59 protein-coding genes, 1 tRNA gene and 1 pseudogene are annotated in these 53,310 nt (G+C 64.0%); 18 read left to right on the top strand and 43 right to left on the bottom strand.

Annotation, left to right across the window (positions count from 1 at the left end):
- Nucleotides 1–7 precede the first annotated feature (7 nt).
- Nucleotides 8–640: an FMN-binding negative transcriptional regulator gene (locus AC6LJY_RS23020; RefSeq protein WP_120157571.1), complete on the bottom strand. Its 633-nt coding sequence runs from the start codon at nucleotides 638–640 to the stop codon at nucleotides 8–10.
- A gap of 126 nt (nucleotides 641–766) precedes the next feature.
- Nucleotides 767–961 (bottom strand): hypothetical protein, encoded by a 195-nt coding sequence (locus AC6LJY_RS23015; protein ID WP_046805965.1) that lies wholly within the window; start codon nucleotides 959–961, stop codon nucleotides 767–769.
- A gap of 554 nt (nucleotides 962–1,515) precedes the next feature.
- Between AC6LJY_RS23015 and AC6LJY_RS23010 the strand changes: the two genes are divergently transcribed.
- The 3 genes from AC6LJY_RS23010 (at nucleotide 1,516) to AC6LJY_RS23000 (ending at nucleotide 4,651) form a co-directional block, all read left to right on the top strand.
- The gene (locus tag AC6LJY_RS23010; RefSeq protein ID WP_162941244.1) at nucleotides 1,516–1,683 is read left to right on the top strand and encodes a hypothetical protein; all 168 of its coding nucleotides are present in this window, start codon (nucleotides 1,516–1,518) and stop codon (nucleotides 1,681–1,683) included.
- 163 nt (nucleotides 1,684–1,846) lie between these two features.
- On the top strand, nucleotides 1,847–2,836 hold the full coding sequence (locus AC6LJY_RS23005) for an Lnb N-terminal periplasmic domain-containing protein (RefSeq protein WP_498136851.1): 990 nt from the start codon (nucleotides 1,847–1,849) through the stop codon (nucleotides 2,834–2,836).
- Nucleotides 2,837–2,854: 18 nt separating this feature from the next.
- Complete coding sequence (locus AC6LJY_RS23000) at nucleotides 2,855–4,651, top strand: hypothetical protein (protein WP_498136850.1); 1,797 nt, start codon at nucleotides 2,855–2,857, stop codon at nucleotides 4,649–4,651.
- A 20-nt stretch (nucleotides 4,652–4,671) separates the two neighbouring features.
- On the opposite strand, the gene AC6LJY_RS22995 is transcribed toward AC6LJY_RS23000, so the two are convergent.
- The 4 genes from AC6LJY_RS22995 to AC6LJY_RS22980 all read right to left on the bottom strand — a co-directional run bounded on the left by AC6LJY_RS22995 (nucleotide 4,672) and on the right by AC6LJY_RS22980 (nucleotide 6,555).
- Nucleotides 4,672–5,142 carry a carboxymuconolactone decarboxylase family protein gene (locus AC6LJY_RS22995; protein ID WP_314363455.1) on the bottom strand — a complete coding sequence of 157 codons (471 nt, stop codon included), beginning with the start codon at nucleotides 5,140–5,142 and terminating at the stop codon, nucleotides 4,672–4,674.
- 223 nt (nucleotides 5,143–5,365) lie between these two features.
- Nucleotides 5,366–5,632 (bottom strand): hypothetical protein, encoded by a 267-nt coding sequence (locus AC6LJY_RS22990; protein WP_314363453.1) that lies wholly within the window; start codon nucleotides 5,630–5,632, stop codon nucleotides 5,366–5,368.
- The gene (locus AC6LJY_RS22985; protein ID WP_498136849.1) at nucleotides 5,616–6,110 is read right to left on the bottom strand and encodes a hypothetical protein; all 495 of its coding nucleotides are present in this window, start codon (nucleotides 6,108–6,110) and stop codon (nucleotides 5,616–5,618) included. Before AC6LJY_RS22985 ends, AC6LJY_RS22990 begins: the two co-directional genes overlap by 17 nt.
- Nucleotides 6,100–6,555, bottom strand: a complete 456-nt coding sequence (locus AC6LJY_RS22980; RefSeq protein ID WP_046805970.1) for a hypothetical protein — start codon at nucleotides 6,553–6,555, stop codon at nucleotides 6,100–6,102. Before AC6LJY_RS22980 ends, AC6LJY_RS22985 begins: the two co-directional genes overlap by 11 nt.
- Nucleotides 6,556–6,874: 319 nt before the next feature.
- Between AC6LJY_RS22980 and AC6LJY_RS22975 the strand changes: the two genes are divergently transcribed.
- On the top strand, nucleotides 6,875–7,711 hold the full coding sequence (locus tag AC6LJY_RS22975) for a tyrosine-type recombinase/integrase (RefSeq protein WP_498136848.1): 837 nt from the start codon (nucleotides 6,875–6,877) through the stop codon (nucleotides 7,709–7,711).
- 3 nt (nucleotides 7,712–7,714) lie between these two features.
- On the opposite strand, the gene AC6LJY_RS22970 is transcribed toward AC6LJY_RS22975, so the two are convergent.
- The 19 genes from AC6LJY_RS22970 to AC6LJY_RS22880 all read right to left on the bottom strand — a co-directional run bounded on the left by AC6LJY_RS22970 (nucleotide 7,715) and on the right by AC6LJY_RS22880 (nucleotide 23,770).
- Nucleotides 7,715–8,071, bottom strand: coding sequence for a phage tail protein (locus AC6LJY_RS22970; protein ID WP_498136847.1), 357 nt, complete (start codon nucleotides 8,069–8,071; stop codon nucleotides 7,715–7,717).
- 495 nt (nucleotides 8,072–8,566) lie between these two features.
- Nucleotides 8,567–10,651 carry a hypothetical protein gene (locus AC6LJY_RS22965; RefSeq protein WP_498136846.1) on the bottom strand — a complete coding sequence of 695 codons (2,085 nt, stop codon included), beginning with the start codon at nucleotides 10,649–10,651 and terminating at the stop codon, nucleotides 8,567–8,569.
- Nucleotides 10,651–11,316 (bottom strand): baseplate wedge 1 family protein, encoded by a 666-nt coding sequence (locus tag AC6LJY_RS22960; protein ID WP_498136845.1) that lies wholly within the window; start codon nucleotides 11,314–11,316, stop codon nucleotides 10,651–10,653. Before AC6LJY_RS22960 ends, AC6LJY_RS22965 begins: the two co-directional genes overlap by 1 nt.
- Nucleotides 11,316–12,767: a hypothetical protein gene (locus AC6LJY_RS22955; RefSeq protein WP_498136844.1), complete on the bottom strand. Its 1,452-nt coding sequence runs from the start codon at nucleotides 12,765–12,767 to the stop codon at nucleotides 11,316–11,318. The genes AC6LJY_RS22960 and AC6LJY_RS22955 overlap by 1 nt, the downstream gene beginning before the upstream one ends.
- Nucleotides 12,768–12,792: 25 nt before the next feature.
- A complete protein-coding gene (locus tag AC6LJY_RS22950) occupies nucleotides 12,793–13,161 on the bottom strand; it encodes a contractile injection system sheath initiator (protein ID WP_104144025.1) in 369 nt (122 codons plus the stop codon).
- Entirely contained in the window at nucleotides 13,161–13,856 is a 696-nt protein-coding gene (locus AC6LJY_RS22945; RefSeq protein WP_104144026.1) for a Gp138 family membrane-puncturing spike protein, read from the bottom strand. Before AC6LJY_RS22945 ends, AC6LJY_RS22950 begins: the two co-directional genes overlap by 1 nt.
- Nucleotides 13,853–14,803 carry a phage protein gene (locus AC6LJY_RS22940; RefSeq protein ID WP_485801624.1) on the bottom strand — a complete coding sequence of 317 codons (951 nt, stop codon included), beginning with the start codon at nucleotides 14,801–14,803 and terminating at the stop codon, nucleotides 13,853–13,855. Before AC6LJY_RS22940 ends, AC6LJY_RS22945 begins: the two co-directional genes overlap by 4 nt.
- Nucleotides 14,790–15,122: a phage baseplate plug family protein gene (locus tag AC6LJY_RS22935; protein WP_046805979.1), complete on the bottom strand. Its 333-nt coding sequence runs from the start codon at nucleotides 15,120–15,122 to the stop codon at nucleotides 14,790–14,792. Before AC6LJY_RS22935 ends, AC6LJY_RS22940 begins: the two co-directional genes overlap by 14 nt.
- Nucleotides 15,119–15,706, bottom strand: a complete 588-nt coding sequence (locus AC6LJY_RS22930; RefSeq protein WP_498136843.1) for a phage baseplate protein — start codon at nucleotides 15,704–15,706, stop codon at nucleotides 15,119–15,121. Before AC6LJY_RS22930 ends, AC6LJY_RS22935 begins: the two co-directional genes overlap by 4 nt.
- An 8-nt stretch (nucleotides 15,707–15,714) precedes the next feature.
- On the bottom strand, nucleotides 15,715–18,057 hold the full coding sequence (locus AC6LJY_RS22925) for a tape measure protein (RefSeq protein ID WP_498136842.1): 2,343 nt from the start codon (nucleotides 18,055–18,057) through the stop codon (nucleotides 15,715–15,717).
- 148 nt (nucleotides 18,058–18,205) lie between these two features.
- A complete protein-coding gene (locus AC6LJY_RS22920; RefSeq protein ID WP_046805983.1) occupies nucleotides 18,206–18,691 on the bottom strand; it encodes a phage tail assembly chaperone in 486 nt (161 codons plus the stop codon).
- Entirely contained in the window at nucleotides 18,691–19,119 is a 429-nt protein-coding gene (locus tag AC6LJY_RS22915; RefSeq protein WP_046805984.1) for a phage structural protein, read from the bottom strand. The genes AC6LJY_RS22920 and AC6LJY_RS22915 overlap by 1 nt, the downstream gene beginning before the upstream one ends.
- Before the next feature lie 13 nt (nucleotides 19,120–19,132).
- Nucleotides 19,133–20,491 carry a DUF3383 family protein gene (locus tag AC6LJY_RS22910; protein WP_498136841.1) on the bottom strand — a complete coding sequence of 453 codons (1,359 nt, stop codon included), beginning with the start codon at nucleotides 20,489–20,491 and terminating at the stop codon, nucleotides 19,133–19,135.
- 64 nt (nucleotides 20,492–20,555) lie between these two features.
- Nucleotides 20,556–21,092, bottom strand: coding sequence for a phage neck terminator protein (locus AC6LJY_RS22905; RefSeq protein WP_498136840.1), 537 nt, complete (start codon nucleotides 21,090–21,092; stop codon nucleotides 20,556–20,558).
- 90 nt (nucleotides 21,093–21,182) lie between these two features.
- Nucleotides 21,183–21,464, bottom strand: a complete 282-nt coding sequence (locus tag AC6LJY_RS22900) for a hypothetical protein (protein WP_046805986.1) — start codon at nucleotides 21,462–21,464, stop codon at nucleotides 21,183–21,185.
- Complete coding sequence (locus AC6LJY_RS22895; RefSeq protein ID WP_498136839.1) at nucleotides 21,461–21,877, bottom strand: hypothetical protein; 417 nt, start codon at nucleotides 21,875–21,877, stop codon at nucleotides 21,461–21,463. The genes AC6LJY_RS22900 and AC6LJY_RS22895 overlap by 4 nt, the downstream gene beginning before the upstream one ends.
- Before the next feature lie 135 nt (nucleotides 21,878–22,012).
- A complete protein-coding gene (locus tag AC6LJY_RS22890; RefSeq protein ID WP_046805988.1) occupies nucleotides 22,013–22,696 on the bottom strand; it encodes a hypothetical protein in 684 nt (227 codons plus the stop codon).
- Entirely contained in the window at nucleotides 22,683–23,534 is an 852-nt protein-coding gene (locus tag AC6LJY_RS22885) for a YdaU family protein (RefSeq protein ID WP_498136838.1), read from the bottom strand. Before AC6LJY_RS22885 ends, AC6LJY_RS22890 begins: the two co-directional genes overlap by 14 nt.
- On the bottom strand, nucleotides 23,531–23,770 hold the full coding sequence (locus tag AC6LJY_RS22880) for a transcriptional regulator (protein ID WP_104144033.1): 240 nt from the start codon (nucleotides 23,768–23,770) through the stop codon (nucleotides 23,531–23,533). Before AC6LJY_RS22880 ends, AC6LJY_RS22885 begins: the two co-directional genes overlap by 4 nt.
- 71 nt (nucleotides 23,771–23,841) lie before the next feature.
- On the opposite strand from AC6LJY_RS22880, the gene AC6LJY_RS22875 reads away from it, so the two are divergent.
- Both AC6LJY_RS22875 and AC6LJY_RS22870 read left to right on the top strand, forming a co-directional pair.
- Complete coding sequence (locus AC6LJY_RS22875; protein ID WP_498136837.1) at nucleotides 23,842–24,915, top strand: S24 family peptidase; 1,074 nt, start codon at nucleotides 23,842–23,844, stop codon at nucleotides 24,913–24,915.
- Between the two features lie 422 nt (nucleotides 24,916–25,337).
- A pseudogene (locus tag AC6LJY_RS22870) lies at nucleotides 25,338–26,179 on the top strand (MBL fold metallo-hydrolase).
- A 178-nt stretch (nucleotides 26,180–26,357) separates the two neighbouring features.
- On the opposite strand, the gene AC6LJY_RS22865 reads toward AC6LJY_RS22870, so the two are convergent.
- Together AC6LJY_RS22865 and AC6LJY_RS22860 are read right to left on the bottom strand one after the other, a co-directional pair.
- Nucleotides 26,358–27,356, bottom strand: a complete 999-nt coding sequence (locus AC6LJY_RS22865) for an SDR family oxidoreductase (protein ID WP_104144036.1) — start codon at nucleotides 27,354–27,356, stop codon at nucleotides 26,358–26,360.
- A gap of 162 nt (nucleotides 27,357–27,518) precedes the next feature.
- Nucleotides 27,519–27,710, bottom strand: a complete 192-nt coding sequence (locus AC6LJY_RS22860; protein WP_485801646.1) for a hypothetical protein — start codon at nucleotides 27,708–27,710, stop codon at nucleotides 27,519–27,521.
- A 356-nt stretch (nucleotides 27,711–28,066) separates the two neighbouring features.
- Here AC6LJY_RS22860 and AC6LJY_RS22855 point away from each other — a divergent pair, with 356 nt between their 5' ends.
- Together AC6LJY_RS22855 and AC6LJY_RS22850 are read left to right on the top strand one after the other, a co-directional pair.
- Nucleotides 28,067–28,285, top strand: a complete 219-nt coding sequence (locus AC6LJY_RS22855) for a hypothetical protein (protein WP_498136836.1) — start codon at nucleotides 28,067–28,069, stop codon at nucleotides 28,283–28,285.
- A gap of 263 nt (nucleotides 28,286–28,548) precedes the next feature.
- The gene (locus AC6LJY_RS22850; RefSeq protein WP_498136835.1) at nucleotides 28,549–29,250 is read left to right on the top strand and encodes a hypothetical protein; all 702 of its coding nucleotides are present in this window, start codon (nucleotides 28,549–28,551) and stop codon (nucleotides 29,248–29,250) included.
- A gap of 375 nt (nucleotides 29,251–29,625) precedes the next feature.
- Here AC6LJY_RS22850 and AC6LJY_RS22845 read toward each other — a convergent pair whose 3' ends face one another.
- From AC6LJY_RS22845 to AC6LJY_RS22810, 8 genes are read right to left on the bottom strand one after another with little or no spacing between them, the layout of a single operon-like run.
- A complete protein-coding gene (locus tag AC6LJY_RS22845; protein ID WP_498136834.1) occupies nucleotides 29,626–30,102 on the bottom strand; it encodes a hypothetical protein in 477 nt (158 codons plus the stop codon).
- The gene (locus tag AC6LJY_RS22840) at nucleotides 30,099–30,377 is read right to left on the bottom strand and encodes a hypothetical protein (RefSeq protein ID WP_498136833.1); all 279 of its coding nucleotides are present in this window, start codon (nucleotides 30,375–30,377) and stop codon (nucleotides 30,099–30,101) included. The genes AC6LJY_RS22845 and AC6LJY_RS22840 overlap by 4 nt, the downstream gene beginning before the upstream one ends.
- Before the next feature lies 1 nt (nucleotide 30,378).
- On the bottom strand, nucleotides 30,379–30,687 hold the full coding sequence (locus AC6LJY_RS22835) for a hypothetical protein (protein ID WP_498136832.1): 309 nt from the start codon (nucleotides 30,685–30,687) through the stop codon (nucleotides 30,379–30,381).
- 60 nt (nucleotides 30,688–30,747) lie between these two features.
- The gene (locus AC6LJY_RS22830) at nucleotides 30,748–31,938 is read right to left on the bottom strand and encodes an acyltransferase family protein (RefSeq protein ID WP_498136831.1); all 1,191 of its coding nucleotides are present in this window, start codon (nucleotides 31,936–31,938) and stop codon (nucleotides 30,748–30,750) included.
- Nucleotides 31,939–31,985: 47 nt separating this feature from the next.
- Complete coding sequence (locus AC6LJY_RS22825) at nucleotides 31,986–32,396, bottom strand: hypothetical protein (RefSeq protein ID WP_498136830.1); 411 nt, start codon at nucleotides 32,394–32,396, stop codon at nucleotides 31,986–31,988.
- An 8-nt stretch (nucleotides 32,397–32,404) separates the two neighbouring features.
- Nucleotides 32,405–33,304 carry a hypothetical protein gene (locus AC6LJY_RS22820; RefSeq protein WP_498136829.1) on the bottom strand — a complete coding sequence of 300 codons (900 nt, stop codon included), beginning with the start codon at nucleotides 33,302–33,304 and terminating at the stop codon, nucleotides 32,405–32,407.
- An 11-nt stretch (nucleotides 33,305–33,315) separates the two neighbouring features.
- On the bottom strand, nucleotides 33,316–34,809 hold the full coding sequence (locus tag AC6LJY_RS22815; protein WP_498136828.1) for a DUF2612 domain-containing protein: 1,494 nt from the start codon (nucleotides 34,807–34,809) through the stop codon (nucleotides 33,316–33,318).
- A 1-nt stretch (nucleotide 34,810) separates the two neighbouring features.
- Complete coding sequence (locus AC6LJY_RS22810) at nucleotides 34,811–35,515, bottom strand: hypothetical protein (protein WP_498136827.1); 705 nt, start codon at nucleotides 35,513–35,515, stop codon at nucleotides 34,811–34,813.
- An 11-nt stretch (nucleotides 35,516–35,526) separates the two neighbouring features.
- Here AC6LJY_RS22810 and AC6LJY_RS22805 point away from each other — a divergent pair, with 11 nt between their 5' ends.
- From AC6LJY_RS22805 to AC6LJY_RS22795, 3 genes are read left to right on the top strand one after another with little or no spacing between them, the layout of a single operon-like run.
- Nucleotides 35,527–36,000, top strand: a complete 474-nt coding sequence (locus tag AC6LJY_RS22805) for a hypothetical protein (RefSeq protein WP_498136826.1) — start codon at nucleotides 35,527–35,529, stop codon at nucleotides 35,998–36,000.
- 43 nt (nucleotides 36,001–36,043) lie between these two features.
- Nucleotides 36,044–36,268: a DUF4224 domain-containing protein gene (locus AC6LJY_RS22800; protein WP_498136825.1), complete on the top strand. Its 225-nt coding sequence runs from the start codon at nucleotides 36,044–36,046 to the stop codon at nucleotides 36,266–36,268.
- Nucleotides 36,265–37,320 (top strand): tyrosine-type recombinase/integrase, encoded by a 1,056-nt coding sequence (locus tag AC6LJY_RS22795; RefSeq protein WP_498136824.1) that lies wholly within the window; start codon nucleotides 36,265–36,267, stop codon nucleotides 37,318–37,320. The genes AC6LJY_RS22800 and AC6LJY_RS22795 overlap by 4 nt, the downstream gene beginning before the upstream one ends.
- 91 nt (nucleotides 37,321–37,411) lie before the next feature.
- On the opposite strand, the gene AC6LJY_RS22790 is transcribed toward AC6LJY_RS22795, so the two are convergent.
- Nucleotides 37,412–37,487 (bottom strand) — tRNA-His (locus tag AC6LJY_RS22790).
- Nucleotides 37,488–37,660: 173 nt separating this feature from the next.
- On the opposite strand from AC6LJY_RS22790, the gene AC6LJY_RS22785 reads away from it, so the two are divergent.
- Both AC6LJY_RS22785 and AC6LJY_RS22780 read left to right on the top strand, forming a co-directional pair.
- Nucleotides 37,661–39,118 (top strand): phospholipase D-like domain-containing protein, encoded by a 1,458-nt coding sequence (locus AC6LJY_RS22785; RefSeq protein WP_498136823.1) that lies wholly within the window; start codon nucleotides 37,661–37,663, stop codon nucleotides 39,116–39,118.
- Nucleotides 39,119–39,245: 127 nt separating this feature from the next.
- Nucleotides 39,246–40,163 (top strand): LysR family transcriptional regulator, encoded by a 918-nt coding sequence (locus tag AC6LJY_RS22780; protein ID WP_120156441.1) that lies wholly within the window; start codon nucleotides 39,246–39,248, stop codon nucleotides 40,161–40,163.
- A gap of 61 nt (nucleotides 40,164–40,224) precedes the next feature.
- Here AC6LJY_RS22780 and AC6LJY_RS22775 read toward each other — a convergent pair whose 3' ends face one another.
- The 4 genes from AC6LJY_RS22775 to AC6LJY_RS22760 form a co-directional block, all read right to left on the bottom strand.
- Complete coding sequence (locus tag AC6LJY_RS22775; RefSeq protein ID WP_498136822.1) at nucleotides 40,225–41,007, bottom strand: enoyl-CoA hydratase; 783 nt, start codon at nucleotides 41,005–41,007, stop codon at nucleotides 40,225–40,227.
- 20 nt (nucleotides 41,008–41,027) lie between these two features.
- Nucleotides 41,028–42,002 (bottom strand): Bug family tripartite tricarboxylate transporter substrate binding protein, encoded by a 975-nt coding sequence (locus AC6LJY_RS22770; protein ID WP_370512766.1) that lies wholly within the window; start codon nucleotides 42,000–42,002, stop codon nucleotides 41,028–41,030.
- Between the two features lie 28 nt (nucleotides 42,003–42,030).
- Nucleotides 42,031–43,260: a CaiB/BaiF CoA transferase family protein gene (locus AC6LJY_RS22765; RefSeq protein ID WP_498136821.1), complete on the bottom strand. Its 1,230-nt coding sequence runs from the start codon at nucleotides 43,258–43,260 to the stop codon at nucleotides 42,031–42,033.
- A 112-nt stretch (nucleotides 43,261–43,372) separates the two neighbouring features.
- Nucleotides 43,373–43,801, bottom strand: a complete 429-nt coding sequence (locus AC6LJY_RS22760) for a PaaI family thioesterase (protein WP_046806026.1) — start codon at nucleotides 43,799–43,801, stop codon at nucleotides 43,373–43,375.
- A gap of 219 nt (nucleotides 43,802–44,020) precedes the next feature.
- On the opposite strand from AC6LJY_RS22760, the gene AC6LJY_RS22755 reads away from it, so the two are divergent.
- Entirely contained in the window at nucleotides 44,021–44,893 is an 873-nt protein-coding gene (locus AC6LJY_RS22755) for an NAD(P)-dependent oxidoreductase (protein WP_104144040.1), read from the top strand.
- Nucleotide 44,894: 1 nt separating this feature from the next.
- On the opposite strand, the gene AC6LJY_RS22750 is transcribed toward AC6LJY_RS22755, so the two are convergent.
- The gene (locus AC6LJY_RS22750; protein ID WP_046806000.1) at nucleotides 44,895–46,163 is read right to left on the bottom strand and encodes an MFS transporter; all 1,269 of its coding nucleotides are present in this window, start codon (nucleotides 46,161–46,163) and stop codon (nucleotides 44,895–44,897) included.
- 264 nt (nucleotides 46,164–46,427) lie between these two features.
- Nucleotides 46,428–47,084: a GntR family transcriptional regulator gene (locus AC6LJY_RS22745; protein WP_046806001.1), complete on the bottom strand. Its 657-nt coding sequence runs from the start codon at nucleotides 47,082–47,084 to the stop codon at nucleotides 46,428–46,430.
- Nucleotides 47,085–47,301: 217 nt separating this feature from the next.
- Between AC6LJY_RS22745 and AC6LJY_RS22740 the strand changes: the two genes are divergently transcribed.
- Together AC6LJY_RS22740 and ggt are read left to right on the top strand one after the other, a co-directional pair.
- A complete protein-coding gene (locus AC6LJY_RS22740; RefSeq protein ID WP_498136820.1) occupies nucleotides 47,302–48,288 on the top strand; it encodes a Bug family tripartite tricarboxylate transporter substrate binding protein in 987 nt (328 codons plus the stop codon).
- Between the two features lie 27 nt (nucleotides 48,289–48,315).
- Nucleotides 48,316–49,911 (top strand): gamma-glutamyltransferase, encoded by a 1,596-nt coding sequence (ggt, locus tag AC6LJY_RS22735; protein WP_104144043.1) that lies wholly within the window; start codon nucleotides 48,316–48,318, stop codon nucleotides 49,909–49,911.
- Between the two features lie 85 nt (nucleotides 49,912–49,996).
- Here the strand turns inward: ggt and AC6LJY_RS22730 are convergent, their stop codons facing one another.
- Complete coding sequence (locus tag AC6LJY_RS22730; RefSeq protein ID WP_046806004.1) at nucleotides 49,997–50,698, bottom strand: response regulator; 702 nt, start codon at nucleotides 50,696–50,698, stop codon at nucleotides 49,997–49,999.
- Between the two features lie 310 nt (nucleotides 50,699–51,008).
- Between AC6LJY_RS22730 and AC6LJY_RS22725 the strand changes: the two genes are divergently transcribed.
- Complete coding sequence (locus AC6LJY_RS22725) at nucleotides 51,009–51,473, top strand: Hpt domain-containing protein (protein WP_498136819.1); 465 nt, start codon at nucleotides 51,009–51,011, stop codon at nucleotides 51,471–51,473.
- Nucleotides 51,474–51,771: 298 nt separating this feature from the next.
- Nucleotides 51,772–53,277: a ShlB/FhaC/HecB family hemolysin secretion/activation protein gene (locus tag AC6LJY_RS22720; RefSeq protein WP_498136818.1), complete on the top strand. Its 1,506-nt coding sequence runs from the start codon at nucleotides 51,772–51,774 to the stop codon at nucleotides 53,275–53,277.
- The last annotated feature ends 33 nt before the right edge of the window (nucleotides 53,278–53,310 follow it).

The raw sequence follows: 53,310 nt of genomic DNA, 5'->3' as shown, positions 1-53,310 counted from the left end.
GCCACGATCAGGCCGGCGGCCCCCGGCGCGCCACCAGCGCAGCCATGACGGTGTCGCCGGCCTCGTTAACCAGCCCTTCCGCCACGCCTTCGCGGTCGGCCGGTGTCCGGTTCTGGCTGACCTTCCATTTGCCCTCGATGCGCGATATCGGGATCTCGATCCCGATGATGGCGCGCATCTGCGCCGCAATGAAATCCGCCGGCGCCTCGTCCACGCTCCAGGGCTGCGCGCGCGCCTTTTCCTGGCTGGCGGTCAGCGCTTCCAGCTGCGCGCGCAACCAGGCGGGATCATCCTGGATAACCGGCGTGCCCCACACATGCACCGCCACGAAATTCCACGTGGGCACCACCTTGTGCGTCTGCGCCTTGGTGGCGTACCAGGACGGCGTGATGTAGGCCTGCGCGCCATGAAACGCAATCAAGCATTCCTGCCCCGCCGCCAGGTGCGCAAGCTGGGGGTTGGCACGGGCCACGTGCAGGCGCAGCACGCCATGGTCCCCTTCGGGATAGAGCAGACAGGGGATGTGGTTGGCCATCAAGCCCCCCTCGCCGCTGGTCATGACGACGCCCAACGGGTGGGCGCGGATAAAGTCGTGCTGGACGGCAAGGTCGTCTTCGCGAAAAGCGGATGGCAGGTACATGGTGGGCCAGGCGTAGTCAGGGAAAAACACAACATAACGCCATCGTGGCCCCATGCACAGGTCCATCGCTTCACTGTTTTATAGAGCCACTTCGGCGCTTCCCCGGCAGGATGCGCGCGGACAGCCTTATCGTCGGACACGCTCATAAGCTTGGTTCATGCGTTCCCGCGCCTGCGTTTCGCGCGCGTAAGCGCGGTCGTAGCTTTCCAGGCACCCGGGCGTGGGGCTGGGCCACTTGATGGCGGCGATGGCCGCGGTGAGTTCGTCGCGGGCGCGTTGCCATTCCCGGACAGCGGCGTACCAATCCTTGGCGGTGTCCATAGTTGTCTCCCTATGTGCACGCTTTCCATCGTAGCGCCGCACACGCGGGGGGCCGCGCGCTTTCGCGATTAAAAAAGGATGAGCACCAACCCCTGACAGGGTTAACCCGTCGAATCTGTGGCGGCCAGCCATCAGATCGCGGCGCCGCGCAAGTTGCGTAAAATCCCGCAGCCCGGATGGGGCGCGTAAACGCATCTTCGTCTTGCGCGATGCGAGCCCGTGGCGACGAGCCCGACAACGACCGATTCAACTTCGCACGCGCCGCGCCCGTTGCATCAGCTCAACGGAACGACGCTTTGAACCGGAACGCGTAGCGTTTCCAAACAGGATGCGTTGGCCGGCATTGCGCGATCAGCCTTGGGCACGCCGCATGCAGAGGCGTCTGGTCTCGTTGCCGACAACTTGTCGCAAACGGGGAACATCGCCGACGCCAACGCGGTCCAAACCCAAAATTTTTACTTAAAAATCACGATGTGATGAATATTGACGTCAACCCTCACTTACTCACAGCCACGGCTAATGCTACTGTTCCGCCTGTGCAAGGAGTACATGCAATGGATCAGAAAACGAAGCCCTGGGCCTTTCCCAAGCCTCATCCGGAAAACACCCCACGCGGTGAGCGCAACAAACAGGAGTTCGATGCTCCTGCCGAAGTCAAGAAACCCGCGCCTAAACCGCGCGCCAAAAAAGAACCGCCGGCCGCAAGCCGGGCGCGTTCATGATGTTGCCGACCAGGACGCGCGCCGCTATTGCGGCGTTGCCCGTCCCGGATCGGCCCCGCCGCCGCCCGTTGCCATGACGGGCCCGCGCCGACCTCCCCGGCGCAATTGACGGCTTAAATCAAGCCCGGCCATACTCTGGCGGCCTCGACCGCCTAGAGATCCTATGACCGCTTCCATTTTGCTTGGCATCACCATCACGCTGGTCGCCGTCTGGGGCGGCTTGGCGCTGTGGATACGCGCGCCCTTGCCCCGCGCGGCAAGGGGCTTGCTGACGCTGGCCTGGCTGGTGTTGGCGTTCGCGGCCCTGGCCGCGTTGGCCTGGCCCACGTGGCGCCCCGCGGGCTATGGCTTTGCGCTGGCCACGCTGGCGCTGGGGCTATGGTGGGCACGCCTGCGCGCGTCGAACGACCGGCCGTGGATGCCAGAAGTCTCACGGCAAACCCTGGGGCAGGTGAATGGCAACGTCGTCACGCTGCAAAACGTGCGCAACTTCGACTGGCGCAGCCGCACCGACTTCACCCCCAGATGGGAAACCCGCCGCTACGCGCTTGACGAGCTTGAGTCGGTGGACGTTGCGCTGTCGTACTGGGGCCGCCCCGCCATCGCCCACGCCTTGGTGTCGTTCGGATTCGGGCAGGATCGCTACGTGGTTTTCTCGGTGGAAATCCGCCGCAAGGAAGGCGATCAATTTTCCGAGATCGGCGGCTTTTTCAAGCAATACGAATTAAGCCTGATCGCCTCGACCGAGGAAGACAGCTTGCGCGTGCGCACCAACGTGCGAGGCGAAGACAGCTACCTGTACCGCATCCACATGCCGCTGGACAATGCGCGTTCGTTATTCCTGGCGTATGTGGACAGCGCGAACCGGCTGCGCGACACGCCCCGCTTCTATCACACCGTGACGGGCAACTGCACCACCATCGTGTTCCAGATGGCGCGGCGCATCGTGCCCGGACTGCCGCTGGACTATCGCCAGCTGGCATCTGGATATCTGCCTGAATACTTCTTTGACCTGAACGTGCTGCAAGGCGCGGACAGCGCCGCGCAATACCGCGAACGGGGTCGCTACACCGATCGCGCCCGCGCCCACGGGGATGCCCCCGGGTTCTCTCAAGCGATCCGGAAAGGCGTGCCGAGCATCGATCCTTCGTAGCTTTTGTACACGCGCACCATGACAACATCAACGGCCCCGGCGCTACGCGGCAGCGGCAAGATCAACGGCGTGTTTTTCAACGCGGCGGGCGATGTGGCGGCCGTGGCGTCCGCGTTTGCCCTGCTGGCCCACCCTCGGGCGCGCGCCGCCTATGGCGGGCGCACCTTGCGCTATCGGGTAGCGTTGTACCGCCGCGACTCGCTCGTTCCCTTCGCCGCCTTTGATGACCTGCACTATCCCGTCAACGATGTGGCGTTCCACCCTGCCGGCACGACCGTCGCCATTGGCGGCGGCAGCTACGACGGCGGCTATTTGTTTGAAGGCGAACTCATCGTCTGGGACTGGCGCGAAACGCACGGCGTTCAGCTGTACAACCAGGTTCCCGAAGTGGTGCGATGCCACTACAACGCGGCGGGCGACCAGATCGAAGCATGGGTGCGGCCGTGGGACGACGGCGATGACGCCTGCGATGCCTTCGACGCCTTGTTCCGCGTGCAAGCGCCAGCGCCTTGCCCCGGTTCGCAAGCGCTGAACCTAAGCATGGATGCAGCCCCCAGCGTCCCCGCCGAGCTGCGCGCGCAAGCCTTGCGCGCCGCAGATGTGCAGGAGCTGGAAGCGCGCTTGCAAGCATGGTTCGGAGTAGCCAGGTGGACACTCCGGGGGGCCATCCTGGATGTGGCCTGGCTGGATCACAACCGCTACGCCGCCGTGCACCAGGGCTGCCAGCTAGAGGTCTACCACCGCAACGGCGACCGCCTTGCCACCCACACCGGCGCGGGCCACGGCGTCGAGATCATCAGATCCGGCAAGCAGGTCTTGGTGCACGTGGTCGAGACCGGCCCGGCGGGCCAAATCGTGGGAAGACAGGACGCGCGGCTGTACACGTACACCGGCGCCGGTGCTGACGCCAACGCCAACGCCAACGCCAGCACCGGCACCATCGCCAACGCCAACACCAATGCCGGCCTGCCGCTGACGCGCGCCTATGACGGCGAATTCACGTTTTCCGCCACGCAACAAGGCCGGATCCTGGGCCGCCAAAACCGCGTTACGGCGCACCCCGGGCAGGCGCGCGATGTGCTGCTGGACCTGGCGACCGGCGTCGAGCATCGCCCAGACCTTGGCCACTACGACTGCTTCAACCACTACCTGCGCATCCGCCACGCGCCCTATCTGTTCCTGCTGCAAGGCACGCCCGCCAGCTCGCACGAACGCAAAACCCTGTGCGTGGTGCAACCCGATGGCGCCGTGCGCCGGCTATGGCCGGTTTTAAAAGCCAGCAACGATGCCGCCAGCCACGCCATGGAACTGTGCGGCGCCTACGTCGACGATGCACTGGGCCCCGGCCTTGTCATCGGCGGCAAGCACTATTCGCCCAACGTGCGCGCGCCCTACGCCGGCTTTATCTACCGCAAGCCCTTGGACCGGGATCGCGAACTATGGCGGCGCCCCATCCCCGCATCGCCCAGCGCCATCGTGCACATGCCCGCCTTGAACCTGATCGCAGCCGCCTTTCTTGACGGCTCGCTGCAACTGATTGACGCGCAAACCGGCGTGCTGCGGCGCTATGCCCGCGTGCGGGTCGATGGTTTGCCAACGCTGATCTTCGCCATGGACGCCGACGCGCAATCGCTGGTTGTCGGCACGGTGGATGGCACGATAAAAGTGCTGGAAGCGGGCCAATTAGGTGGCGCGCGTGCTGATGTGGCCGAAGCCAAACGGCAAGCTTTCGATCAAGCCGGGTCCGATAGCGGCACGGACGCAGATGCGAACGGCTATGCGCCGGGCACCGCTTCCGTCATCAATCTGGATTGACGGCAGATCGCGCCCCCCTTTCATTCCGCCGCCCGCTCAGCCGCCTTCGTGGCAGCCGGCGTGGCCCTGAACGAGACGCCCAGGCGGTTGAAGGCATTCATCAGCCCGATGGCATAGGTCAGGTCCGCCAATTCCTTGTCGCTGAACTCGGCGGCGGCCGCGGCATAGGCCTCATCCGGCACACCGGTATCAGCCACGCGCGTCACGCTTTCCGCCCACGCAAACGCCGCGCGTTCCCGTCGCGTAAACACCGCGCCCGCTTCATGCCACACCGGCACCAGCACCAGCTTGTCCACCGTCACGCCCTGCTTGATGAGGTCGCGCGAATGCATGTCGATGCAATAGGCGCATCCGTTGATCTGCGACACCCGCAAAAACACCAGATCAATCAAGGTTTTCGGCAGGCCGCAGTGCTGAAGATAAACATATACCGCGCCAAAAGCCTTGTACCCGTCGGGCGAAGCTTTGGCATAGTCAAGGCGAGCATTCATGATGGCATCCTGGTAAAGACATTTCAGAACCGCTATCGTGCGCCCACTTGGCCCAGCCGGACAGAGCCATGACGCGCAATATGGACTAGGTCATGATGGCGCCCCGCCACACAGCCGGCGCCAGACGGCATTGCCATCCCGGATCTGCCGCCGGACGGAAGCCGGCGTGGCATCCACCTGCGCCGCCGTATCAAAATAGACGGGCCGCGCGTGCTCGCAATATTCAACGCCCACCCGGGCGGGTGCCACGCACCCAGTCACGCTTAAGCTCGTCAGCAATGGCAGCATCGTCCATCCCAGCCGTTTGATGTTGCACATCCCTTACCTCCTGCCGAGCCTGGTCGGCCTGCCGATTGATTTGCGTGTCGCGCCCCTGGCGTTCAGCGCGCGCGCCCACGCTGCGCCCTCGCAAATACGCCAGCAGCACCACAGCGCTTGCAGCCAACGCGGCCACCGCCAGAGTCTTGAACCGTTCAAGCCACGCGAACATGCCGTCCCCCGATAGCGCCCATGGCTTGGGCATACAGCGCGAGCCAAGTGTGCGGATGCGGTTTGCCGGGGCGCCAGGTGCGCAGGTACAAGGCCCAGGCGCTGTCGGCGTCCCCCTCGTCAGGCAAACGATGCGGGTCGGTCCACAAGAGCAGACGCGCAAAGCCGGCGGCAAGCACGTCGTCCGCTTCCAGGGCGGTGTAGACGGCGCCCGCGGTGGCCGCCACGTCGCGTTCGGCGCAGAGCCGGCGGGCAGGTCCGTAAGTGGCTGCATGCGTCAACACGCCTCGCACGCCACCGCCCTGCTCGAACTGCCAGAAGCCACGGGCCGGTCCACCGACTTGCCGACGATGCAGAAAGCGGCTTTCCTGCAAGCCGATAGCCAGCAAGAGAACGCGGGCCTGCGGCGTGTCCATCGCGGGCGGAAGCAGCGTCAAGGCGGGCAACACAGCCTTTTGCAATACAGCATCAAGATCCACGATCTTTTCCCCCTTGGCGCGGCATCCCCAAAATCTTGGCGCGCGCCTCGGCCAGCCAGTCCAGCACGCCCTTCTTGCGCATGCTGGCCAGCCACCGCATATAGGCGCCCAACACCCACCACGCCGGCAGGCCCGCAAGCAGCATGCTGGGACCCAGCACGTAGAACTTTGCAAGCAAGGCGTCGTCGGTGCCCGCGCCATGATGGGCAAGCCAGGTCATGGCCTCCATCAAGGCAGGCTTCCACGCAATGACAGCCGCAGCCAGCGCGGGCCCGAAAAGAAAGGAGCAGGCCACGGTGGATACCGTCCGCACGGTGAATTCCCTGACCGTGCGCGGCGGCATGAGCAATAAGCCGAGCATGGCTGCGATGGCGGCGGGAATGCCATACGCCATCGCGACCTTTAAGGCGGCAAGCCCGCCTAAGCTGGTAGAACCGGGTTCCATGATGGGGGTGCTCCTGAAAAGCGTGTGCAGGATGGCCTCCTGTAGGGACGGAAAAAATGCCCGCGAGCGGGCGTAGTAAAGGACAAAGCGCAAAGATCGGATGTGAGTTCAAATCGGGCCTTTTGCCCATGAAACCCTGGTCCCGCCGTCAACCCCGCCGCAAGCCCACCCCCCCCCCACCCTGGCCGACGCGCTAACGCGTTATCTGGCCGAGGTCTCGATTACCAAGAAGGGGCAGGCCGCAGAGCAATCCATCGCCCGTATCTGGCGCGGCACGCGCTTGGCGATCCGGCCGGTCGACCGGATCCGCAGCTCGGATTTGACCGAGTTGCGAGACGAATGGCTCAAGGACAGGGCGCCCGCCACCGTCGTCCGGCGCTTGGCGTTTCTGTCGCACGTCTACACCGTGATCCGAAAAGACTGGGGTTTCGATCAGTTGGCCAATCCGGTCCAGTTGGTGCGACGGCCGGCGGTTGACGACGCGCGCGACCGCCGCCTGTTCGAGCGCATCACCTTGCGCGGGGTCTCGAACGACGACTGTCCCGCCAAGGAACTGGAATGGATCATCCGCGCCTCGCGGTCGATAGAGCTACCCACCATCCTCATCGTGGCCAAAGAGACTGGCATGCGTCGGTCCGAGGTCGTCGGCATCCTGCGCGAACACCTGGATCTTATGCATAGGGTGGTACACCTGCCGCATACAAAAAACGGGCGCGCGCGTAACGTTCCGCTGACACCGCGCGCGCGTGAAGCGTTGCGGCGGTGGGTCACGGGCAAACCTTTGCGGGGCCGGATTTTCAGTATGCAGCCCGCTTCCGTCACGCGCGCCTTCATTCGGGCTCGCAGGCGCGCTCGCTTGCGCTATGAAGATCTGTGCCGCCAACATGGACGCAGGCCGAACAGCGCCTATTTCCGCGACCTGCGGTTTCATGACCTGCGGCACGAGGGGACATCGCAGCTTGCCACGGTGTTCCAGATCCATGAACTGGCCAAGGTCAACGGCAACGTGGACACGCGGATGCTGCTGCGCTACTACCACCCACACGGCCGCGAGCTGGCCCAAAAGCTGACGCGCAGCCCGTTGGGGCGCCGCCAACTGGAAGAGATGCGCCTGGAACGCGATATCGATTCGCAGGCCATGCCGCTGGCCGCGTAAAGGCTACGCGTTTTCAGACGCCTGCCCGGCCGGTTTCGGGGGAGCGACCGACGTCAGCCAAGCCGGCAGCTTTCCCCATCCCGGGTAGCTCACCTTGCCGCCGGCGTCTTCATACTCGGCACCGATTGAATACGGGGTGCCCGTCTCCACCACCCATAACGGCGTGGTGCGATGATCCTCGACCATGACCCACGCGTTCCCTACGCGTCGAGGCCGCTTGCCGGCAGGCGGTTCCGGTGGCGCGTCCACATATGCGCCATAGGCGATATTGAACACACCGGGCGTAAGCGCCAGCTCGTTGGCAACAGACTTGTACAGGTACAGGCCATCATCGTCAGTCTGAAAGACTTCCTTTTGCATATCGGTTTTCCTTAGAAATGAAATTTGCACTGCAAATGCGAGAACGTTAGGCAGCCGTCAAGGACATGCCTTTCTGGCCCACAGTCATCAGCTTTCATCCCGTTCTATCGCCGTGGGCTCGGGAGGACTGATTGACGTTGCAAGCTCGGCTGCGACGGGCGGCTGGGGGTTGACCACGACGGCTGGAGGGGCCGAAACCAGGCCGGTGAACGCCGCCTACCACCCTCGAATACACGCGTAATTTAAGTGTGAAGGCGCGGCTGGTATGTGACGTTCACCGGGCGCGTCTCCGCGCCCCCCGATGGGTTGATACCGAGGTTGCTGACGCCCGACCTAATGCCGTAAGTCGCGCTGGCAGCGAAGGCCAAACCGGTGGCTGTAATCGAGGACACTTGGTATGAGCTGCCGTCAATATTTATGCCCGGATGCGCGTGCCCTTGCACCTGCTGAGTCTGCCTGCTGCCCAGCACCCTCGCATTTGCAGTGCAACGCACGTTAGGCGTGGATTCTCGGATGGAAGGCGGTATTCAAAGATCGGGTTTCGTCCGACGTGCGTGCGCCGGCCGACAGAGACATAACCACGTCCATGAACCTCAGATAGCCGGCCACTTGACTGACGGAATAGATGGTTCCGACGTCCCGGGTCTTGGTGAACGCGCCGCTTGCTGCCCCGGTAGCTCCGGCGGCAATGTCGAAAAGCGTTCCGGTCACCCGCTGGATGGCGTCGGTCTGCCGGCTTCCCAGCGCTCTCACATTTGCAGTGTCAGCGTCAGTTCCGGTAAACCGGCGGAACATGTCGCGCAAATCCGGGACGCGGAACGTGGTGGCGTCGATGTTGACGAAGTAGTGGCCGCCCCTGCGCGCTTCCCAATTGGCCTGGGTGAGAACCAGGCCGTTTTCCTGCGCGTACCCCCACAACGCGGCGTAAGCGGACTTCTGGAGGATGCCGCCCACCGCGTCCACCTCGTTCGGCAACGGGGCCACGGTGTGGCCGTCCAGCGGTCGGCCGCAAAGCGGGGAGCGGTAACCGGTATAGAAACTGGTGGAGACCCAAATCCACACTTCGGCGACTTCGGCGACCAGAACCGGGCCGATGTTGGTCGTTGGCAAGTTGGCCAGCGACACCGCCGGGATGCGGGTGTCCAGTGCGGCCTGCAAGCCGTTCACTCGCGCGATATCCGATCGGGCGAAGGCCAGATTGCCGCCTTCCGCAACTTGAGACACGGTCTCAAACGCCGTCACCGGCTCGACCTTCCAACCCACGCCCCAACCAGCCACCGACGCGCCGGAGGTGTTGTATTTGGCTTGCACTTCCGACACGGTCACGCTTGCGTATGACCAGGACTTGGTTGTGTCGCCGATCCAGATGCATGGAAGGCCCGCCGCGTCCGAACCGAACCGGACAGGCAGATCGGAAGCCGCGCTGCCCGCCAGCACCGTCGCGCCGCAGCGTGCCCACGCCTTCGTTGTTTGCACGTAGCCATGGATCAACAACGACACCGGCGGCACGCCGTCCAGGTACTCGAAGACATCCACCCGCAAACGCAGCATCGTGTTCGCGCCGACCGCCGCGGCGGGCAACGTGATTTTCATCGCGCCAACCACGGTGCCGGTGTGCGTGGAATAACCCCCACCATCCGGCAGCAGGACATGCGCGGTGCGTCCCGACGCGGTATTCGTTCCGTACTGGGCGCCGATCGCCGCGCCCGTGCCAAGCACCAAGGGCCCGCTGATATCGCCGCCCGTCTTGGGCAGCGCCTGGATGTCTTCCAGCACCTGCGCTGGGGTGCGAGGCACCAGCGCGCCGGTTCCCGCGCCCGTCACGTACGAACCTGCCGCCACGGTTGCCAGGCCCGTGCCGCCGCGCGCCACGGGCAAGGTGCCGGCCGATGCCTTCGAGACGTCCAGCGCCGTCACGTTCAGCGCCACGTTGCCCGACCCGTCAAAGCTGACGCCGGCCGCCGTTGCCCCGCCCGTGACCGAGAACGTGCGGGCCGAGGCAAGCTTGGTTGCGGTGGCCGCGTTGCCGATGGCGACTTCGCCGGCGGCGGACACGCGGCCCTTGGCGTCCACCGTGAACGTCGGCACCGCATTCGCGTTGCCGTAGCTGCCGGCCGTGACGCCGCTGGGGCTGAGCGTCAGACCCAGGGAAAGGTTGGCGGACCCGTCGAACGAACCGGTACCCGTGGCGTCGCCGGTGGCGGCGATGGTGCGCGCCGTCGCCAGCTTTGTCGCCGCACCCGCCGTCAACGACGTGGCCGTGCCGGACAGACGCGCCACCGGCACCGTGCCGGTCTTCAGGTTCGCGGCGTTCAGGTTCTGTTGCGCGTAGCTCAACGCATCGAAACTCGTGGCCGCCAGCGGTCTGCCGGTGACCTCGGCCAGGCCGTCCAACTGCTTGTACAGCCAGGCCAGCCGTTCGTCGGTGGTCTGCTGCACCTTGTTGAATTGCTCGACCGAAGGCGGCACGGATCCGATGAACGACCAACCGGTCTTGTACTGCTGGTCGGTGATGTCTTCCGTCAGGCCGTTTTGCGCCCAGGTCGATTTGAAAAGGTCAAAGAAAGTAGGGTCTGCCATCAGTAAATCCCTCGCGCCAGCACGCCGACGCCAAAGCCAAAGAAACCTTGCTCGCGAAAGCCGAAGGGCTTGTCAGTCGAGCCGGTGATGAGTTGCACGCCGATGCCGGCGGCTTGGGGCACCCACTTGTAGGGGTTGGCCATCAGTGGGTCGTTGGGGCCGGGAATGCGGCTGACCCAGATACGGATCTTTGCGTTGCCGGCGTTTTGCACCACGACCCGGGTCACATCGAAGATCGGCTTGAGCGAACGGACGATCTCCGGCGTGGTGCCATGCCCGTTGTTCAAGGCGATCTTCCAATACAGCAGCTTGCGATACTCCGCGTCCAGCAGCGCGGTAGAGCCGGCCACGGGCCGTTCATTGGCGCGGCGAAAGCGCGCCTGGCCGAAGCCTCCCACGCTAGGCTGCCCTTCAAACCCGAAAAATTGCAGGTAGATCGCTTCATCAATCACGCGCGGCAAGCCGACGATCTCGCCAATGCCGTCCAACTGCCTGCCCACCGCGGTGTCCAGCCAGCGGTCTTCGTACAGCGCCCGCAGCGCGCCTTGCAGCCCGTCCGCGGGTTTGAGCAGCGCCTTGACCAGCGCCTCCAACCGCCGCTTGGTTTGAAACTGGCCCAGCCAATGGCCCCAGGCAACCTGCCCGTGGTTCTGATGCAGATCCATCACGTCACCTCGATGCGCGACAGGTCAAACGCGGCCACCTGGAAGTCCTGGATCGCCACGTTGGCCGCGCGAAAGTCCGAGGGCGCGGGCGTGAAGGCCGGGTTGGTCGAGAACGCCAGCGCCAGGTCCACGGACGCCAGCCCCGGCGTGCGAAAGATGGCGCCGTAAAGCCGTTGCAAGACGACGTCCTCGCCGATGGTGAAGCCCTCGCCCACCGCCGCCAGGCTCTGGGCGATGCGCTGAAAGCCGTCGGGCGGAAATGCTTGCTCGGACGGCGGCAGCAGTGTCGTGGCGCAACGCACCCAAAGGTAGACGCGTTCAGGCCGGTCGAAACGGATCAGATGGTTGGCGCCCTCTTCATCCTTGACCACCACCTGACGCTGGCCGTGGGTGTCGATGCCCGCCGCCACCACGCGAAAGATGGCATCGGCCACCTCGTCATCCAGCCCGCCGTCGGCCACCACGTGCACGCTGTGCGGCGGGCGGCCCTGTGCGTCCGGCACGTCGGTGCTGTTCATGAAGACTCTCACGACGCGCACGCCGGCCACGCGGTCGCGCACGTTGGGCGCAATACTGGGCAGCGTTGCCGCGCCCAGACGAAACAGGCCGGTGGTGTAGCGGGCCCGCAGCTGGGCGGCGGTTTCCGCCAGGCGTCCCGCCACACCCGCTTGCAGATTGTTGACGGCGTCCCACCCGTCCACCTGCGTCACGATGCCATTCAGGTCGCCTACATCGGCCCCTTCGTCGGACGCGTCCACCGTTGTCATCAGGCCGGGCGATCCCAGACGAACCAATGACAACGCGGGGGACCACGCGAATGACGCTGCCTGCCGCCCGTCCGTATGCAGCCGCACGGAGACGCCGTCGCTGGATACCGCCAGCCCGCTGCCATTCAGCGCGGCCACCAAGCCCGCCAGCACCTGCGGCAAATTCGTCGTGACGCCGCTGGTGTAGGCATAGTCCACGCCGTCGATCGACACGGTGTAGGCGGTTTGGGCAGCGACGGCGGGTTGCAGCGTCACATCCGCTGCCGCGCCCGGCAGGATTTGCACGGCACTGTCCAGCCCCCATAAGTTCTGGCTGACGCGATGCCGCGCTTGCGCACCGGCCGGCACCGTTGTGCCCGCCGCGCCATACAGCACCACATAGGCACGCGAGGGCTCGTCGCGATAGCGCGACACGCCGGTGAACGACACGGCGCGGTCCAGCGAGACGCCCGTCGCCGAGCCCGGATACATCGCGTAGTAGACGCCTTCAGCCTGCTCCCACAACGTGGCTTCGCGTTCCGCGAAGGTGTCGATCAGCAGGCCGGTAATACTGTCCGGGCGGGTTTCCACCGCCCCATTGAACCCGGCCGATTGCATGCGAGCACGCAAGTCGGCCACGATTTCCTGGCGGATTTCGGGCAGGCGTGGTCGGACGAACCCGTCCGGTGTGACACCGTAGGCCATAGTTACCTCGACAAAAATAAGGGGGTTAAGACGCTTGCAGCAAAACCACGCGTTCCAGTCGCCCGAAGGTGGTGTCGGCCTGGTAGGTCACGCGTAGCACGCGCAGTTGGCGTTCCAGTTGCAGCTGCATCGCGCTGACCTGCGTCACGCCCGGCACCGCGCGAATGCGCGCACGGAAGATGGCTTCAATGCCGGACCGATCGGGCGACTTCACCAGGACGTCTTCGAAGTACGGAACGCCAAAGGTCGTGTCCAGAAACCACTCGCCCATGAAGGCGAGCAAGGTGGTGTTGATCTGCTGCGCGATACGGTCGGCGCCATCCACGAATGACGCGCGGCCTAGCAGGTCCAGGTCCAGATCGCGGTCGGGGGATAAAGCAAGGTCCAGTGCCATCAGAGCGGCCCCTGCGTCGTGCCACCGGCGTAGGGGTGACGGTGCGCGTCGCCGATGTTCGTGCCGTTATGGGTGATCGCGCCGCCTTCATAGGCCACGCCGCCGCGAATGCGCATCGACGCGCCGCCCTGGCCGCCCTCGCCCGCCATGCCCTGGGTATAGGTCAGCGGCCCGTTGATCGTGACCGGCGTGTTGAAGGTGGCCTGTTCCGCCTGCACCGTCCAGGTCTTGACATGAAACGTCAGGTCGCCGGCCGGCGACAGCTTCAACGTCCCCGGCCCGTACTGGATGCTGACGTTCTGTGTGTCCGCCGCCATCGTGCCCGGCCGCAGCAGCGGCGAGGCGAACGCGTCAGACAAATCGAACTGGCGCGGATCGTCCGGCGGACCGTTATCACCCCCCAGCCAGTTTTCCAATGCACGGGCGGAAAAAGACAGCTTGATCGCATCGCCCGGCGCAAGCGGCACCGAGATCAACGCCTGCGCGCCGTGCACATCGCCCACCGGCCAACACACCGGCACGCGCACCACCTGGGGCGGCAACAGCACTTCGCCATTGGCCAGCCGCTTGGCCAGCGTGGGGCGCGCCGTGACGAACGTGCCGTCATACGCGACCACTTCGCCGGGCAGCGTCGTATAGATATCCGCCAATTCCGTGGCGATAAGACGGCGGATAAGGGTTACCGCATTGCTCATGTCTGTTCCTTTTTGGATGGCGCGGCCTGGGTGTCCACCAGGGTCAACTCCGTTTGCCAGTCACCGGCTTCGCTATCGCCGGTATGACGCACGGTTTCAACGCGTTGAAACGCCTGGACGGACCGGCTTTCCAGCTTGACCAGGTCGCCGGGGCTGATGGTGGGCAGCAACAGCGACTTGACCTTCCAGCCGTCGCGCTGTTGTTGGGCGCTGGCGGGCTTGGCCGCCACGGCGCCGGCCGCAGGCGCGCGTGCCCCCGCCTGTACCGACGCCTTTCCTTTCGACTTCGCCTTTTCAGTGGCCGCTTCACGCGTGCGTTCGGGTTGGCCCAACAGGCCACTGTCCACGGCCAGTACAACGGCTTGGCGCCGCGTGGTGCCCAGCCGCTGCACCACCTGCAATTGCTGGTTCTGAACCGACCATTCCAGGCCGGTCCCTTGCGTGACCTTGTGCAGCGCGGTGCGCGCCGCGCCGTAGAAAGAAAACCCGTGCTCCCAACGACGGTCGGGCACATCGTCGGCCATGACCAGCGGCAAGCCCATCTGCCGCGCGATGTCGCGGATGATGTCGCGGGCGCGCGCCCCCGGGCCCAGGCCGATCGACACCGCCGTATCGCGCACTTCGATATAGCCGTCCTTGACCGTCAGTTCGGTCACGACGTCCGGCGGCCCATAGCGCGTATAGGCAAAGACGATGCTGCCCGATGCCATCAACAGGGGGCCGCCCTCTTCGGCATAGCCCGCGTACAGCACGCATTGCAAGCCCGGCTCTTCCAACGAACGCCGGGTTTGCTCGGCCAGGTTGTACACGCTGATCTTGGCGTCGTTGGGCTCTTCGGCCGCCGTCTTGGCGATATCGAACGTGATGCGCATCGGGGGCATGATTTCCAGGCCGCGCGCGCCACTTTTGCCGACCAGCAGGCGGTAGACGCGATCAAACCTTGCCATCAACCACCTCCGCCGCGTTGACGTACAGCAACGCCACTTCGCCCGACGGCAGCGCCGACCGGCTGATGGTGTCGCGACGGTCCGGCGCCAAGGCCACCAGTTCGCCCGGGGGCACGGGCAGATGGCGGTAGCCCGCCAGCAAGCGCGTGTCCGGCACCACGGCGATGCCGGCAACGACCAGCTCGTTGTAGGCGTTCTCGATCGACAGCACCCATTGCTGGGCCTCGCTGTTCCAGGACAGCCGCAAGAACACCGTCATGCCGTCCAGCTCCAATTCGATAAGGCTGTCGTTGGCGTCCGGTACGAGTATCTGGATCATGGGGTCAAACCCTTTGCCGAGTTGTAAGTGTCGCGTTGCTTCGGGCTGGCGGGCACGCCGCTTTGCTTGCCCGCGTTGGCCTTGGTCGACCCGGCCTTGCCCGTCGCGCTGCCCGAGGTTTTTTCCGGAGGAATGTCCGCCTGCCGCAACGTCACCTTGCGGATGCGCTTGAACGTGGCGGACAGCTCGTAACGGTCGCCCGCGGTGTTGGTGCGGCCGATGGAGCAGCTTTCCATCACGAAGTCCACGTAGACGTCCATCCCCGTCGTGATGGTGATGGGCAGGCGATCCGCATGGATCTTGCGCAGCGCGTCCTTGGCGCCGATCAGCTTTGACCGGCCGGCGCCCAAGGCCGCGCTGCGAAAGCCACCCAGCAAGCTGATGTCGGCGGCAGTCACCCACCCTGCCAGCGTCAGTTGCTCGGGATCCTGGCCCACGTGGTCGGTGACCGGCGGGCCGTCTTCCACGGCGAATGACGTTGTTCGGCTGTTGAGCTGGGTGGTTTCGTTGACCAGCGCATCCAGGGGCAAGGTGCCGATGCTGCTGCCGCCATTCCATCCCAAAATCATGGAAACAAAGTTCATTAGGGCTCCTATCCGGGGCTTTCAACGCCGGGCGTCAGGTCGTACCAGTGCGGCAGGCTTTGAAGACCGCGTTGCTGCCCCTGGCTCACGGCATCGGCAACCGCTTTTTTCACCACTAGAGGATCGCCGGACGCCACGTTGACGACGAAGTTGTTGCTGCTTTGGAAGCTGAACGGGGCGCCGACGCGCATCGGCACAGGACCGATCACGGACACAGGCGGCACGACCAGCCCCGCTGCGCTGCTTGCCGTCGTCAACCAATTCGGCGCCGCGTCCGGCGACCACCCGTCCATTACCGACGCCTGGTCGCCGGCGTCGGGGCCTGATTGGCCCGGCAGCAAGCTCTTGAGCCAGTCCTTTGCCGCACGTGCCTTGTCGATCACCCAGGTCTGGATGGCGCGGCCGATCTCCTTGACGGTGGCGACCATGCGGCCACCCATGTCCGAGAAAAACGTCCACAAGCCGTTGAAGGCACCCGCCCAATGCGCGATGGCCCCGTCCCAGTCACCGGTAAACGCCGCGATCACGCCGCTGACCAGACCGCTCCAGAATTTCCAGATGGCCCGGATGTATTCGATGACCGGTCCCAGGAACGAATCCATGGCCATCGCCATCAGCGCATCCCAGGATGCCGAGATGTACGCCTTGATGGCGTCCCAGTTTTCCCAGATTTGCCACAGCGCGACGGCCAGCATGCCGATCAGCGAAATGATCCGGCCGACCGGTGTCATGGCAAACGCGTTCCACAACATGGGGACCACGACCCTTGCCAGGTTCAGCAGGAATCCGCCGACGGGCGACAGGATCTGCCACAGGCCGTAGACCATCACGGCAATCGATCCGAAGCGCTGGATCCACGGCCCCAGCGCCTCGCCCGCACCGCCCAGCAGGTCCTTCACAAACGTCAGCACGGACGACACGGCATCAAGCTCGTCCTGCCATTCCTCCACGCCGCCGATCCAGCCGCCCAAGACGGACTCGCCCCCGGCCATCCAGTTGGCGATGTCTTCGCCGATGAGATAGATCGTGGTCAACACCGCCGCCATGCGCAGCATGGGCGCTATCGACCGGGTCCACACAGAAAGCATCTGCATGGCGCCCGCCGGGCCACTGCGCATCGCCATCGCGGCATCCAACCCCAGGGCGGCGCGCGTGGCAGCGATCAGCGATTGAAACAGGCCGCCCGCCACCGCCCTGGCCCGCCTCAGCCCGTTGCCCAACGAGACCAGCCCGATGCTGGCCCCGGTCAAGGCAAGCAGCTTGACGACCGCGTCGATGTGGTCGGCCAGAAACAGGATCGACGTGGCTACGCCGTTCAACACGCCGCGGCCCGCCGGCAGCGCCTGGCCCAGGTAGCGCTGCATGGCGTCGTTAAACACCGTCATTGCTGCCGTGATGGACGCGGGCGCAGCCTCGGCTTCGGTGCGCATGGCCGGCAATTGCGATTGCAATGCCGGCAACGCCCGGTCCGTCGTAACCAGGCCGCCCTGCACTTGATCACGTAATTGGCCACGGCTTAGATTCAGCCCCGTGGCCAACGCGTCCTGCATGCGCTGGGGCAAGGTGTTGAATTGCCCCAGGTCCAACCAGCCTTGCTCGACCATATTCGTCAGTGCCGTGACGATGCCGTCGCGGTTCTGGGCCGGCGTCTGCGACAGCCGCATGCTCAAGGCCACGGCTTCCGTGATGCCGGTGGCTTCCTGCCGCGTGCGCCCATGGTCTTGCAAGGTCTGCGCCGAGCGTGCGTACGTGTCGACGTTGTCGGCATACGGCGTGCCACTGGTGCGTGACACGCGGGCAAGGTCGCGGTCGGCTTGCCCTGCATTCCCCTCAGACCCCGCTGCCTGTAGCAAACGCGCCTGGATCTGCACCCACGCGTCGATGTCGCCAAGGACGCGCTTGAACGGCGACGCGCCCAGCGTCAGCTGGATGACACCGCGCAGGCCGCCCAACGCCCCCGCGTGCTGGCGGGCTGCCGGAATGCTTTGAGGCCGGGGGCCGACCGAGGCGCTTGCGGTTTGGCCATTAGCGGTTTGACCATTCGCCGTTCGCTGGCTTGCCATCTGGCCAACCGTCATCCGCCCAACCGTCATCTGCGCAACGGCCATCTGCGCAATCGTCATTAACGCGCCGGGCATCCGCGCGCTTGCCGATGGCCCTGCCTTCGCTTGCGGCGTGTTCGCCACGCCGGGCAGCACATCCGCCAGCGCCAGGCGCATCGCGGCGCCCGCCCTGACGCTGGCGCCCACCATGGCCTGCAACGTCGACTCGAACGCCTGCCGATAGGCCAGCAACCCGGATTGATCCACCTGGTAGCGCAGCAGCGTCACCACCTCTCGTACAACGATCATCGTTACCTCGCCTTGTTATCTGCCGCGGCCTGCGCGGCCTGCTGGGCATCCATCAGCGCGTTGAGCTTCAGGATGTCCAGCAGATCGACGTCGCCGCGCTTGACGGCGTCCAGGCTGACATGGCGGGCCAGGATGGGCCGCCAGATGATCAGCTCTCGTTCGAAGCCTGCGTCGAACCGCCCGACAGGCTCGCCAACGTCGCGCGGGCCGGACCAAAGCGGCCGGCCCAACGCGCCAAAGGGCCGGCGAAGTTGTGCTCAAGGATGTGGAACAGCAACTCCAGGATCTCGGCATAGTCCGCAAACGCCAGCCCCCGGTGCGCCGGCGTCAGCTTCTGCGGCTCGCGGCCGGCCAGTTCGAAGCTGACCAGCTCCGGGTCGACCAAGCGCTCGGCCCAGCCGGCCAGCGCATCGCCGCCCAGCTTGGCCGACAGTTCCCGGAACGCATTGAGCATCGCGTTTTCGTCGCGGCCTTCGCCGGCGCCGTCCGCGCTGAACACCGAGGTCAGCATCGAGCCGGCGGCCGGCAGCACTTCTTTTTGCAGGTCGCCCAACAGCTTGAGCTGGCGAAACGGATCAAACCGTGAAATACGAAAGACGGTCGATCCGATGCTCACTTCCTTGATGGCGCTCATCAGGTATTGCCCCCGATCACGTGAATGGCCGGGCCGGTCTCGATCGTCCATTCACGGCTGCCGACCTTGGCGCCGTAGCCCGCGTCGGGCATCTTGACGATCCACGCGGAATCCGAGGCGTGCAGCGACGTGCCGCGCAGGTCGGTCACGGAAATCGGTACCGCGCCGTTGCCCTCGGTGGCGCGGTCGGCCTGGTGCAGCGCGGTCAAGGCGGCGTTGCTGGCGCTGGTCTGCATCAGCGTCAACGTGATGCGCAGGCGCGAGTCGCGCGACATCGATCGCGCCACCTCGCCGTCGACGCCGACGACCGAGGCGATGCCTTCGCCGATCTCCGTCACGGTGACAAAGGTGTCTTCGGCCAGGCCCGAAATGGGCAGCGCGCCCATCACGATCTTGACCTGGTTGGGTGCGTAGGTTTTGACTGACATGGATATGCCCCGATTACAGTTGTTGGTAGGTGAGGTTGCCCTTGATCTCGGCAACATGGATGGCGCCGGCCAGGCGGGCGCTGAAGCTCAGGTCGCGCAGAATGCGGTTGGCCTTGTCGTTGGTCGACACGCTGGCCGCGCGCGGCACGTTGATGACAAAGCCGGGAATCTTGCGGCCCGCGTCATCGATTTCGTCGGGCGCGACCAAGCCACGGCTCTGCCCCAGCAGCAGCGCCTGGCGGATGCCGTTGACCAGGACCTGGATGCCCGCGTCGGTATAGGGCACCTTGCCGTTGGCGTTGATCAGCTGCGATGCCACGTTGATCTTGACCTGCTCGGCCAGCCAGTCGCGGCCACGGATCACGTCGATCCATTCGCCGGCGGCGACCTTGCCGTTTTGCGTCACGGCAAAGTTGCGCATCTGCTCGAACGTGTTGGCGTTTTTCGCATGCGCGGCCAGCGCCTGGCCTTCGGTCAGGTTGTCGTAGGTCACGCCCGAAAGCCGCGTGTTGGCCCAGGTTTCACCCCCCGCATAAAAGGTAAAGCGGTTGGCGGCGACGGCGGTGTCCAGCGCCTCGCTATCGGCCTGGCCGTGGTACCACACATGCGTGCGGAAGTACTGCTTCTGCTGGCAGCGCGACGCGATGTCGTTGGACACGGCGGCGTCGATGATGCCCGCCTGCGCGCTGGATACGCCGAACAGGCGCTCGTTCGATTCCACCCATTCGGCGGCGTCCAACACATCCGCTTCCACACGGCTGGCCAGCGACACGCCGTACCAGTCGCCGTTTTCGCGCAGGCAAGCGTTCAGTGCGGCCGACGGCGTTTCGGTGCTGATCGGCGCGGCCAATTCCAGGTTGCCCGTCACGGCGATGGCGACGGCCTGGCCGGTCACATCGGCGGTCACCGCAACGTCGGCGCCGGTTGCGGTGGCCGTCACCGGTGCGTCGGTCTCGGCAATGGCAGCGGCGAGGGCCGTCGCGAGCGTTTGCGGCGTGCTGTCGGCGGCGCCCGCCACGCTGGCAGCCACCTTTTGCACGACGCCATTCGCGTCACGCCAGGACAGCGACACGGCGTAGTCCGACACGGCGGCGCGCGTCACGGCAATGCGCGATGCATCCACCTGGCGGCGGCCGACAAAGACGCGAGCCACCGTTGGAATCTGTTTGAAGGCGTCGCGCACCGCAATGTACAGCGGGTCGTTCGGGGCGATGCCCATGTCCAGCAGCTCGCCTGCCTCGGTCACCGCCATGACGCGGTTGACGGCCAGCGCGTGTGCGCCAAGGATCAGGATGTCAGAGAAATTCTGCTCCTTGATCGCCGTGGTGTTCAGCGAGATCGCCACATTGACGATCCGGTCGATTTTTGCCATTTGCGGCTCCAAAAAAAAACCGCCCAAGGGCGGCGGGGGGACAGCGTTAAGAAGACCTTGAACGTTAATTCGTCGCTTCGGTCTTCGCGGAAAAAGAGGTTGTAAAAGAAGGCAGCAGCCCGCCCGTGGTCGTGATGTTGCCGGTCACCGTTTCGATGAGGCCGACAACATCCGTGTAGGTCTGCGCGTAGCGAATGCCCAGGTCAAGCGCGCCCCGCGGCTCGCCCATCGTGCCCGGGGTGGCGTCGTTGCCATCGCGCGGCACGCGCTGCACGGGGCCGGCGTGAAACACCGCCAGGCCCAGCGCTTCCGCGCGATCCTCGTGTACGGGATGGCGCAGTGCCAGCCCCAACTTGTCCAGGGCGCGATAGGCGGCAGCGCCCACGCTGCGCAGCTCGACGGTGGCATCGCGATGATCACGCACCAGCTGATTGCCGTCGGCGTCGACCGGGCCGGTTTCAGCGGGGCCGGCCTGCACCCAGCGTACGGCCAGCGCGATACAGGGCGGCGGCGGAACAGACGGTGCATCGTCGGAAAGAAACACCGGCACGCCGCCCGCGGCGGCCGTCACCAGCGTAAGGATTGCGTCTTCAGGCGTCATGTCGGTCACTGTTGGTTCCGGAAAAAAAACAAAGCCCGCGAACCGGAGCGGTTGGCGGGCTGCATTTCGTGTGGGCGCAATGCCCCGCGGCTATTGTCTCAAATCCGGTCCCAAATGGGCATGGTTTTTATGAAGTGCATGTCCCAATTGCTGCCAGGAATACGTGGCGGATTTGGTGTTGCCGCCGCAGCGCTGGACATGCCCCGCGTCTAACAGATGGTCCAACACACGACGCGCGCCGCGACGCATTGCCTCTTGCGAGGCGGGCGTCAACGGCATGCCTCGGCTGACGTGCCGCAAGATCTCGGCCATTCTGAATTCGCGGCCGGGATACGCGGCCAGCAGGTCGATGACTTCGTGTGCGTATTTCATCGGAACGCCCTCCAGACTTCTTGCTTGAAGCTGCCCAGCGCCACTTTGTAGTACGGCAACGTGACGCCGATGACGCGGCATGCCTTGTCCTGGCGGCCATGCGCGGGCAGGTCCCCGTAGTCGGCGCGGCGCGTGTATTCCGCCTGAACCACGCGCTGCTCCAGAAGCGGCAACGCTTCATACAGGGCGTGCACGCGGCGCGCGCGTTCATGGTTCACGGGAATGCGCAGCGGCTCGTCGTCATCGTCGTGACCGGGCAGCGGCGGAAATTCGCACACGTCGGGCGTCTCGTGCAACATGCGGCGCGGGCCGGGCCAATCGCCTTCCCATTGCGACCTGGCCCAGTTATGAATTTCGTCTTCCACCCAACGCGGCATGCCGGCTTGTACTGACGGTGTATTTTTCATTTTCATTGTTTTGCGATCCTTACTTTGCGATCCGTGCTTTGCGGTCCGTGCTTTGCGGTCCGTGCTTTGCGGTCCGTGCTTTGCGGTCCTTAGCTGGCGCGCCGTTCGCGCGCGTTGGCCCATCATTCATGCGCCGCATCGTCATGTGCCCTCCGGTTTGGCCGTGTGCCTGGCGTGCATCAACATGTCGGCGATGGCCTTGGTGGGATGCCCGCCGGACGCGATGCGCGCCTCCCAGCGTTCGATCCATTCGCGATGTGACCGGCTGCGGGCTGCCAGCATTTTTCCCGCACCCATTTTTCTCAGCGCGGCCTCGGCTTCGGCACGCGTGGCCAGCGTCTGTCCGGGCGCGGGCAACGCCGCGCGCGGTGCCGGGATGTCGGGCCATGCACCTTTTGCCAACTCTTCGGACAGCGTTCTTTCCCAACGGACTTTGATTGCGCCGAAGTTGCTGTTCAACAGGTCAACCGTGCTGACGCCCACCGCCGCCCAATACACCGCCGGATGCGACCAGTCCCCCACCTCGCCACGACGCCGCGCCGACACGCCGCGCACCGCTTCGTGATAGGCAAGTTCGGGGATCAACCACGGGCAGCAAAGCTTCAGGAATTCCGGCAGCGTCGGCGGCCATTCCCGTGTCAGGCAGGCGGTAAGCCCGCGCCGCACTTGCGCTTCGGTCAGGCCGGCCAGCTTCTGGTTCCAGGAGTCTTTCAATTCGCGCGGCGTCAGGCCTTCCCATTGCTGCGCGAACTTGGCGCCATACAGCAAGTGCATTTCGTTGACGACCAGCGCGCCCAGTCCGACCGTCGATTCAACGACTGGCATCGATCACCCCCATGTCAATTTCGCCCCGGACATGGCCCTCGGCCAACACGCTGCGCAATTCCGACGACCATTGCGCGCGTTGCCGCGATGGGTGGGCTGCCGTGACGCGGGCCGCCGCCCGGGGTGGAAACAGGCCCAGGTAGCCGCTGGCGATACTGTGGGCAATGACGTCGCGCGCCGCGACGCCCTCGGCCCGGTAGCCGGCAAGCTGTTGCAGCTGGCGCCGCGCCGCCTCTTGGGTGATCGGCTTCTTGCGCGCTTTGCGGTCCGCCACCCAGCAAGCCCAATCGGCGCGATCCAGCCAATCAGGCAACGCACACTCGGCCGCATCGAAGGCGGGCTTGCCGGAGCGCACGGGGGCCGCTTTCGGGATTATCGATTCGGGTTGTGGTCGTTCTGGAGGTGGGTTTGGCTGTGGTTCTGGTTGTGGTTCTGGTTGTGGTTCCTGGTTGGTTGCACGGATGTTCAACGGCTGTTGATCCGCTGCTTGCCTTGCCGGCATGCCTGCCTGCCGAGCGCGTTTGGCCGCGCTGGCTTTGCCGGCTGCCGATTTGGCTTCCTTGTTGCCGTGATAACGCGCGATCTCCGCGTCACAGCGAGCATGTCGCCAGCCCTGCTCGGATTCCACGAAGAACTCGTGCAGCACCTGGACCACGGCGTTCTGCTCGTCGTCGGACCGCGCGATCAACAAGCGGCAAAGCTTGTCGATGTCTTGCGATAGCGGCGCTTCGGTGTCGTAGTAGAGCTCGATCAAGTCCCGGTAGACGCTGCGCTCGATGCGCGTCAGATGCCGCGTTGCGCTATTGAAGTCGCCGATGTGGTGGGGGTAATAGTTCATTGCGCCGTGATCCTTTCGGCCAGCTCCGGCCAGATTTGAGTGCAATCGGAAGGGCGCAAGTCGCGCCGGGTGACGGCGCCGTCGGTGGCGAGTTCGATCAAGGCGCAGTGCTTGACCGGCACGGGCCTGCGGCCGGTGCGCCACTGATAGACCAGCGCGGGCGACACGCCCACGAGCCGGGCGAACATGGCAGCGGTCAGCGCCCCTTCCTGCTTGAAATAATCAGGTAGATTCATTGCCAAAACTATAGCGACGCTACAGCTTATTAGCAAGCCATGCTATAGTTTTATTTGCATAGCATTGCTATATGAAAATGTGGACTATCGAAGAGGAAGCCGCCGCCCTGCGCGCACGCTTTGAAGGCGTGAACCGCGCGGCATTTGCTCGCGACCACCACGTGAAGGGCGGCCAGGCGATGATTTATCAACACATCACCGGCCGCCGTCCTATTGGGATCGAAGCGGCAATGGCCTACGCCGAAGGGTTTGGCTGCACTCTGGCGGCAATCAGCCCTCGTCTGGCAGCTGAAGCTAAAAAGGCCGCGTCGCTGTCGACCGCCGTCCCGCTTGCCGCCCCCACGGCCGACGCCCAATGGCCGTTTCCATCCGTGCCGGCATCGCTGATCCATGGGCTGGCGGATGACCAGGTCAAACGGCTGGAAGGCGCGCTGCTATTGGCGCTGGGCCAGATGGGCGTCAAGACCAAGGGTTCTGCGGGCCTGGGCAAGAACACAAGCCCTAAACGCGGTGCGCTCGTCAGCATCGACAGCGTCGCGGACGAGTTCCCCATGGCGCCGATCCCGGCTGCCCCCTGGGACCCAGAAGGCGTCACCACGCATCAGGCCGAACGCATGCAGGCGCTGCGCATCAGCACGGCGGCCAATGTCGGCCACGTCGCCAATGCCGGCTACTCCGCCAACGATCAGGAATTCATGCCCGTCCCCGAACTGGACGTGCGCCTGGCCGCCGGCCGGCTTGGCATCGAGAACTACCACGAGACGGAGATCGGCGAGATCCTGTTGCGCCGGTCATTCCTGGAGTCGTTCAAGCTGCCCATCAGCCGCATGAAGATCGTGTATGCGCAAGGCGACAGCATGGAACCCGTCATCCAAAACGGCGGGCCAATGCTGTTCTACGAAGACCCCGTCATCGACCCCCGCGAAATCGACCCGCGCACCGTCTACGCGATCAACCACGGCGGCAAGATGATCGTCAAATGCATCGCGCGCGGACGCGAGGGTGGCTGGCTGGCAAAATCGTTGAACCCCGCCTACGCTCCCTTTGCGCTTGAGAAAGAAGACGGCTGCGAAGTCCGCATCGTCGGACGCATCCTGTGGTCGCCGTACGACCTGCGAAATGGGGTGGACGAGCGCTTGCTGTAAGGCTCGTCCGCGAGTTAGCCACCCGTTCTACGCACCACCCACCGCCTTCACGACCTTGCCCGTGCCGCCGCCGCGGGATAAACGAACGGCACGCAGCAATCGCCATGCCGCAGGGCGCACATCCCGGATGCGCGCATCGGGCGCGAAGGTGCGCCATTGAATAGTCGGCCATCTGCCTATCCGCTTAACAGTCGCACCGTGCGCGCGCGGGGTGCGATCCCTACGCGTCGCTTGCAATATTGACCGACGGCGCCGCTTCGCAGGCCCGCTTCGGAGGGCCGCTTCGGAGGGCCGCTTCGGAGGCGTCGCCCGACACCGCCTTTCCCTCTCGCCTGCACGGCACGCGGTTTGCGGTCCGACCCGCGCAGCGGCACCGTCCGTCCGCCGCGCCCCGAGACGGTTTGAGATCAGGAGGCCCCTCCATGAAAGTGCATCACCTGAACTGCATTTAACTTGCCCCGCGGGAGGCCGGCTGATGGACGGCCGGTCATCGTGGCTGGCCACGCGCGGCCGGCTGTGCTGCCACTGCGTCTTGCTGGAACTGGATTCGGGCGGGTTGGCGCTGCTGGACACCGGACTGGGCTTGCAGGACGTGGCGCATCCGCGCCCCCGGCTAAGCGGGTTCTTTCTGGCCCTGGTGAAGCCCGAATGGAAAGCCGCCATGACGGCCCGACGGCAAATCGAGGCGCTGGGATTTTCCGCATCGGACGTGCGTCACATCATCCTGACGCATCTGGACTTCGACCACGCAGGCGGACTCGACGATTTCCCGCAGGCGACCGTGCACATGATGCGGGCCGAAGCCGACGTGGCGCAGCGGCAAAGCACGTGGATGGACCGCCAGCGTTTTCGGCCGCAGCAATGGTCGTCCCGCGAACGTTGGCAGGTGTACGACGAAGCCGCCGGCGAGTCCTGGTACGGCTTCAAGCGGGCGCGTCCCTTGGCAGGCTTGCCCGCCGAGATTGCAATGATTCCGCTGCGAGGCCACACCGTGGGTCACGCGGGCATCGCCGTCAACCGAGGCGCCAGTTGGATGCTGCTGGCAGGCGACGCATACTTTCACGCAAACGAGATGGCGCTGGACCGGCCAAGTTGCCCCATCGGCCTGCGCATGTATCAGCACATGCTGGACCACGATCGCGCGGCGCGCCTGGGCAACCAGCATCGGCTGCGCGAACTGATCCGCACGAAAGGCGGCGAAGTGGACGTGTTTTCGGGGCACGACACCGAGGAGTTCCAACGTCTGGCCGGACGGCCCGCGTAGCCGGCGATGTATTCGACTGTCCAACGGAATGCGGTGAAAGCCGTGCAAGGCTTGCTGCGTATGGCGCGCTCGGGCCGCGCCTCAGGCCGCAGTTCCCAAACCTTTGCCCGGGCCACGACCTGAGACGCTCCACGGCCTACAGCGCGGTTACGCGCGGCACAGCTTCCAAGCCCATGCGTCAACGCCGCCCACGCGGCAGACAAAGCGCCAGCCCCGCCGCCACCACAGCAGCAAGCAGAACAGTGCGTTGGTGCATTGCCAGTTGCGTGTACACGCTGTGCCGGCGTGGATGCAGCGGCGTTGACGGATGCTCGCCGCCCCCTTCGTACAGCGAGTCCGACCCGCCGCCCGCCGGCATGTCACCGCGCTGATGCCGGAACAGCCAGCTTGTCATACGGTCGGCCAGCGTCGGCATATTCTGACCCAACGCCGAAATCGCGCGCGACGCGCTGCCCACGTGAAGATCCCGGGTCGGATACTGCGCCGCGTGCAAAATCGCTTCGGCAACGGTGTCGGCCGCATATACCGGCGGCGGCAGGTTAGGCTGCACATCCATGTAATTGCGCGCGTGCGCGGCAAACCCGGTTGCGACAGAAGCCGGCTTGATCAACGTGACAGATACCGGCGCCTGGCTTTCGCGCAGCTCCATCCGCAGCGCATCGGTAAAACCCTTGACCGCGTGCTTGGCGGCGGAATAGGCGCCTTGCAGCGGCACCGCGCGATCCGACACTTCGCTGCCCACATTGATCAAGGCCCCGCCCGACTGCTTCAAGTGCCGCACCGCCGCCATCGAGCCATACACCACGCCCCAATAGACGGTATCGAACAGCTTGCGCTGATCCTCGACCGGCACCTGTTCCAACGTACCAAAGATGGAAACGCCGGCGTTGTTGACCCAGGTGTCCACCCGCCCGTAGTGCTGCACGGCCTGTTCCAGGATACGGTCATGATCCTCGGCAACCCCCACATCGGCCACCACGGTAATAGCCGCCCCACCCGCCTGGACGATATCGTCCGCCACGCGGGTCAACGCCTCTTCCTGCCTGCCCGCCAAAACCACTTTCGCGCCCTGCTTCGCAGCCATCCTAGCCGTGGCCGCGCCAATACCACTGCCCGCGCCAGTGATGACGATCACCTGGTCACGCAGTGCTTTCAATTTCAATCTGGGTTGATACATGTGAGCCTCCCAATCAGCGGCGCGCAACATGCGCGGCTTTGGGAGGGCAGCAAGGGACATGCCTGACGGGGGCTATGGCAGAACGGGTCGCGGCTTCAGGAGGAGCTGGGCGGGGCGATGCTTGCCCGCGCGCGTGACGGGCCGCCGAGACGGCGCGGTCGTTCAGTGTTTGCCCGGAAAATCGGCAGGCCACCGCATCTTGCGCGGCGGGTCTTCCGCAGATTTGTTCTGGCCGGTTTCCTGAGGAGTTTCCTGGGTAGGATCCTGGGCGGGATCCACCGGCTTTTCGCGACGGACGATATCCGTCTCCATTTCCTTTTGTTTTCCCTTGCCAGGCTGCTGGGTATCGCTCATCGGCTCCTCACATGCAACGACACAATCGATGGAATCTTTCCACAAGCGCGGGATTTTTTAAAGACGCTGTTGGACTAAGCCGTCCGGCAAGACTCCGGGAAAATCAAAAACAAAAAAGGCGCTTAGGATGACCTAAGCGCCTTTCTTGACAAATTCTTTGGGGTGGCTGATGGGGCTCGAACCCACGACAACCGGAATCACAATCCGGCGCAATTTCTAAGGTTTATGCGGGTAACAGGGCGAAACTGGTGGCATGGCAGGGGAAATAGACCACGATTTCATGCGGTTCTCCAGGCTGTCGCCACCGCAATTTTCCGCTGCCATATACTGGACGCCCATCCAGCAACACGACCACCATGACCGAAAACGGAATTCTGGCCCAGGTGCCGGGCCCATTCATCGCCCAGGCATCCAAGACACTGCCGCCGGCGGCCGGCGCCGAGGATCGGGATTACGACGTGGTGATAGAGGCCGGCCACTTGCGCACCGTGCGCGTTACCTTCCGAAAGCAGAAGGCCAAGCGCGGCAAGTTCAGCAGTTGGTTTTGGGTGGCCGAGCGGGCGGAGATGGTCTAGGTTTGAGGCCGCTGCGCAGGGGAATTTCCTTTGATAGGAGATAGGCGCTGTAGGCGGAACAAGGACAACCGATGTCAGTGGCACAATGTAACCGCCGGAGGTAGGCTGAACGCTACCAAACGACAAGATCGTTCTCACTATTCCTGCCACTTTAGGACGTCACCGTGTTCGGAGTAAGACCAGAAGATCAGCCAATTTCCCAGGACGCCGCCCGTGCCATCGCGATTAAATGGTCGATCGAACATGGTGTGGATACTCTTCGCATGCTGAAGTTCGCAGACAGTGTTCTAGCAGAGGCCAATGAGCATGTGGGACTTAGCGCGGCTGGTCTCGTCACACATCTGGAATGGTTTAAGAGAAATTCAGCCGCCACGATAGAGGCTTGGCGCGAATACGAACTCAGCCAAGATCAACGACGCGATACTTGGATTCTCGAAGCCGTAAAGCACATTGCCATTGCCAACGTGGCAGGGGTGGCTGGCGCAACAGCGCTTTTGGCCGGGCGTGGCGAGAACCAGATGGCCAGCTATTCAGTGATTGCGTTTTGCGTCGGCTTGCTTGCGGCAGTTATCGACTTTGCGTTGAATGCGGAAGCTCATCATCGTCGAGCAAAAGACTCACGCTCCAGGATAGCCTCCGCTCGCGCGGCCACCTCGTGGAAAGATTTGATCGACAATGAAACCGCCACGTCTCCCAAAATGCAGCGCGGCCGTGAGCCTGGATCGCGCTTTGTAGTTGGCGCCACAGTGTGCGGATGGATCGGCGGGATTAGCGCCATCATTGGCATTAGCTTCCTTGCGTTCGGCGTGACTGGAAGCGCGCCTAAGGCCCCCCAGGAGAGTCCCGCGCCGGTGTGGGAGGGTGCCGCAATGCATGAATGTAGCCCTGGAGACCGTTCACCTGGTCAGCCCATCGAGCAGCATCTTTTCCCAACTCCTCATATCGTCCGACACACGATCCAATAATTCCGATCCAGTCGGGGCCGGCTGCATCAGATCCGCCGCTGGCGCTGGCAGATTCGGCACGCCGCTGGGCGAGCTGGCGCAGCAGCCCGTCAATGCGACCACGCTGAGCGACAGCAGTCTTTTCAGCAGCTTCTCGCGCCAGGACGGCGCCGCGGTGTTTGGCATCAGCACGGTCTCGTTCCTCCTGCCACGCGCGCTCGATTGCCGCCTGGCGTTGCTCAATTTCAGTTTGCTTGGCCAAAGCACCAGCCTCGAATTGACTGCCGCCGTACCATCTGACCCATGCGGCAGCAACTGCCAACACGACGACACCGGCCAGCGCGGCCGCCGCGTAGCCCTTCCATCCCGCCAGGCGGCCCACGGTGGACAGCGCGCTCATGGGGTCACCTCGGCCACGGCCTGGGCATGCAGGGCCGGCCAAGTCTGCGAGTGAGGTTTGCCGGGCCGCCACGTGCGGGCGTACAGATCCCACCCGCCTTTCGAGTCAGCCACGGCGGGCAACCGCGCCGGATCGGTCCAAAGCAGCAATCGCGCAAAGGCCGCCGCCAGCACGTCATCGCTTTCGAGCTGGGCGTACACCGCCGGGGACGTCGGCGCCACGCTGCGCGCTTCGCAAACCTGGCGTGCCAACGCCGCGCTCGCGGAGTGGGTGAGCACGCCGACCACGCCGCCGCCGCGCTCGAATTGCCAGAAGCCGCGCGCCGGCCCGCCGATTTGGCGGCGGTGCAAGAAGCGGCTTTCCTGTAGACCGATCGCCAGCAGCATCACGCGCGCGGCGGGCGTGTCCATCTTGGCGGGCAACAGCGCCAGCGCGGGATCGACGCCCGTACTGATGATCTCAGATAGGTTCATGGCTCCGGTGTCCTGATATGTTTGGCCGTCACGGCGGCCACGTAGAAGGCGGCCGAAGCCGCGAGCGCCGCATCGCCTGCGCTGGCCCAGCCGGCCACAAAGATGCGGCACGCCGCGCCGGTGGCGGTCAGGCAGACGGCGGCCAGGCCCACGCGCTCCAGCGTGGTGTCGTTGATCGACTTGGAAAACACGGCCAGCACCGCGCCGCCGGCGACCACCAGCCAGCACACGAACGCCATGACCGCCCACAAGGTGATATAGATCTTGGTGTCCATGTCAGGCTCCCTTCCCGCGCACGCGGTCAATCACGGCCTGCCACAACGCGCCGATGGGCGCTACCTGTACCGCCTCCCAACCGCGCGAGACGATGGCCATGCCGAACATGCCCGTCAGAAAGCCCGCTAGCCCTTCCGGGATGCCCAACAGCGACGAGAGGTAAGGCGAGGCGTAATAGGCCACGAGCGACCCACTGACGGCCATACTCAGGCGCGCGGGCCAGGACCCTTGCAGGTATCGCATGGACACCGCCGCGCCAAGCACGCCGGCAAATTTTGCCGCGAGGGCGTCGAAGTCTTGGATGTTCAATCGCGTCCCCTATAGACGTAAAAAAACCCGCCGTAGCGGGTTGCTTATTTAGTTCTGACTTCACGCGCTTGGCGCCAAGTCTTGACCGGGCTTTCCAGATGTCGGCGAAGACTCCCGCGAGGGGAAGATTCGTTTGGCAAGCTTGATGCAGGGCTCATCGACCAGCCGTGTAAATACGATGGCGACCACGATCGTGGTTGGGAAGGCTATAGCAAATGCCATCGCGGCGGCCGCGGTCCGACCAAATCCTTGGTCAACCACGAACCACAGGTATGAGCCGCAGGCCACACTTAAGATGATTGGTAGGTGGACGAGATAGAGCGAATATGAGATCCGACCCAGAAACTGAACGGGGCCGCTCCTCAACAAGCCCGAGAAGGCACCCGATTTGACGGCATACACGAGCATGGCAGCCCCCAGGACGGCAAATACCCCGTTTCGGTCTGGCGCCGCAACCGGGATATATCCGAGCCACCCATACAACCAAGAGCTGTCGATGCCGCCAAGGTACAAGCCAATCACCGCCAGCAAGTACAACACACCGCGGCGCCTTGAAGCTGGCAGATCATTGAGGTGGGTTCCAAGCAAAAAAGCGAGATACGCAACCCACTCGCCGGGCGCGAATGACACTGTGAGGATGATGTAGATCGCCGCCCCGACCACTTGGCTGCGCCGACTCAGGGTAAGGCAACGATATGCCAAGATAAGCAGCGAGCCGATGAACTCGATCCGCATGGTCCAGAAGACCGGGTTGTATGAAACTTCTCCGCGAAAAATCGCGCCGAACACCCCCTCTCTGACAGCTTGGAAGAAGTTCGGCGTGACATTCCACATGCCTTTGAGCCACGCAGACGATGTTATGTCGGCGACATCGACCGAGTGATACAGCCCCAGGCTCATGAGGCCAAACGCGAATAGCGCGCTCCCAAGAACTGGGCCGGCCAAGCGAAAGTACCGACGAGCAGCCAAAGACCGGGCGATCGCCAAATCCTGCTTTTCGACCAAGCTCTTTGTGAGAACGTAGCCACTCAGGACGAAAAATATCGATACCGAGAAGCTGCCGTTCCAAAGTACGGAAATGGCCGGCGTGGCCAAGATGCTCTCCACGCGACCGTAAATCGCTCCCGGCGCTGCGACCCAAGCAAAGTAATGAGTGAACGCAGCGGGAAAGAACGCCAGGATCATATGAGAGACCACAACGCTAACCGCTGCTAGCCCCCTAAGCCCATCCGCACTGGCGTCTTTTGCCACCCTTTCACTCCTCCGATGTGGCTCGCATTATATAGGTACCGCGAGGTCTATTCGCTCAGGGAGAACTTGGGCATTTGGTGCAACAGCTCGCTGTCTGTCGGGATGGATACAGACTCGTCGTCCAGGAGACTCAGCAGCTCGTTTGCCTTTTCCCACACCAGGCTACGCCAAGCGCGCAAGGCCTGCCCCTCTTTCTGGAACTTGGGCACAGCCGGCTCATCAGCGAAAGTGATCGCGATGTTGATACTCTCGTACCCAAGTGCTCGCGCCTGATCGTCCAGGAGCTTTTGAACAACCCCGGTCTTGTTGGCTTTGATCTGATCTGCGGTCAGCGGTTGGCTCACAAGTGCCAATGCTTCGCTTTCATTGAGGGGGGTGGCGCCAATTGGAATGAGGTCGTCTTGGGAACCGTCGTCTTCGTAAGCCATGACGTCGTCGTGATACTTAAAATATTTCATGATTACTCCTATCGAAGTTCTGCCCAGCCCAACAAGGTGCCTTGGGTGACGTTCAATCGGTAAGTCAGCCCAGGGGGCACAACCCCAGTACAACTAAGGCTCCAGTTTCCTGGCGTCCCGTTCGTCACAAGACTGTTGCTGCTCAACCCCGGGCCGCTTCCGACCAGCAGTGCCACCGCAACGGTACTGTTCGCCACGGAGCCGGTGACGCTCGTTGAGATCATGATGGGTTTGCCGGTGCTGTTGGTGTAGGTAACCCCCGCAGCCCTGCTTGCCGTAACATCGATCCATGTTTGGCCGAGGCCGAACGCTTGGCCGAACTGGACGGCGTGGCCAGCTTGTACTGCGCTACCAACTTGAAATGGCTGCGGCGCCACCACGTTGGTCCCGTCCGTATAAACGAGGGCAACCCCCGCCTGCGCAACGGCCGCGCCAGATCCGGTTGCGGTCTTACACGTCAAAGTGAAATTCCCAGTGGTGTTATTGATCACCAGCCATTCTTGCGCCAAGCTAGGGAAAATAATCTGTATATTTGCCGTCAGCGTTCCGGAGAAAGTGATAATCGGGTTGGCGCTTTGCGCAGCCGTCAATGTCACATTCGCGTTGGACAGACCCGTCAACGTGGTAATGCCTTGACTGGGCACGTTCGCGATAGCTGCGATCAGGTTCGTCTCCAGGGCCGTCAGATTGCCGTCGTCAACGACATTCGAGCCGGTGCGGTCTGCAATAAATTGAGCAACCACGGCAGATATGGCACTCGACTGTCGCCAGACCTTGTTGAGTTCGTTTGACTTTGCGACGCCAGACTGAAATCCGCTCAACCGGGCGCCAAGCGCCAAGTAGTCGGCCTGCGTTAGGACATTGGCCCCCGCGCCGGTGCCAAAGGGGAGAAAGTCATTTGTAGCCACGGAAGCTCCTTTCAGCTTGGATAGAGATCACCCCAGGCTCCAACATCGAAGCCCGAAATGTATTGGTTGTTCACATCGAATCCGAAAAGCGGCCCGTCAACGTCGGGAACGATGAAGTAGTTCACGCGCACACCCTCGGGCTTTATAGGGATGTAGCCCCCGGTCAGCAGTGCCAGAAACACCGCCGACGGGCGTTCGCCGGCGATGCCAATGTCGATCGACATATCGCCGTTGTCTTGGATGAAAACGTAGGTGCCAGCCGGGTAGATTTGCCCGTCGCCAGTCCAGGTCAGCGCCGCGCCGGTGGTGGGCACCTGGCCCATGGTGATCAGGCCGGTGGGCGAGGCGGAATAGTCGGTGACAGTGACAGGCGCACCTAATGTCTCGATATACGCTGTTTGAGCCGGCCCAGCTTCCAGCTGCAAACCCCAAAAAGTGACGCTTTCTCCCGGAGCGATATTCCCGTTGAACCATACCAACGGCGGGTAGGTGTTGATCGTCACCGAAGCGGTATCGCTCACCCATACACGGGTCCAGCCGTCGGGATAGACCGTCGATCCGAAGCCCTGAGGCGCGGACGATCCGCTCCCGCCAACCACAGCGCCGGTTTGAACGTTGAAATAGACTTCTTTATGAGACCCAAAGGCCGCCGAATGCAAAAGCAACCGCACCTGCTTACTTGACATGGCTGGGTCGCGTTTAAACCAAACCGAGGCGGTGTAGCGAGTACCCGCCACGTAAGCCATGCTGCTGGATGTGCCCGGGTACACATACGGGCTAGTAGTGGTGCTAACGCCCAGAAAGCCCGCATTTGTTGACCCGTCCGGCGCAGAACCTGAGTTTGGTGTGAGAACCCTCCCAGTAGCACCGTCCCATCCTACTGAGGTTGCGTAGCTCCGCAGCACCAGATTCGTGCGCGGCGTCGGGTACTGCCGCTGATTCCCCTGCCGGTCATTCCTGAATATTGTGGCGCTGCCGACCTGAAAGACCGGGCGCCCCTGGTACTTCAGCTGAAACTGCGTTGTTGCTCCATCGCCGGTACCAAACGGCTCAGCGTTCGCATTGACCGGTATGGGACTGGTCCCCGCCGAGAATATGCTGTTCAAAATGGCGGCCGACGATTCCAAAGTTCCGTCCCAGTGGTTCGCCCCGATCTTGGCCCGGATCAAGATCCGATAGGTGTCATCGTCCAACGATGTGACGCCAGTGTCCGGATCAAATGGGCCTTGCCAGACGCCCTGTTCGAAGCCCAAGCCAGCAATGTCGAACGAGAAATACACGCCCTCCAGCGGCGTGCGCACGTTGCGCGAAATACCCACCCACTCCCCGACTGCATCCAGTTGAACACCGACCGCGTCGTCGAGGTCGTACGCCGGTACCATCTGCCCGTAGCTGTCCTGTGCGCCGACGAAGCAATGCGATACCGCTTCGACCATTGCGGCGAATTTCGGCTTCCCACGATGGAATGCCGTGATCAGGTCCAGGTACTTTTCGACATCTGCCATATCAGGTCACCGTGAGCGTCACGTTTGCCGCAGTCATGCTCGCCGCTTGGTTGAATGCGAGAGCCACATCGGGAGATCCCGCGCCACCGGGGCCGCTGAGCGTGAGTGCTGCCAGCTTGAACACCACCCCGCCACCGACAGAGTTCGCCGCGGTGATCGCGTCGCCCCACTCGACCGATCCGCTGGCGCCGCCGCCGATTTGCACGCCGTTCACGTAGTCCGCGATGGCCTGCTTGATGGCATTGCCCACTGTCGTCGAGTATCCGGTCAGCGCCTTGATCGTCACGGCAGCCGTCAGGGGGGCACTCGAAGGCCGGAAGAAGCTGATCGGATGCGCGATTCCGTAGATGTCCGTAACGATTTCGGTCGTGGTCCCATAGGTTCCGGTTCCCGGGGTCTTCTTCGCCGCAATCGCGTTGGCAATCGCCTGCGCGTCACCGCCGTCCACGACCATCGAGATGCTGTGCGAGGGGATTCCATTTGAATCCGTCGCGTTGGTGTCGTTCTCGTAGGCCCGATATCGCACGACGCCATCCGAGCATACAAAAAGACCCAGGCTGACAAGGACGGCGGGGATTGCGCGAAGGGTGCGGCCAAGCGGTTCCATGGTCTGGTGGAAGAGGCGATTAGCTGGCTTGAAACCGGCGGCGGTCGCGCAGATAGCCTTTGCGCCGATCTTCGCAAAGCCCTGGCCGCGCGGAAGCAAGGGGGTAGCGAGTGAACTATTACCTCGATACCGAGTTCGACGGCTTCGGTGGCCCGCTGCTGTCCCTTGCGCTGGTGCGCGAGGATGGGCAGTCGCTGTATCTGGTCTACACGGACAGCGCGGCGCAGCAGCCGTGGGTACGGGAGAACGTCGTTCCGATCCTGCGCGCGGTGCCCTTCCCGGTGACGGTCGTCAACTGCCGTCACCATGGCGGCGCATACCGCATCGCTGAGTTCCTGCATGGCGATCCCGCCCCGCACATCAACACCGATTGGCCAGACGACGTGCGCTATTTCTGCCAAGCCATCATCACGGCCCCGGGTGAAATGGTTGCCGTACCCCACCTCTCGTTCGAGATCCACCGCGTGGACGCCTACCCGACAACGCTATCCGACGCGGTCCAACACAACGCATGGTGGGACGCGATGGCGCTCCGGCACATCATCCAGCACCCCCGCACGGACGGAGGCGGACGTGGATCATAAAGCACGCACAAGCCGAACCTGTGACTCATTGATGGAACAATAAATGGCTTCCAACTACCTCACGCCGGAGGAGCTCAAAGAGCTTACCGGCTATGTTACGCGCGCGGCCACGTGCCGCTGGCTGGAGCGCAACGGATGGCCTTTCGCGCAACCCGCTGGCAACGAATGGCCGCGCGTTTTGCGCGAGTACCATGATGCACGGTTGTCCGGCGAAGAGAAGCGCCGGCCCAAACGAGGGGCGGAACCAAATTGGAGATGCGCGCCATGATCGCTAAGCGTACAAAACACTTGAAATTGGGTCTGTTGCCCCGCATGGACGCGAGGCCGCGTGCGAAAGGCGGGTGGACGTTCCGGTACTACACCTACGACCGGAAATACATCAACCTTGGCCACGACCGCGCCGAAGCAATCAAGCGAGTTCTGGAAATGGAGAGGCGTGCACCGGACACAGGAACCGTGGGCGAACTGATGCGTGAATACATGGCCAGCGGCGCCTTTAAAAACGACCTGGCCCAACGCACGCAGGAAGACTACATCGCGTCCAGTAGGGAAGTCCTGGAGCGGTTTGCATCGATGCCGGTCGAAGACGTCAAGCCGCCACATATCGCGCGGTATTTGCGCGTAGAGCGTGCGGACGCACCTGTCCGGGCAAACCGAGAAATGGCATTGCTCGCCTCGGCGTTCCAATTCGGTATCGAGCACGGCTACGCCACGGCAAACCCATGCCGACAAGTCCGCCGGAATAAAGAGCGTCCACGCTCGCGCTGCCCTTCGTGGGCCGACATTGAATCGTTCTGCGCGACGGCAGCGAACAAGGGACCGTCGTCGCACGTCATCGGGCTGATGGCCAAGTTCATCGCGCTCACCGGCCGCCGCCGCGCGGAATTTCTGAGCCTGCGCAAGACTGATTTGGGTCAGGACGGAATTGTCGTAGGGTTTGCGAAAGCTAAGGCGGGCGATGCACTGCGCCGAGGGCTGATCGAGTGGACGCCGGCGCTGCGCCAGCTATTCGCGGAGCTCGGGCAATTGGATCGCAAAGCGCGCGACGGGAAATCGTCTATCCCGGAATCGATGTTCGTGTTCACGAACCGCGACGGACAGCCTTATAGCGAACAAGGCTTCAAGGCGCTGTGGTCCAAAATCATGGCCGATTGGGTGGCAGTGCCAGGGCGCGAGCGGTTCACGTTCCACGACCTGCGCGCCTACTACGTGACGGTGCTGGTGGACCGCGACGAGAACCCGGAAACACACGCAAATCCGGCCACAACCCGGCGGGTTTATGACCGCCGGCGCGTGGTCAAGATCAAGGGCAGCGCCTGACGCATGCCACCAAAGTCGGATCTTGCCACCATTTCAAATTCGACAGGCAAGAAAAAAGCCGCTCTAAGCGGCTGATTTCTAAGGAATTCTTTGGGGTGGCTGATGGGGCTCGAACCCACGACAACCGGAATCACAATCCGGGACTCTACCAACTGAGCTACAGCCACCTCTGGTGCTTCTTTGCCGTGCTTCAAAAGAAGCTCAACAACGAAGAGGCCGAACTATAGCATATTTTTTCTGCGTGTCAAAAGCCCCCTTTTGCCTTTCCATTGCCAATACCACGCACCTTGCTATTCTTCCGCATGGCTCACTTACCAAGGCTGGTTTTCACGTCATTGCTATGGATCGCATACACGCAATTTTGATCGATTACTGGCCTCATCTGGTCTTTGCCATCAGCATCGTGGCGGGGACGGGCGCGGCGGTGCATGCCGCGATGACCAAGCAGGATGTGCGGGCGGCGATTGGGTGGGTGGGGGTGGCGCTGTTTTCCCCCTTGTTTGGCGCCCTCTTCTATTTTGTGGCCGGCATTAATCGCATCCGCAAGACGCGGGTGTCGCAGTTGCGCGACGAGACCATGGTGGTGGATGCCGAGCAGGTGGATACCCTGCCGGTGGATGTGGCGGCGGTATCCGGTACGCAGTTTGCGTCGCTGAAAATACTGGGGGATCGCGTCAGCCGGTTTCGGCTGTTGGGTGGCAACGCGGTGCAGCCGCTGGACGGCGGGGACGAAGCCTATCCGGCCATGATGCAGGCCATACGCGAAGCGCGTAGCGCCATCGCGATGCAAAGCTATATCTTCGATAACGACGAGATCGGCCGCGAGATGGCCGAAGCGCTGATAGAAGCGCAAGGGCGCGGCGTGCAGGTGCGTGTGTTGATCGACGCCATCGGCTCCAAGTATTCGCGTCCGCCCATCGTGCGCATGTTGGCGCGCGGCGGCGTGCCCGTGGCGCGCTTCATGACGAATCCGCTGGGCGTGCTGCGCATGCCTTATGCCAATCTGCGCAGCCACCGCAAAGTGTTGGTTATCGATGGACGCGTGGGCTTTTCGGGCGGCATGAACGTGCGGGCGGCGTTTGTGACGGCGCTGGCGGGCAAGGCCGTCAATCACGACACGCATTTCCGCATGGAGGGGCCGATCGTGACGCAGCTGATGTCGGTGTTCGCGCACGATTGGAATTTCACCACGCACGAATCGCTGCCCGCGCGCCCGTGGTTCGACCCGCACGCGCTGCCGCCGACTGGCAACGTGCCGATGCGCTGCGTGCCGTCGGGCCCGGACCGCGCGCTGGGCAGCTCACACAATATGCTGCTGGGCGCGCTGGCAGTGGCGCAGCATCACGTGCGCATCCAGTCGCCCTATTTCCTGCCTGACCAGACGTTGATCGGCGCGCTGGCTACGGCGGCGCGGCGCGGCATCCGCGTAGACATCGTCATCCCCGACAAGAACAATCTGCGGCTGGTGGACTACGCCATGTCGGCGCAGTTGGACCAGGTGGTGCGCACGGGCTGCCATGTCTGGCGGGCGGTGGGCACGTTCGACCACTCCAAGCTGATGACGGTGGACGACGCCTGGGCCTACGTCGGTTCGTCGAACCTGGACCCGCGCAGCCTGCGCTTGAATTTCGAGCTGGACACCGAAATCTATGATCCCGGCGTGGCACGCTGGATCGGCAAGCGCATCGATGCGCTGATCGATCATGCCAAACCGGAAACGCTGGACACCCTGGCCCAGGCGCCGTTTGCCAAACGGCTGCGCAACAAGGTCATCTGGCTGGCTACGCCGTATTTGTGACGCTTCGACAACACGCGCCAACAACACGCCTAGACAACACGCCTAGACAACACGCCTAGACAACACGCTTCAACAACACGCGCCAACAACACGCGCCAACCCCAACACCGCCGAACCTTTCTGCACGATGCGTTATGAACTGACCGACCTGCGCCTGTTCCTTGCCATCGCCGAGGCGCAAAGCCTGTCCGGCGGCGCCAATACGGTGCACCTTACCGCTTCGTCCGCCAGCTACCGCCTGAAGAATCTGGAAGCGGCGATGGGCGTGCCGCTGTTCAAGCGCGAAGCACGCGGGATGGAGTTGACGACGGAAGGCGCGTTTGTGCTCAAGCACGTGCGGTCGCTGCTGGCCGGCGTAGAACGTATGCACGGCGAAGTCAGCGGCTTTGCCAGTGGCCTGAAAGGCAGCGTCAAGCTGTTTGCCAACAGCAGTTCGCTGAACGGCTTTATCGTGCCCAGCCTTAGCCGATTTCTGTCGGCCAATCCGAACGTGAACATCCTGCTGGAAGAACGTTCCAGCACCACGATCGAGGCCGCTATCGCGGGCCAGGAAGCGGATATCGGCATCTTTGCCGGTCATGCCGAATCGGCCGGCGTGCAGGCGGTGCGCTATGCCATCGACGAACTGATCATCGCGGCGCCGCCGAACCACCCGGTGGCGCAGCATTCGCCGGTGCGCTTTCCGGCGGTGCTGGACCTGGATTTTGTCTGCATGAGCCGTGCCAGCAGCAACTACATCTTCCTGCGCGACATGGCCAAGCTGGCGGGCAAGACGCCCAAGGTGCGCATCCACGTGCACACCTTCGACGCCGTGCTGTCCATGGTGCAGGCCGGCGTGGGCGTATCGCTGGTGCCGCGCAGCGTTGCGGCCACCGCGCTGCGTGAACAGCGCATTGCGGCGGTGGCCATCAGCGAACCCTGGGCGCGCCGTGAATTGACGCTGGTGACGCAAGCCAACGTGCCCCTGTCACCCTTCGTGGAGCAGGTTGCCGAGTATCTGCTGGACGATCCGATCGTTGCAGCGACGCGCGGCGGGTTGGACTGATCCCCCCCTGCTCAACCCACCTCAACCCAGCTCAGGCCGGCCCAGCGCAGTTCACGCCAGTTCAACCCTTGCCGCGCCGCTTGCTGGTCAGAAACTCGTTCATGAACTTCTGCGGTTCGCCGGTATTGAAGGCGGCGCCGAATTCCGCCACGCTGTCTTCGATGGCGTCGTCCACCGACATCGTTTCCCAGCGGCGCAACAGTTTCTTCTGCTGACGCAGAGCCTCCGGCCCCAGCGCGGCAAAGCTCTGCGCCAGCTTGTAGACGGTTTCGTCCAGCTGCGCCTGCGGCACGGCGGCATTGACCAGCCCCCAGTCCTGTGCGCGACGCGCGTCGATCAGTTCGCCCGTCAACAGCATCCACGCGCTGTGGGCCGCCCCGATCAAGCGCGGCATCAGCGCCGCGTGAATCACCGAGGGGATGCCGACCTTGACCTCGGGCATGCCGAACTGCGCTTCGTCGGCGCAGATGCGCAAGTCGCAAGCCAGCGCGAACTCCAACCCGCCGCCCAGGCACCAGCCGGGTATGCGCGCGATGACCGGCACGGGAAAGTGGCGGACGGCGTTGCACAGGTCGCGCAGATTAGCGATGAAGCGCTGGGCGCTGGACGCATCCAGCGCGGCCATTTCGGCGATATCGGCGCCCGCCACGAAGGCGCGGTCGCCCGCGCCGCGCAGCACCAGCACGCGCACCGCCTTGTTGTGGCTCAACTGGGACAATGCGTGCCGCAGGCCATTGATGACGGGCGTACTCAAGATGTTCAGCACGCCGGCGTCCTGCATGGTCAGCGTGGCGATGCCGGCCGCGTCAATGCGGACGTCGGCGTGGGGAAGGGACAGATTCATGGTGTTCACAAGCGCTCCGGTCACTGCATTTTCTGAAATTTGATGTCTTCGACCACCGTTTTCCAATGCCCGTACGACTGCGCGATCAACGCGCCGAATGCGTCGCGCGACATCGGGCTGGGCACGGCACCCTGTCTTTCGATGGCGTCTACCGTTGCCGGGTCCGCCAGGGCCTGGCGCACGGCCGCATTCAATTTATCCAGCACCGGCGCGGGCGTGCCGGCGGGTGCGGCCAAGCCAAACCATGACGGGTTGTTCATGGCGGGCAACCCCGCTTCGGCATAGGTCGGCACGTCGGGCAACACCTTCAGCCGTTCGCGGGCCGCCACGGCCAAGGGGCGGATGCGCTGCGCCTGGATCAGCGGATACGACGACGGAATATTGTCGAACACGACCTGCACCTGCCCGGCCACCAGATCGTTCAACGCGGGCCCCAGACCCTTGTACGGCACATGCAGCATGCGCGTGCCCGTCGTCTTCATGAACAGTTCGCCATTCATGTGGCTTAAGCCACCATTGCCGGATGAGCCGAACGCGTACTTGTTGGGATCGGCCTTGAGCAAGGCCAGGAACGCCGTCAGATTTTGCGCCGGCAACGCCGGGTTCACGACCAGCACGTTGGGTACGTCCGCCAGGTTGCTGATGGGGGCAAAGTCCTGGACCGGATCGTAGAGGCTCTTGGCGTAGACGTTCGGGTTGACGGCGTGCGAACTTTCTACCGCCATCACGAGCGTGTAGCCGTCGGCCGGTTGTTTCGCCGCGTAGGCGGACCCGATGCTGCCGCCGGCGCCGGGCTTGTTTTCGATGATGACGGACTGGCCCAGCTGCGCGCCCAGCTTGTTGCCCACGACGCGCGCGATGATGTCGGTGGTGCCGCCCACGGCATACGGCACCACCAGGCGGATGGGCTTGTCGGGATACTCGGCGGCGGCCAGGCCGGGTACGGCAAGGCCCGCAAAAAACATGGCAAGCGGTATTTTTTTGATGATTGTCATTGTTGTCTCCTCGGGATGAATCAGGTCTTCAAAGCGTGGGCGGACGGCCCGGCGCGGCGTCGGTGTGGCCGACCGGCATGGCGTGGGGCCGCGCGCCCAGCACCGCGTCGGTGTGTTCGCCCAGCAAAGGCGGCGCGGCGCCCAACGCGTTGGCGGGCGAGCCGGCCAGCAAGGGGTTGCGCACCAGCCGCATGTCGCCCAGCACGGGATGCACGGTGGCCTGGACCAATTGGCGGTGGCGCACCTGCGGATGCGCAAAGACCTCGTCCAGCGTGTGGATCGGCCCCCATGGCACGCCCGCGGCGTCGAACGCGTCGGTCCAATGCTTGCGGGGCGCGCCGGCCAACGCTTGCGCCACTTGCGCGCGCAGGCTGTCCAGGTGCAAAAGGCGCGCGCTGTTGGTGGCGTAGCGCGTATCCAATGCCCAGTCGGGATGACCGACCACACCGCAAAAGCGCGAGAATTGGGCGTCGTTGCCAATCGCCAGAATCAAATGGCCATCGGCGCAGGCGAACACTTCGTAGGGCGCGCAATTGGGATGCGCGTTGCCGCTGCGCTGGGGCGCCACGCCGGACGCCAGGTAGTTGGCGCCCTGGTTGGCGTTCATGGCCACGGCCACATCCAGCAAGCAGATGTCCAGCGGCATGCCCTGCCCCGTAAGGTCGCGCCGGCGCAAGGCGGCCAACACGGCGGTCGTGGCATACATGCCCGTCATCAGGTCCACCACGGCGACGCCGGTGCGCAAGGGGCCGGCGCCGGGCGTACCGTCAGGCTGACCGGTGTAGCTCATCAAGCCGCCCATGCCCTGGAACACGTAGTCATAGCCCGGCTTGTCCGCCATGGGGCCGGACTGGCCGTAGCCGGTAATGGACAGGTAGATCAGGCGCGGGTTGATGCGCGCCAGCGACGCGTAGTCCAAGCCGTATTTGCGCAGGCCGCCGGCCTTGTAGTTCTCAACCAGGATGTCGGCGTCGGCGACAAGTTCGCGCACGCGGGCCGCGCCCGCCTCCGAGGCAAAGTCGATGGCCACCGACTGCTTGCCACGGTTGCACGCCATGAAATAGGCCGACATGGCCGCCTTGCCGTCGTCGGCGCGCAAGTCGGGCGGCCCCCAGCCGCGCGTGTCATCGCCGCGCGTGGGGTGTTCGATCTTGATGACCTGGGCGCCCAGGTCGGCCAGGTTCTGCGTGCACCAGGGGCCGGCAAGAATGCGCGACAGGTCCACGACCTTGATGCCGCAGAGGGCGTTGTGAAGCATAGTGTCTCCGTGATTCAACTGCTTTCGGAGAATTATGTTCGCGCCCTCGTCCCACGAGGAGTTGAATGTTTCGAACGCTGCGTTCGACAGCATTCAACGCGCAGTCGAACGCTTAGCCGTCGGACACCGGCGAGGGCGCGGCGCGCACGGCGAACACGGCGTTTGCTTTGAGCATGACGCGGCCGTCGACCCGCAACAGGCAATGGGCGTAGATCAGTCGCTTGCCCTGCTTGTCGATCTGCACATGGGCTTCAAGCCAGTCGCCGGGCTGCACGGCGCTAAGGTATTCCACCGACATCTGCACGGTCACGATCGACACTTGCGCCTGTTCGGCAATGGTGAAGCCCAGCGCGCTATCCGCCAAGGTGGCGAGCAAGCCGCCGTGCGCCATGCCGTGCATGTTGGTGTGCGCGTGGTTGACGCGCAGCGCCAGCACGTTGTCCGTGTCGCGCCGGTACAGCGCGCCCAGGTCGGCCAGATGGGTCATGAACGGGCTGCTGGGGCGCCACGGCGCAAAACCTTCGGGGATGGATTCAGTCATGGCGGGAAAATCGATGGCAATCCGACATTGGATGGCTGAAAGTACCGCAAAGCCGGCCCCGGCGAACATGGCCGGCGGCAAGAGGTGTACGCGCAGCGAACGAAGCGGGGCGTATCGCGCGCCGGGCGCCGCCCCAGCACCGACGGGCTTCGTTCCGGTGGAAATCTAAGAGTAAGATTTACGCCACAACATTCCTATACCTGGCAGGAGCAGTAAACGATGGCGAAAGTCGGCATGGTGGGTATCGGCCTTATGGGCCATGGCATTGCAAGCAATCTGGTCAAGCACGGGCATGCGTTGACGGTGCTTGAACATCCGGGCAATCAGCCCCTGGACGCGTTGAAAGCCGCGGGCGCGGCCAGCGTGACCAGCGGCGCGGCGTTGGCGGCGCAGTCGGATGTGATCATCCTGTGCGTAACGGGCAGCCCGCAGGTCGAAGCCGTGTTGCTGGCCGAAGGCGGCGTGCTGGAAGGCCTGCGCGCAGGCACCGTCATCATCGATTGCTCGACGGCGATTCCGTCGTCCACCATCAAGGTCGCGCAAGCCGTGACGGATTCGGGTGGCCGCTTTCTGGATGCGCCGATGACGCGCACGCCCAAGGAAGCCGCCGAAGGAAGGCTGAACCTGCTGGTGGGCGGCGACGCCGCGCTGTTTGAAGAATGCAAGCCGATCCTGGCCTGCTTTGCCGAAAACATCACGCATGCCGGCCCCATCGGCGCCGGGCACCGCATGAAGCTGCTGCACAACTACGTGTCGCTGGGTGTCGTCGCGCTGCTGTCGGAAGCAGCGGCGTGCGCGCTGCGTTCGGATATCGACCCCGCGGTGTTCGCGGAAGTCCTGAGCAAGGGCGGTGGCGGCGGCGTGGCGTTGGAACGCATCAAGCCGTACCTGCTGGAACAGGACCCGTCGTCGCTGCGCTTTTTCATGTCGAACGCGCAGAAGGACTTGTCCTACTACAACACCATGGCAGCCGAGGCCGGCGCCGTGCGCGAGATCGGCGCCGCCGTGCAGCACACGTTCGACCAGGCCGTCACGCAAGGCGGTGGCGAACGCTACGTGCCCGAACTGGTGACGTTGCTGAAAGACCGCTAGGTCAGCGTCCCACGGTTGCCGGGGCGGGCGCAAGGCCGCGTCCGGGCAACCGCAGCGAGATGGCCGCGGCCATCAACAGCAGCACGCCCGCCGAACCGAAGGCAACCCAGTGCGTGTGGAACGTGTCGAACGCCCAGCCCCCCAGCCACGAACTGATCATGCCGCCGACCTGGTGGCCCAGATACGTCAGGCCGTACAGCACGCCGACCAGCCGGATGCCGTAGACGTCCGCCAGAATGGCCGAGGACAACGCGATGCTGCCCGCCCACACAATGCCGCCGATGGTGGCCGCCGCATACAGTTCCCAGTGCGCGCCCACCATGACCAGGGCGAAGAACCCCAGGCCGCGCACCAGGTAGATGGCGGCCAGGATGTTGCGCCGTTCAACCTGGTCGGACATGCGGCCCAGCACCAGCGTGCTGAAGATGGCAACCAGGCCGATCAGGCCGATGCCCAGCGAACTGGTGGTGGCGTCGAACCCGTGGTCCATCAGCATGGGCATGCCGTGCGTACCCAGCAGGTTCATGCTGTAGCCACAGGCGAACAGGCCCAGCGCCACCTGCCAGAAGGGCAAGGTGCGCAACGCGTCGCGCACGTTCGGTGCGGGCGCTTTGCCTGGCGTGGAGGATGCGGCCGACACTTTTCGATCCGGAATCTGGTGCGGCAGCAGGTCGGTGTGTTCGGGCGCGTTGTCGCGCATGATGAACAGCGCGACGGGCACGGTCAGCAAGGCGAACAGCACGGCGAAGGCCAGCAGGGTTTCCTGCCAGCCCACGGCCGCGATCGCAAAGGTCAGCGTTGGCGTCATCAAGGCGATGCCCGCCATGGACCCGGTGGACAAAAAGAACAGTGCCATGCCGCGCTGGCGCGTGAACCAGCGGCTGATGACCGGCGTCAACGCAACGGGGCTGGTAAACGCCAGGCCCACGGACAAGGCCACGCCGAAGGACAGCAGGAACTCAATGGGGCCACGCGCGAACACCGTCCACAGCGAAGACGCCACGACGATGGCCGTGCCGGTCAGCAGCACGAAGCGCGTGCCGCGCACGCTGACCAGGTAACCCGCCAGCGGCATGGCCAGCCCGTAGCACAGCATGCCCACCGCCACGATGGCCGACAGCAGGCTGCGCGAAAATCCCAGCCCGTCCGCCATCGGCAGGAAAAAAGGCCCGATGCCCATGCGCAGGCCCACCGTCAACAGGGTAAGAACCGCGGCGGCGCCGACGATGTTCCAGCCGAAATACCAGCCGCCCGACTCTTGCTTGTTCACAACCGTCTCCTCGATGTCTTCTTGTAGCCGCAGGCGCGCCAGGGCTTACAGACACCGCAGGGAACGCGCGGACAAAATCCGCTATCGACACGGGTGAGAAGGACGCGGCACGAATCGGCGTGTTCTTGCCGGTGGCCAGGGGCCGGCCGGACGCAACATATTACTCCTGGCTATAAGCGGGGATCACGTTGCGGGGCCGAAAAATTCGTTCGGTAAGCGGGCATTCGCCCATTGCGTCGCCAAGGCAGGCAACGCCAGACGGTGTTACGCCTTCTTTTCCAGGAACGCCTGCAACGCGGGCACGGTGTTCAACACGTGTTGGCGCATGGCCGCTTCGCAACGGGCGGGGTCGCGCGTTTGCAGGGCGTCGATCAGTTCTTGATGCGATTCCCGCACACGCAGTACGCGGCCGGGCTGCGCCGCCCACAAGCGCATATAAGGTTCCACCACCGAATGCAGTTCCGAGATCTGACGCAGCAGTCGCGGTTTCTGGCAGAAGCTGCACAGGTATTCATGAAACTCCCGATGCGCGGTCGTCCAATCCAGATCGTCGCTTGCGTCCTGGTCCAGCTGCTCAAGCATATTGGTCAGGCGGCGGACGTGCTCGGCGCTCATGTGCAGCACGGCATTGCGCGCGGCCAGGCCTTCCAGCACGGACCGCATCTCGAACACTTCCAGCATTTCCTGCTGGTTCAGCCCGCGCACGACGGCGCCCCGATTGGCGCGGATCTCGACCAGCCCTTCCGAGGCCAGCCGCCGCAGGGCGCCGCGCACGGGCATCCGGCTTGTGCCGATCTCGGTGGCGACCACATCCGGCACCAGGCGCTGGCCGGGCGCATAGTTGCCCAGGCGGATTTCGCGTTGCAGATGCAGATAAGCCTCGTCTTCGGCACTGATCGCTGTCTTCTGGAATTGCAGCATTGTCGTCCCCGGGCTTGGAAAGCCGCCATGATAGATAAACGCAAAAATAACACAAACTGGATCCAGTGATCCATGGATGCAAATACCAATGGTCGCCCGGGGCACGGTCCCGTCTAATTGCTTGCGGACGGCGTCGCAAGGCCTGTCACGCGCCGGAACGGGCAACAGACCCGCCCGGCAAGCCCAAGCTTTCCATTACGCGATCAAGGGGAATCCAATGAAATTTCGTCTCATCCGGACGCTGGCCGGCCTGGCCGTAGCCGCTTTCGCCGCCCAGGCCGGCGCACAAACCGCCGCGCCCGCCCCCGACTGGCCGCAGCACCCGGTGCGCATTGTTGTGCCGTTCCAGGCCGGCTCTGCCACGGACCTGATCTCGCGCCAGCTGGGTGCCGCGCTGGCCACCGAACTGGGCCAACCCTTTGTCGTGGAAGCCCGCCCGGGCGCCGCGGCCGCCATCGGCAGCGCCTCGGTGGCGCGTTCCGCACCGGATGGCTACACGTTGTTGATGGGCGGCCCGGCCGCTGTCGTCACCAACCGCTTCCTGCAGAAACGTCTGGCTTATGACCCGGACGCCTTCGCGCTGGTGTCCCTGGTGGCCTACACGCCCAACATCCTGCTGGCCAATCCGCAGCAGCCCTTCAAGACGCTGCCCGAAATGGTGGCCTATGCGCGCGCCAATCCGGGCAAGCTGACCTACGCGTCGTTCGGCACCGGCACCACGTCGCACATGGCGGGCGAAATGCTCAAGTCCATTGCCGGCATCGACATCCTGCACGTGCCGTACAAGGGCGCGGGCGAAGCCATCCCCGCCCTGCTGTCCGGCCAGGTATCGATGTATTTCGACACCATCATGACGGGCCTGCCGCAGGTCAAGAGCGGTTCGCTGCTGGCGCTGGGCATGTCCAACTCGAAGCGTTCCTCGCTGGCGCCGGACATTCCCACCATCGCCGAACAAGGCTACGCGGGCTACGACATCGCCCCCTGGTATGGCCTGGTCGCGCCCGAAGGCACGCCCGAGCCGATTCTTGAAAAGCTGAACCGCGCCGTCAACAAGGTGCTGGCGGATCCGGCATTGCGCGGTAAGCTCGCCGAAGCGGGCGCCGAACCGCGTGGCGGCAGCCGCGCCGAATTCGCCGCCTTCATCAAGGCCGAAATTCCGCGCACCAAGCAGTTGATCGACCAAGCCGGCATCACCCCGCAGTAACCCTTACTCCACGAGTTTCCAGCATCCATGTCCCCCTCCTTCGATTGGTCTTTTCCGTACGCTTCCCGAAAAATGCCGGTCCTGGCCGCCAACGCGGTCGCGACCAGCCAGCCGCTGGCTGCGCAGGCGGGGCTACGCATGTTGCTGGCCGGTGGCAATGCCGTTGACAGCGCCATTGCCACCGCGATTGCGCTGACGGTGGTCGAACCCGTCATGAACGGCATCGGCGGCGATATGTTCGCGCTGGTCTGGCACAACGGCCAACTGCATGGCCTCAATTCCAGCGGTTGCGCGCCCGCCGCGTGGACGCCCGACTTCTTCAACGGCCGCGACGCCATGCCCGGCACCGGCTGGGGCACCGTCACCGTGCCCGGCCAGGTGGCCGGCTGGAAGGCGCTGTCCGACCGCTTCGGCAAGCTGCCCTTCGCCAAACTGTTCGAGCCCGCCATCGGCTATGCCGAAGAAGGCTTCCCCGTGTCGCCGACCATCGCGCGCCAATGGGCCACGCAAGCGCCCAAGCTGGCGCACGAGCCCGGCTTTGCCGAGGCCTTTCTACCCGAAGGCCGTGCACCGCAAGCAGGCGAATGGTGGCGCTTTCCGGCACAGGGCAAGACGCTGCGCGCCATTGCGGAAAGCGGCGGCGACAGCTTCTATCTGGGCGAACTCGCCCGCAAGATCACCGACTTTGCCAGCCAAACGGGCGGCGCTCTCAGCGCCACGGACCTGGCCGAGCATCGTCCGGAATGGGTCGCCCCCATTTCGCAATCCTTCCGCGACGTTGAACTGCATGAAATTCCGCCGAACGGCCAAGGCATTTCCGCGCTGATGGCGCTGGGCATGCTAGAACAGTTCGACCTGGAAGGCATGGGTGTGGACAGCGCCGACTACTACCACGTCAGCATCGAAGCGATGAAGCTGGCGTTCGCCGACCTGCATCACCATGTGGCCGACCCGCGCCACATGCGCACGGACGCCAAGGCGCTGCTGGACCGCGCCTACCTGGCCGAACGCGCACGGCTGATTTCGATGGATCGTGCCAGCGTACCCACCGCCGGCACGCCCGCCACCGGCGGCACCGTTTACCTGACCACGGCCGATGCGAACGGCACGATGGTGTCGTTCATCCAGTCCAACTATCACGGCTTCGGTTCAGGCGTGGTCGTGCCGGGCACCGGCATCAGCCTGCATAACCGTGGCTTGAACTTCGTGCTGACGCCCGGCCACGCCAATCAGGTGGCGCCGCGCAAAAAGCCCATGCACACGATCATTCCCGCGTTTGTCACGCGTGGCGGCCAGCCGTTGATGTCGTTTGGCGTGATGGGCGGATCGATGCAGGCGCAGGGCCACCTGCAAATGGTCACGCGTCTGGCCGCGTTCAAACAGAACCCGCAGGCGATGAGCGATGCCCCGCGCTTCCGCGTTGAAAAGGGCCCGGTGGTGAATGTGGAATCGCACCTGCCGCAAGACGTGGTGCAGACGCTGCGCGACCGTGGTCACAATGTGGCGGTGGCGCCGGTGGACAGCCTGGAATTCGGCTCGGCGCAGTTGATTTGCCGCTTGCCCCAAGGCGGTTATATCGCGGCGTCGGACTCGCGCCGCGACGGGCAAGCCGTCGGCTTCTGACCGCAGGGCGGCTTCAGGGCTGAAGCCGTCGCCGAAGGCAATTCGCGCTTCGGCCCGGCTTGCCTGCCCCGGCTGCGGCCTGAGCTCAGGCCGAGCTCCAGGTTGGCTTGTCCGGCCGGGGCAGCGCGGGGAAGCCGCCTTCGCCCAGTTGGCTTTGAACGGCGTCGGCGCCGTACCGGATCAGATCCGCGTCGCGTTCGATGCCCAGCTTGCGCATGGCGCTGCGCTTTTGCGAGCTGACCGTCTGCACGCTGCGATGCGACATCTGCGAAATTTCAGTCACGGTGGCGCCTGCACAGAACAGGCGCACGATCTCGGCTTCGCGCTTGGTCAGCCGCGCCCGCCCGAGCACAAACGCCTGGTTGACGATCATCTCTTTGATGGTCGGCGAGTAGTAGGTCTTGCCCTGGTACATGGCGTGCACGGCGTTGATGATGTGGCTGGTGGAATCTGATTTGCTCAGTACGCAAAGATTTTCGTAAGCCAGCAACGCGCGGATCAGCGTGGGGTTGTCGATCATGGTCAGCACCGCCACGCGCAGCGCGGGGTATCGACGCCGCAACAGCGCGATCAGGCCCAGGCCGTCGCCGTACTTGCCGCCGGGCATGGTGTAGTCCGACACGACCACGTCGCAATGCTGGGTTTCAAGCCGCGCGACCAGATCGGTGGAGTTTTCGGCGCACCCGATGACATCGATGGCCGGGTCCAGCCCCAATTCATAGCTGACCCCCAGCGCCACGGCGGGGTGGTCGTCGGCGACGATCACGCGAATGTATCGTGATGACATTGCTGCATTTCCCTCTTCCACATCGGGAGCCCCCGGGCAACATATAGCCTTGCACGCGGGAATAGCGCCCGACGCAAGCAAGTTCTTTTTTTCATCGGCAGATTTGCATGGGTGTACGCCGTGTGAAGCCACTATATCGATAGACCGATATAGTGCTGCCGTACAGCCAATAAGAGAATAGGAATACTACGAAAGTATCCGATGCGCAACGTTCCGGCGCATGAGTCGGACGTATCCCCATCACGCCGGGCCAGGTTTCGCGATTATCGTCGTCTGATGCCGCGGTGAAACAGGCCCAGTCAGCAAGCCCATGAACAAAAACAACAACGAAGACCCTGCGCGACCCGCAAGCCCAAATGGCGCGTCGCCCCCTACAAACGGCGGCCGTCCGCCCATTGCCTCAAGTACGGCGCAACGGCGCCATGAACGCCGTGTCCGCACCATCACGGACTTGACCGGTGCTGATCCGGCCCGCGTCCGCGCCTTGGCGCACGCGTTCGTCAAGGCCAACGACATCGATATGCTGCGCCTTTGCGAACTGCACGCACGCGATGACAGACCCGCATTGCGCCAGCTTGCCCATCGGATCAAGGGCGCGGCACAAATGACGGGCGACGCGCAACTGAGTCGGCTGTGTTCCGTGCTCAGCGAAGCCTGCGCGGCACCCATCAGCCATGCCTTATCGCTGGACGCCATTGTTGAGCAGCTTGGTGATGCCCTATTGGAATTTGGCGCGTCTTGCCAACGCATGGCCAAAGAAGCCAAGTCGCCCTGACGCCGCCAAGGGCGCGACGCGGCGACGCAAGTTCTTGAAATTCGTAATCGTCACATCAGGAATTCAGACTCGTCGTAAAGATTGAGTGCGTCGCCATTCGTATAGTGGTTCGATGCTGCCCATTCCCCATTTGGCGATCGTTGCCGCTTTGTCCGCGGCATGGCTTTGCGGGCGACCCGCCCATGCGCAAATCCCCGACGCCGGTCGTTCCCTCCGCGATCTGGAATCGACCATCCCCGCGCCGCCGCCCGCCGCCCCCGCGCCCGCGCTGAAACTGCCAGGCGGCCCGGCCGGCGCAATGCCCGCGCCGGACTCAGACGCCGAATCCGGCAAAGTCACCACCGTGTTGGTGCAAGCCTTCCAGCTGGAAGGCAACCATGTCTACGACAACGCAACGTTGCAGGCGCTGCTGGTTGATGTGATCGGAACCCATCAGGGCCTGGAAGGGCTGCGCGCAGCCGCCGCCCGCCTCTCCCAGCACTACCACGCGCACGGCTACCTGCTTGCGCGGGCCTACCTGCCCCCGCAGCAGATCGACGGCGGCGTCGTGCGCATCCGCGTCATGGAAGGGCTGTACGGTCAGGTCATTCTGAACAACGCGTCGCGCACGCGCGATGGTGCGTTAAGCCCCATCCTTGACGCCCTGCCCCCCGGCACGGCGGTGCAAGGCGCGGCTCTGGACAGCGCGTTGCTGCGCCTGAACGACCTGCCCGGTGTCGTTGCCATCGGCACCTTGCGCGCGGGCGCCGTCACGGGCGAGACCGACCTGATCGTCAACGCGCAGCCCGGCCCCTGGATCGCGGGCAGCATCGACGCCGACAACTATGGCGGCGCCTACACCGGCGAATATCGCTTGAGCGCGGCCGCCAGCATCAACAGCCCCTTGGGCCTGGGCGACCAGTTCGACGTGCGCCTGTTGTCCAGCGACCGTCGGCAGCGCTATTACCATCTTGATTTCCAGGTGCCCGTCGGCCCCTGGTCCACCCGCATCGGCGCGGGCGCTTCCAACATGCGGTACGAGCTGGGCCGCGAGTTCGCCGCGCTAGAGGCGCACGGCCAGGCGCAGAACACCAACGCCTACCTGCGGCAAACCCTGCTGCGCGGCCGCGACGCCAACGTCCAGGCCACGCTCCAGTACGAACACAAGCGCCTGCGCGACAACTACGACTACTTCAATCTGTCGCGCGCGCAACGCATCGGCCTATGGACCGCCGCCGTCAACGCCAGCCTGAACGACACGCTGTGGGGCGGCGCCAGCAACGGCCTTAGTCTGGCGGTGTCGCGCGGCAACCTGCGCTTTGGCGACGACGCCCAGCGGCGCGAGGATCGCTTCGTCAAGCACGCCGGCGGCGGCTTCGGCGTGTTCAACCTTGGAATGAGCCGGCTGCAACGCATATCCGGCCCTGTTCAGTTCTTTGCCCGCATGCGCTCGCAATGGTCCAGCAAAAACCTGGACAGCTCCGAGAAATTCAGCCTGGGCGGCCCGTATGGCGTGCGCGCCTACGCACCGGGCGCCGCCAGCGGCGACCAGGGCTGGCAGGCCACGGGCGAACTGCGTTACTTGCCCTTGCCCGGCTTGCAGTTCTCGGCCTTCGTGGACACCGGCTCCGTCCAGGTCAACAAACGTGCATGGACGGCGGAACCCAACCGTCAATCATTAAGTGCGTTCGGCGTGGGCGTGGCGCATGGCGGTGCCCAGCACCTGGTCAATGTCAGCGCCGCGTGGCCCTGGCGCCAAGGCAGCGGCGCCGCAAAAACCGACCGCCAACCCCAATTCTGGGTGCAGGCCACCCGCTACTTCTGAGTCTTACCCACCTGCGACGCGGCGCGCCACAAG

The organism is Achromobacter sp. RT286_PF (assembly GCF_059760425.1).
The sequence above is the reverse complement of the archived record's forward strand: the minus strand, read 5'-3'. Positions and strand labels throughout refer to the sequence as shown.

Bases quoted from the DNA above. Each gene is read 5' to 3' on its own strand.
- AC6LJY_RS22925 (WP_498136842.1), bottom strand. From the start codon at position 18,057: ATGATCGTTGTACGAGAGGTGGTGACGCTGCTGCGCTACCAGGTGGAT.
- AC6LJY_RS22730 (WP_046806004.1), bottom strand. From the start codon at position 50,698: ATGTCATCACGATACATTCGCGTGATCGTCGCCGACGACCACCCCGCC.
- AC6LJY_RS22815 (WP_498136828.1), bottom strand. From the start codon at position 34,809: ATGGCAGATGTCGAAAAGTACCTGGACCTGATCACGGCATTCCATCGT.
- AC6LJY_RS22960 (WP_498136845.1), bottom strand. From the start codon at position 11,316: ATGGATCTGCATCAGAACCACGGGCAGGTTGCCTGGGGCCATTGGCTG.
- AC6LJY_RS22955 (WP_498136844.1), bottom strand. From the start codon at position 12,767: ATGGCCTACGGTGTCACACCGGACGGGTTCGTCCGACCACGCCTGCCC.
- AC6LJY_RS22740 (WP_498136820.1), top strand. From the start codon at position 47,302: ATGAAATTTCGTCTCATCCGGACGCTGGCCGGCCTGGCCGTAGCCGCT.
- AC6LJY_RS22865 (WP_104144036.1), bottom strand. From the start codon at position 27,356: ATGTATCAACCCAGATTGAAATTGAAAGCACTGCGTGACCAGGTGATC.
- AC6LJY_RS22950 (WP_104144025.1), bottom strand. From the start codon at position 13,161: ATGGCACTGGACCTTGCTTTATCCCCCGACCGCGATCTGGACCTGGAC.
- AC6LJY_RS22995 (WP_314363455.1), bottom strand. From the start codon at position 5,142: ATGAATGCTCGCCTTGACTATGCCAAAGCTTCGCCCGACGGGTACAAG.
- AC6LJY_RS22915 (WP_046805984.1), bottom strand. From the start codon at position 19,119: ATGTCAGTCAAAACCTACGCACCCAACCAGGTCAAGATCGTGATGGGC.
- AC6LJY_RS22875 (WP_498136837.1), top strand. From the start codon at position 23,842: ATGAAAATGTGGACTATCGAAGAGGAAGCCGCCGCCCTGCGCGCACGC.
- AC6LJY_RS22945 (WP_104144026.1), bottom strand. From the start codon at position 13,856: ATGAGCAATGCGGTAACCCTTATCCGCCGTCTTATCGCCACGGAATTG.
- AC6LJY_RS22905 (WP_498136840.1), bottom strand. From the start codon at position 21,092: ATGACGCCTGAAGACGCAATCCTTACGCTGGTGACGGCCGCCGCGGGC.
- AC6LJY_RS22860 (WP_485801646.1), bottom strand. From the start codon at position 27,710: ATGAGCGATACCCAGCAGCCTGGCAAGGGAAAACAAAAGGAAATGGAG.
- AC6LJY_RS22885 (WP_498136838.1), bottom strand. From the start codon at position 23,534: ATGAACTATTACCCCCACCACATCGGCGACTTCAATAGCGCAACGCGG.
- AC6LJY_RS22720 (WP_498136818.1), top strand. From the start codon at position 51,772: ATGCCCGCGCCGGACTCAGACGCCGAATCCGGCAAAGTCACCACCGTG.
- AC6LJY_RS22970 (WP_498136847.1), bottom strand. From the start codon at position 8,071: ATGCAAAAGGAAGTCTTTCAGACTGACGATGATGGCCTGTACCTGTAC.
- AC6LJY_RS22935 (WP_046805979.1), bottom strand. From the start codon at position 15,122: ATGATCCAGATACTCGTACCGGACGCCAACGACAGCCTTATCGAATTG.
- AC6LJY_RS22980 (WP_046805970.1), bottom strand. From the start codon at position 6,555: ATGGAACCCGGTTCTACCAGCTTAGGCGGGCTTGCCGCCTTAAAGGTC.
- AC6LJY_RS22760 (WP_046806026.1), bottom strand. From the start codon at position 43,801: ATGACTGAATCCATCCCCGAAGGTTTTGCGCCGTGGCGCCCCAGCAGC.
- AC6LJY_RS23020 (WP_120157571.1), bottom strand. From the start codon at position 640: ATGTACCTGCCATCCGCTTTTCGCGAAGACGACCTTGCCGTCCAGCAC.
- AC6LJY_RS22880 (WP_104144033.1), bottom strand. From the start codon at position 23,770: ATGAATCTACCTGATTATTTCAAGCAGGAAGGGGCGCTGACCGCTGCC.
- AC6LJY_RS22910 (WP_498136841.1), bottom strand. From the start codon at position 20,491: ATGGCAAAAATCGACCGGATCGTCAATGTGGCGATCTCGCTGAACACC.
- AC6LJY_RS22920 (WP_046805983.1), bottom strand. From the start codon at position 18,691: ATGAGCGCCATCAAGGAAGTGAGCATCGGATCGACCGTCTTTCGTATT.
- AC6LJY_RS22900 (WP_046805986.1), bottom strand. From the start codon at position 21,464: ATGAAATACGCACACGAAGTCATCGACCTGCTGGCCGCGTATCCCGGC.
- AC6LJY_RS22725 (WP_498136819.1), top strand. From the start codon at position 51,009: ATGAACAAAAACAACAACGAAGACCCTGCGCGACCCGCAAGCCCAAAT.
- ggt (WP_104144043.1), top strand. From the start codon at position 48,316: ATGTCCCCCTCCTTCGATTGGTCTTTTCCGTACGCTTCCCGAAAAATG.
- AC6LJY_RS22940 (WP_485801624.1), bottom strand. From the start codon at position 14,803: ATGGCAAGGTTTGATCGCGTCTACCGCCTGCTGGTCGGCAAAAGTGGC.
- AC6LJY_RS22845 (WP_498136834.1), bottom strand. From the start codon at position 30,102: ATGAACCTATCTGAGATCATCAGTACGGGCGTCGATCCCGCGCTGGCG.
- AC6LJY_RS22770 (WP_370512766.1), bottom strand. From the start codon at position 42,002: ATGACAATCATCAAAAAAATACCGCTTGCCATGTTTTTTGCGGGCCTT.
- AC6LJY_RS22895 (WP_498136839.1), bottom strand. From the start codon at position 21,877: ATGAAAATGAAAAATACACCGTCAGTACAAGCCGGCATGCCGCGTTGG.
- AC6LJY_RS22890 (WP_046805988.1), bottom strand. From the start codon at position 22,696: ATGCCAGTCGTTGAATCGACGGTCGGACTGGGCGCGCTGGTCGTCAAC.
- AC6LJY_RS22800 (WP_498136825.1), top strand. From the start codon at position 36,044: ATGGCTTCCAACTACCTCACGCCGGAGGAGCTCAAAGAGCTTACCGGC.
- AC6LJY_RS22850 (WP_498136835.1), top strand. From the start codon at position 28,549: ATGCTGAAGTTCGCAGACAGTGTTCTAGCAGAGGCCAATGAGCATGTG.
- AC6LJY_RS22765 (WP_498136821.1), bottom strand. From the start codon at position 43,260: ATGCTTCACAACGCCCTCTGCGGCATCAAGGTCGTGGACCTGTCGCGC.
- AC6LJY_RS22755 (WP_104144040.1), top strand. From the start codon at position 44,021: ATGGCGAAAGTCGGCATGGTGGGTATCGGCCTTATGGGCCATGGCATT.
- AC6LJY_RS23015 (WP_046805965.1), bottom strand. From the start codon at position 961: ATGGACACCGCCAAGGATTGGTACGCCGCTGTCCGGGAATGGCAACGC.
- AC6LJY_RS22965 (WP_498136846.1), bottom strand. From the start codon at position 10,651: ATGGCAGACCCTACTTTCTTTGACCTTTTCAAATCGACCTGGGCGCAA.
- AC6LJY_RS22775 (WP_498136822.1), bottom strand. From the start codon at position 41,007: ATGAATCTGTCCCTTCCCCACGCCGACGTCCGCATTGACGCGGCCGGC.
- AC6LJY_RS22855 (WP_498136836.1), top strand. From the start codon at position 28,067: ATGACCGAAAACGGAATTCTGGCCCAGGTGCCGGGCCCATTCATCGCC.
- AC6LJY_RS22930 (WP_498136843.1), bottom strand. From the start codon at position 15,706: ATGAACTTTGTTTCCATGATTTTGGGATGGAATGGCGGCAGCAGCATC.
- AC6LJY_RS22785 (WP_498136823.1), top strand. From the start codon at position 37,661: ATGGATCGCATACACGCAATTTTGATCGATTACTGGCCTCATCTGGTC.
- AC6LJY_RS22795 (WP_498136824.1), top strand. From the start codon at position 36,265: ATGATCGCTAAGCGTACAAAACACTTGAAATTGGGTCTGTTGCCCCGC.
- AC6LJY_RS22745 (WP_046806001.1), bottom strand. From the start codon at position 47,084: ATGCTGCAATTCCAGAAGACAGCGATCAGTGCCGAAGACGAGGCTTAT.
- AC6LJY_RS22780 (WP_120156441.1), top strand. From the start codon at position 39,246: ATGCGTTATGAACTGACCGACCTGCGCCTGTTCCTTGCCATCGCCGAG.
- AC6LJY_RS23005 (WP_498136851.1), top strand. From the start codon at position 1,847: ATGACCGCTTCCATTTTGCTTGGCATCACCATCACGCTGGTCGCCGTC.
- AC6LJY_RS23010 (WP_162941244.1), top strand. From the start codon at position 1,516: ATGGATCAGAAAACGAAGCCCTGGGCCTTTCCCAAGCCTCATCCGGAA.
- AC6LJY_RS22840 (WP_498136833.1), bottom strand. From the start codon at position 30,377: ATGGACACCAAGATCTATATCACCTTGTGGGCGGTCATGGCGTTCGTG.
- AC6LJY_RS23000 (WP_498136850.1), top strand. From the start codon at position 2,855: ATGACAACATCAACGGCCCCGGCGCTACGCGGCAGCGGCAAGATCAAC.
- AC6LJY_RS22990 (WP_314363453.1), bottom strand. From the start codon at position 5,632: ATGTTCGCGTGGCTTGAACGGTTCAAGACTCTGGCGGTGGCCGCGTTG.
- AC6LJY_RS22825 (WP_498136830.1), bottom strand. From the start codon at position 32,396: ATGAAATATTTTAAGTATCACGACGACGTCATGGCTTACGAAGACGAC.